Raw genomic sequence first — 57,671 nt, forward strand, 5'->3', positions numbered from 1 at the left:
AAATTTTAAAATTCAGCAATATCAAACCGATGCTGTAAATGCAGTGATTCAGGTATTTAATGGGCAAGGTTATCAAAATAAGCTAAGTTATATGCGTGATTTAGGTAACGCACCTATTCAGACAAAAATAACTTATGAAACTGATTCCGATAACACAACAGATAACAACGGAATTGATATCGGTTTTAAAAATGAAATAATTTCATTAACCGATGACGATTTACTCTCTAATATCAAAAAAGTTCAAAATCTAAATAATATTAAGCACTCCATTGACTTAGTTAAAAATTTAGGTCGATGCAGTCTTGATATTGAAATGGAAACCGGTACCGGTAAAACCTATGTTTATCTTAAAACCATGTTTGAACTTAACAAACACTATGGTTGGAGTAAGTTTATTGTTATTGTACCATCTATTGCCATTCGTGAAGGTGTAAAGAAAACCTTTGAAATAACCACCGATCACTTTATGGAACATTACGGTCAAAAAGCTCGTTTTTTTGTCTATGACAGTAAAAATCTAAGTTTATTAGATAGTTTTGCTGCAAACTCAGGAATTAATGTAATGATCATTAATACCCAGGCTTTTGCTTCTTCACTAAAAGAAGGTGGTAAAAACCCAGAAGCACGTATTATTTATTCAAAACGTGATACGTTTGCGTCTCGCCGGCCAATTGATGTGATAGCAGCTAATAATCCTATTATTATTTTAGATGAACCACAAAAAATGGGTGGTGAAGTAACACAGAAAGCCTTACAAAATTTTAAGCCATTATTTTCATTAAATTACTCTGCCACGCATAAAAAACAGAATAATCTGATTTATGTTCTTGATGCATTAGATGCATACAATAAGCGACTGGTAAAAAAAATCGAAGTAAAAGGCTTTGAAGTTAAAAATCTAAAAGGCACAAATAGTTACTTATATTTAGAACAAATCGTATTATCCAGCAATAAACCACCGCTAGCAAAAATTGAACTGGAAATAAATCACAATCTTGGAATCAAACGGGAAATTCGTCATTTCACTGAAGGTGATAAACTTTATTCTGTTTCAAAACAGATGCAACAATACAAGGGATATACTGTTTCTGAAATTAACCCACTGACTGAAACAGTCACTTTCACCAATGGTGTTTCAATTAAGACTGGCGAAGTGTTGGGTGATATATCTGAAGAAAATATGCGCCGTATTCAAATTAGAGAAACCATATTATCCCATTTTGAAAAAGAAGAAAAATTGTTCAACATGGGTATTAAATCACTATCATTGTTTTTTATTGATGAAGTTGCTAAATATCGTCAATATGATGACGACAATAATGAAGTACTTGGTGAATATGGTCAGATTTTTGAGCAAGAATATTTAAAGGTTTTACAACAATACTTAAAACAAACACAACAGACACCCTATCAGCAATATTTACAGACTAAGGGTAATGACTCAAGCCAAGTACACAAAGGCTACTTTAGCATTGATAAAAAAACCGGCCACAGTATTAATAGTCAGCTAAAACGTGGAAGTGAATCTTCAGATGATATTTCTGCCTATGATTTAATTCTAAAAAATAAAGAACAACTCCTAAGTTTTGATGAGCCGACAAGATTCATCTTTTCACACTCAGCCCTGCGTGAAGGTTGGGATAATCCCAATGTTTTCCAAATTTGTACATTAAAACATTCTGATAACCAAACAGGCAAACGGCAAGAAGTTGGTCGTGGACTCCGTTTATGCGTTAATCAGGATGGTAATCGTATGGATATAGAAAGTTGCGGTGAACAAGTCCACGATATCAACATATTAACGGTTATCGCCAGCGAAAGTTATAGGAACTTTGTTAATGATCTTCAAGCTGACATTAAAACAGTAATTTATGACAGGCCAACAATTGCCTCCAGTGAATACTTCATCGGTAAATATGTTGATGGTAACGGTATATCAACCATTATTGATAAAACAGCAGCTGATAAAATTGAATTTTATTTGATTAATCATGGCTATGTCGATATCAATCGTAAGATAACTGATAAGTATCGCAGTGAGATTGCAACTGATTCAGTAGCACAATTACCAGATGAATTAAAACCATTGAGTGTAGGAATTCATAACTTAATTCAGGCTATTTACGATGATTCCCTTTTGAATTCGATGTTTATTAATGGCCATGAAACAAAAATAAAAGATAACCCGCTTAATAACAATTTCAACAAGGCCGAATTTCAGGCATTATGGCAACAAATTAATCAACAATATGCTTATACTGTTGATTTTGATAGCTATGAATTAATCAATAAAGCAATTGCTCATATTAACGATAAATTATTTGTCTCACAGCTACAATACGTTACTACCGTAGGTGAACTTAAAGAACGAATAACAACACAAGGGATTGAGCAAAATGAAGCATTTAAAACCAAACGAACACATACTACCACACTGGATCATATCCATTCCGGGCAAATTAAATATGATTTGATTGGGCAGATTGCACAAGAAACCACCTTGACTCGTAAAACAATAGTGGCCATATTAAAAGGATTAAGTACTGAGAAACTAGATATGTTCAAATATAATCCTGAGGAATTTATCGCTAAAATCATTAAATTAATTAAAGAACAAAAAGCAACTACAATAATAGAACATGTTACTTATAATAAAACTTCTGGTAAATATGATAGTACAATTTTTACTCAGGAAAAAAGCTCACACAGTTACAATAAAGCGTTTTTATCAAAAAAAGCAATTCAAAATTATGTATTTACTGATGGTTTAAACGAAAAAAGTGTTGAACGCAAATTTGTTGAAGATCTTGATGCAGCAAATGAAGTATGTGTGTATGCAAAATTACCAAAAGGTTTTCATATTCCAACACCAGTTGGTAATTATTCTCCTGATTGGGCAATTACTTTTCATAATGGAGCTGTCAAACATATCTTTTTTATTGCTGAAACCAAAGGTTCGATGGATAGTTTGAATTTAAGAGCGATTGAACAAGCCAAAATTTCGTGTGCTAAAAAGCTTTTTAACGAACTGTCAACGAGTAGAGTAAGATATCACGATGTAGATAGTTATCAAAATCTTATGAGTATAATTAATTCATTATAAATTATTGTAAATACTATGTAATTAGAACAATCGTTTCATAAAAATAGTACTAGTATCAACCCATTAAAAATATTTATGCTTTGTAGCCATATCACTTGAGTATAAGTAAATTTACTACGTCTATAAAAAAACTGCATAGATCAGGGAAGTGTGATCTATGCAGTTTTTTATTCTAACTAAAATTATTCAGATTCTGCCAGATAGCCACGCAATTTCTGCATAGCTTTGGCTTCAATCTGGCGGATACGCTCTGCAGATACACCATATTCACCAGCCAGGTCATGCAAGGTTAATCCACCATCATCTGCCAGCCAGCGACTTTCAACAATATGCCGGCTGCGATCATCCAGTTTGGCCAGTGCATTCTGCAAACCTTCTGTCTGTAAAGTATAATGTGCCTGCTGCGCCAGTACTTGTGTTGGTTCTGTAGTACTGTCAGTCAGCCAGTCTATCGGTGCAAAATTATCCTCATCATCATTTTCTGCCAGCAGCGACATGTCCTTACCTGTCATCCGCTGTTCCATTTCCAGAACTTCAGACAGTTTCACACCTAAATCATCAGCAATCGACTGTGCTTCTTTGTTACTTAACGCAGCCATAGATTTGCGCATACTGCGTAAATTGAAGAATAATTTACGCTGTGGTTTAGTAGTAGCTACACGTACCAAACGCCAGTTACGTAAAATAAATTCGTGTATTTCAGCTTTAATCCAATGTACCGCAAACGAAAATAAACGTACACCACGACTTGGCTGAAAGCGTTTTACCGCTTTCATCAAACCAATATTGCCTTCCTGAATCAAATCAGCCTGATTCAGACCATAACCATCATAACCACGAGCAATAGAAACCACTACACGCAAGTGGGACAAAATCAGTTTTTTTGCAGCCTCTAAATCCCCTTCGGTCTGGCGTACCGCTAAATCCTGTTCTTCCTCGGGAGAAAGCATAGGAATATTGTTTACGGTATGAATGTATTGCTCCAAACTACCATGCCCGGTCAGCACGGGTAATGCAAAAGCGGTATTCATGCCTGTCCTTTCTCTGTGTGCCCAGCTATTTAATTATTTTTCGTTCCCTACAATAACACATTGTTTATTGCAGGAAAACCAATTAATAACTGAGTTAATAATTTATCATTGTAATTAAAATATTAATGTACTTCAATTACTATTTATGATTTGTTCATTATAGGAAAAATAATGTATATTTAAAATTTTGATTGTATAAATTTATCATTATACACATTAGTTTAGTTTATTCAATGGCGATAATGTCCATAAATACCTAGCATTAACAGTAAAAACAGACTGATCAAAGCCAAAGGCCAGCTGCTTCCGAGTCGCATATAAGGTGTACTACCTTTATAACCGGATATTTCACCTTCTAATACAGATGCAGTATCAGGTTTAAGTTGTGCCACAACTTTCCCTTTAGGATTAATAATTGCAGTCATTCCTGTATTGGTTGCACGAACCATATAGCGCCCTGTTTCTAATGCACGTGCCTGAGATTGCTGTAATTGCTGCTGCATAGCATGTGACTTTCCATACCAAGCCATATTGCTTACGTTTGCCAGTAAACTCGCCTGTTTGGCTGTAGCAATTAGTTCATCTCCAAAACCATCTTCATAACAGATATTAAATGCAATATGCTGATTAGCCAGTTGTAAAGGCATTTGTCCTATGCCACCACCAGAAAAACCGACGAGTGGCATGTCCATCTTACTATACAGCCAGCCCAGTAAAGCCGGAAAAGGAATATACTCACCAAACGGAACCAGATGATTTTTTGCATAGAAAGGCAATCCGGCTGTTACAGGAGTAGCTGTAAAATTAATCACTGCATTTTGATAACCGGTTCCATCTGCCGTATATTGCGGAATACCCACGGCGAGTGCAGAACCATGGCTGCGCGCAAGCTGAGTAAATTCATCTAATAGTTCAGCAGGCATATCCTGACGCATTACCGGAATCGCTGTTTCTGGCAAAATAACAATATCTGCATGGGTACTGGCTATCTGCTCAAGATAACGTTGTAAGGTTGGCTGTAGTGACCGCTCATCCCATTTTAATGACTGTGGAATATTGCCTTGTGCCAGAGCAATCCTGGCGTGAGTGCCATCTGACTGTGTAAAGTGAAACTGTAATAATATCGCTCCAACCAACCATACACCTATTAATGCAACACCACAGCTAATCTTTGCTCTCCAGCTTTTTGCCAGTACCAACTCAGCCAACCAGGCACCACTGGCTACAGTAACCAGTGTAACCAGAAAAATACCACCTACTGGTGCATAACCGGCCAGAGCCGAATCTGCTATTTGGCTATAACCCCAGATGCCCCAGCCAAAACCTGTTAGTGCACGTTCACGGACAAATTCAGCCAGACACCATATCAAAGGTAATACAATAGTATGGCAAATAGTGCCTGAAAACCTGAACTTACCCAGTAACCAGAATACTATAGCAGGATAAATGGCCAAATAAGCAGGTAATATCAATGTCAGCGGCCAAGCCCAAATTTGCGCTAATCCGGCAATATCATGTAAAGCAATATCTATCCAGTAGAGTAATGATGTATATGCGGTTAATGCCCACAGATAGACTGTCCTGATACGCCATTGTGGCCGTACACTCTGCAAAATCAGCAATAACGCCAGTAAAACTGGTAATAGCCAATAATGATAATAAGGAGCAAAGGTAAATGGTACCAGAACCGCAGATATGAATAATAACGGCCAGTACACCCATGCTTTAGCTAAAATAGCATGACATTTCATAGCAGAAGAATGTTGTGCAGCTATCTCCGGTTGAGCAGTCACATAAATCTCCGCAGCTTTTAGACAGCTAAATTAAAATTTAATAATTACATTAGCCATAAATGGCAAACATCAATATTCATTATATTTTAATAATATATTTTCAATACAATATATTATTAATTACCATAAATATTGCCTTCTATAAAATACGGATTGATAAGCTATCTCTATGTTTCTATAGCTAAAACAATGTAAATAAAAAAATTTTCAATGCGCAACCGCATTAAGTATACTAATCTACATCATGTTTAACAGTTACCATTAGTGTCTGTAAGCGCCGTGCATCAGCCCGGGCTATTGTGAAATTTAATTTACCAATGGTAATTTTTTCACCTCGTACTGGCATGTGTCCTATTTCCTGAATAACCAGACCGCCAATAGTGTCTACTTCTTCATCAGAATAATCGGTACCGAAGAATGCATTGATATCTTCTATTTCTGTCACAGCATTAACGCGAAACCTCTCAGCAGACACTGCAAAAATATTATCAGCACTATCATCTTCATCAAATTCATCTTCGATATCACCAATGATAGGCTCTATTACATCTTCAAATGTCACCAGTCCGGAAGTACCGCCATATTCATCAACAACAATAGCCATATGATTACGTTGCTCACGGAATTCTTTCAGCAATGTATTCAGTGATTTACCCTCGGGAACAAATACAGCAGGACGCAATATTTGTTCTAGCTGAAAATACTCTGTTTTATTCCAGTATTTGAGTAAATCTTTTGCATGCAGGATACCCAGAATTTCATCTTTATCCTCACCAATTACCGGAAAACGAGAATGAGCAGTATCAATGATATAAGTAATAATTTTGTCTAATGAATCATCAATCTTAATCACATCCATCTGGCTGCGCGTTATCATCGCGTCGCGTACTTCCAGATCAGCAAAGTCCAGTACATTTTCCAGACATTGTAAGGTATCTGCATCAAAAACCTGTCGTTCATGGGCTTCCCGCAAGGTTTGCAGTACGTCTTCTTCAGTATCCGGCGTCTCTCCAGATATACGATTAACCAGTCGCTCAAAAAATCCGGGTTTCGATGAACTTTCGTCCATAATCAATATTCATCCTGTATATAGGGATTAGTATATCCTAACTGATGCAGAATACGAATTTCAAGCGCTTCCATAATTTCTGCTTCATCATCATCAATATGATCATAGCCCATCAGGTGTAAAACACCATGGACAGTCAGATGAGCATAATGCGCTATTACTGATTTATGCTGATCAGCTGCTTCTTTTTCTATCACCTGCGGACAAAAAACCAGATCACCATTGAGTTCTGAGCAGTTGGGTAAATACATACTCTCACCTTCATTGAGTGCAAAACTCAGAACGTTAGTTGCATAATTTTTGTTTCGATAATTATGATTAAATTGGCATGCCTCATCTTCATTACATAGTAATATGGCAATATTGGCTCGTTTATAACTATTCTTACACGTTTGCCATATCCATTGCCGCCACTGCCTGTAAGTTGGAACAAGGCTGGCATTACTGCGATTATCGACATTTAAACTGAATATTTGATTCAAATGCTGTAAAACCGGCTTTTTTTTGGCAATTTTCATCTAATTTATTTTTAATCCTAATAGGTATATTTTAACAAGTACTATTGATAAATGCACTACATCACTGATTCTGGAAATAATACTTTTATCTGGATTTTACTATTAAAGTTTATATTTCAATTTGATAATATTTATATTAAAATTTTGATCTATACAGCTATATTGCACATAATCGTTCATTTTTTGTATCATCACCCATTATCCTGTTTGTTATTTTCCATTTTAACATCATATTTTTTCATCAATTTCTTACATATAGTTTTAACTGTACAAATTTTATTATCCCGCATTTAAAATGCTAAAATCTTATTTTTAAATTAATCTTCATTAATCCACTGCTCTCTTAAGATTTGATGTGTTATTAACCAAAAAGGCACCGACTATTAATGTGGTTAGTGTCTTTTTTGAGAGAGTACTAAGAGCACCTTTAATTAAACAAGCACTTTGCTATGATATGATTATATTATTTTACCAGTAGATGGAGCTCATAATGGACATTCCTGAAAGTATGCAGCAAGAGCTAGGCGCATGGAATAATGGAGCAGGCATTGATTTAGAAAGTTGGATTGGCTGTATGGGGAGTTATGATTTAGCCGTGGGTTATTGCACATTATTTTGGCCAACATTTCAATGGATTGATGGCTATATTGTGCGAGAAGGGCTCACAGCAGATTATCTCAATAGTTGGGCAAAAAAGGAAGGGGCTACGCGCTACTCTGTAGAGTGTCTTGTTAACCACCTTCACATCGCCGATATTCATTGTAATGAACAAGTAACGAGTGACAAAGTAGTTGCTTTAGGTAAAGTGCTTAAAGAAATTTATACTGCAAAGCTAAAATTACAGTTTCCAGAGCATCCGTGTGAAGTTCAATTTTATATTCCTGAAAATAAAGAAGATATAATTAGTTATCAGTTATCTTTTTTTCAAATAGGCGGAGAAAATTTGCCGGCTCATCAAATATCTGCATCGTGATACTGATAAGCATAATTTATTTATATAGTGTGTGTTGAATATAAAAAAGAGCCTACTTTATTAATTAAACCTTTCTTTTGATTAGACGATATAACTAAAATATTATATTAAACTGCTGTTAGAACTTGCAAGTGAATCTTCGCCAAAACGATCACTGCCAAGAGTTCCGTTCAGGTACATAAAATGAGTAATACAAAACCGCCAATGTAAGGAACAAAGTGAATAAAAAACTAAGCCCTACTATGATTAATGAACATAATGAAATTTGCTATAATAATTCTTTATTATGCAAGATTCCCAAAATATCATTACGAATAACATACAAATGGTTATTACCCTGAAATTTATAACCTATAAATCAATGTGATGAATAAAAATTTATTGTCTTTCCTTTCAGTAACACAAGCACTTTTATTGTTTCTTCACAATAAACTTTATTACCATCTAATTCTATCTTTTCTCAACAATAAAGTAATTTAATAATGTATTTTGAAGAATTATTTTTGGTGGTGTACATTTATATCTGTTTAAGATTCTCAGCAAAACAAATAAATGTATTAATCTAAATTTAATCAATATATTATTCTTGATTAACCGATTTATCTTTTAAGATTTAATACAATTCAGTAAATTTACTTCATCCCATTTTTTAATCTTTTACTTAATTGATTAATAAAAAATAATAATTCAGTCCCATTTATCATTCATTCACTTTATTAAGATATTTTATCAATCCCTCTTTCGTTGAAAATTCACAGCGTTCGTCGGTTTGAAAATTATCGATACAAATCGTTTTTGATATGACTCTATTATCCCCCCAAAAAAATAATGCCCTTAATATACCATCATCTTCTATAAATAAAGGTAATTCAATAAAGCCATAACTGTATGATATGTTTGGCTCTAAAGTATCTTTAAGTAAAATGTAAATGTATTTGTCGCCTGTTTTTTTATCAGTATATTCAAAAGCACTTACTAGTTCTGCATCACCATATTGATATGTATCAAGTTCGTATGCTTTATTTAATTCTTTATTATTATTTGTTAAGAAATAAACCTCTAAATTACGCTTTCCTTTTTCAAGAGTATTACTAAGAAACATCGCTGTTCCTTTATGGCCTTTATATTCAACATTAATTGGCGGATGAGCAATGTTATTATATTTGGGAAATCGATATTCTTCCGGAATGGTATCTAAATCCACATCAGAATTAGCATAAACATTTTGCAGGGTAAAAACTACACCTAATAATATAAACATTACTAATTTAAATTTCATTGTACCCCTAAGAAAAAAATAGAATTAAACATCTTTCCAATATTTATTGTTTCAATAATTTGCTTGTTCTTTGCTAAAAGTATAAATTACTGATTCACTATTTTTATATAAAATTATTTTATTTTCTTAATATATTTATTATTTAAATTATATAAGTGAATACAGATATTAAAAAACAATATTCTAATACATTGTGAAACTGATTAGGCTAATTCAATAATAATTAAAATAGCTGTTTCTTTTGCCAATAAACAAAATCCATAAGCAAATTCAATATTTTATTCAAATATGAATATACTTATGGCAAAAGACATCTGGTAAATTGATTGCTTCAAATAATTTAAAATACACTGCTATTCTAAGCCACTTATCAATTTACCTCTTTGATATAAAATTACTCACCCTGCTTAAATATATGAAAACAGGGCTTTCATTATATATGATAAGTTAGCGTAAAATATCTACAATACTACGTGCTGCGCGGCGGGCATCCAATAAAATGAGGCCAAGTTTAGCGCCTTCGTTAGCTGTAACTGCCAGCACATTGGTCTCACCTGCCTGAATTAGCAGAATATAACCATGTTTACCCTTTACCATAACCTGTTCGAGTTCATCACACTGTAACTCACGGGAGGTACGGTTACCCAAAGCAAGCAGAGCTGCTGCCATTGCACCAACGCGGTCTGGATCAACACCATTCGGTAACAAGGTTGCTACCGGCAGACCATCGGAGGAAATTACAGCAGATGCAGTAATATCAGCCGAAGAGCTGTTTAAATCACTTAATACCGAAACCAGTAATTGTTCTTGCATCTTGATGTCTTTCTATTGATGTTATTCATTTACCACATGAATGTCTTCACCCGCCAATACGTACAGACCACGCACCATAGTGACAAAAGCTTCACTATTAAGTAGTGGTAATCCGGCCGTTACCAAAATATTTTTGGTATTCCCTATGTATAGAGGGAAGAATGTTAATTCACTCTGACCGGCAGGATCACAGATCCCGATAGCGTTGTTGTATATATTGAGGTTATTTTTAATCAGCAGGCTGTGCTTTTCGGTCAGTCGCGTTGCCTCACTGGCAAGGTTGGCCACTTCTTCAGCAGTTTCGTGATTAAAACCGACATTAGCAAAATAAAAACCGTCCTGATCAACTAACAGAGCTTTATGACTGTCTGATAACTGACCCAGAATATTCTCAAATCCGTCTGAAGTTACTTTAACCAGTTGAGAGCTGGGTTTAGCTTCTCCGTATAAAAACTCCAGACGCTGTAAGCGATATAACAAATTCAATGCTGTATGAACATCATCTGTTTCAGCCCATTGCTTCAAACGATCTTCGGTTAACCTCGAATTAATATCCGCCTGAAGAATATTGGCCAGTAACATACGGCTGGCGCTGTGACTTGGGCTGGATACTGCATAGAATGCACCGGCCGGCATCACTTTTGGATATAGATCATGATGTAGCTGTAATGTAGATTCCATACTGACTACCCTTCTAAACCTGGATCAATAGAGTACAGCATAGCAGTAACAAGTTGTTTTACATCATCTTCATTACGAGCATCAACTTCAAAAACAGGTACATTGAGCTTATGCTGTGCCAGATACTGCTGATAAACATCCACACCCGGCTGAGGATTGATATCCATTTTAGTTACACCAACCACAACCGGGGCATCTTCTAGTAAATCATGAAATGAAGTAAGAAAAAACTTCAAGTCTTTCAAGGGATTCTGTCTGGTATTATCCAGCAGCAGAATTAAACCCATACTCCCCTTACTCAAAATGCTCCACATGAAATCGAAGCGTTCCTGACCTGGTGTACCGTATAAATGAACTTTAGTATGCTCATCCAGCCGAATAACACCATAATCCATGGCAACGGTAGTATGACCTTTTCTATCCTGAGTCATATCTGAAGCACTGGCATCCGTCTGTACCGGAGGATCATCCGATAATGCAGCAATGGCAGTTGTTTTTCCCACCCCAACCGGGCCGGTAAATATAATTTTATTTTCAACCATGATTACTCCCTGTTTAGGTATTAGTTGCCACGTAAGCGACCCATCAAACGTGCCAGTAAACCCTTCGGCCTGTCTTCATCGCTTTCTTCATGTTCTGTTGTTTGTGTACCACTTGCCGGTTTAGTAGTAGCTGCTTGTGGTGCTTTTCTGGTCAGAACCATTTCTTTCTCCTGTTGTGCAGCAGGAGAAGTCAACTGTTGCTCAACAATCAAGGCACCAATTGAATAAGTAGCAGCTATATAGTTTAAAACATCTTCTAGAGAAACTGGTAATAGCTTGTATAAAGTATTCAGTGCCACAGGAGTTCGCACCAGAAAAGCAGACAGACGCATGGCTTCAGGCAAATAAGCCAACCGAGTCATGTTTGGCCATGCTTTCAGTCTGATCACTGTATCCGGCGTAATAGGCTCAATCAGACGACCGCGCGCTGTCCAGATTGACAGCTGCCATATACAGGATTGCAAAGTCAGTTTAGCTTTATCATGCAACTGTGCCGTTGGTGCAGAAGCAGGTACTGCTTTAGTCTGCCATTCGGCATCTGTTTGCATACATAGTTGCTGCAAAGCATCACTTTCAACAGCCAGTAATACTTTTTCAACACTCGGAAATACAATTAATACTGGCTTATTGTCAAAAAGAATTGCTGTATCTTCAGATTGCTGCGCGAGCTTCTGTACCATGCCCAGTAGTGTTCCCTGAGTATGAAAGCGCGCTACGGTTACTGACTGATGTGCATGCTCTGCGGTATTGTTTGTCTGATGTATAGCAGATTCAGCCTTTTCATTAGCTGTTTCTTTCTGTGCAGCAGCTTTATCAGCAAGCCAGACCCCGTTACCTTGCTGCAAATTGCGCAAATGCTGAAACAAAGTATCGAATCTGATAGGTTTCATCAGATAAGGAGCCGTAAATGAAGGAGAGTTACGACCAAAAAAGACTACTACAGCATCAGGAAATTTCTTTTTTGCCTTATGCCAGAGCTCTTCACCATCATCAGCATCACCATCCACCAGAATTAGTTCAGGCTGCAGATTATCTTCAGGCTGAATCAGCTGGTAATTAACACTATTGTACATTTTAAATGCCATGCGCAACATGGCTGTCTGGCGATCATCCACATTGACGAGCAAAACATAGGCAGTTTTTACTTTGGGTATTGAATTGTTCATCATTGATTTTGCACACCACCGTGGTTAATACGTTTCAATAATTGACTCATAGCAAGTACAACTTCTTCAGGTGGCGTCTGAATTTCAGCGCGAATTACCTGTAACATTTTTTCCAGACGTGACCATTCTTCTGCACGCTCATATAAGTCAAATAAAGTAATGTAAAGCTGTGACTCTTGCGGATAAAGCAGGACTGATTTTTCCAGTAAATCCATTGCTTCATCAAACTGACCAAAGGTAAGCAACGACTCCACATCCCGCAATACAAGTTCTGCAGGTGTTTCGGCCACGTCATTCTCTGAAGAGGCTTTATCAACCAATGACAGGCGTTTAGCTTTAAGGGCACTGCTGTTCATAGGCAGATAGCCCTGAGTCACGCCGATATCACGTAATATCGTTTCGCTAGGCTTAGTCTCCAGCTGTTCAAACATTGGATGGTTACCGAGACTGTATCCCCAACCCAGCATACGTTCTTTTACGACGTTACCATATTGGCCCAAAGTATAATACAAACGCCATAAATGCTGTGCAAATACATTGATATTATTATGTCTGTAATCCAGCACCAGAGCATCAATAATCATACCTGCTGGTTTTCTGGATGTTTTAATTGCTTTATTTAGACAGCGAATGGCTGCATCATAGGGCAGCTGTTCTTTCAGCAACACGTAGCTGTTTTCGGGTTTGGAAAAACTCAGCAGAACATCACGCTCATCACCGCGAATTTTAAAGTTACCTAGATTACCTTCTACCAGCAGTTCGTGCGGCTGCTCCTCAGCATTTTGTTTATTAGCAGAGGATTCTGCTTCAGGCCGGATATCTTCAGGTTTTTTATCCTGATTGATGCCTACTTCTTTTTCTGTTTCCTTGACATCCCATTGCAGCAGATCTTCTGCAAGCACGCGCAGACCCAGATGATTTTCATCAAGTGCAAGCCCCTGGCGAATCAGATTTTCTAATTCAGGCCGCTGGAAATAATTACGATATTGATCAATTACTTCAGCAAGTTTATCTGAATTTTTGGCATCTAAGCATAATGCAGCCAGTTCGTTGACCAGAGTATTTGCCATTGCAGGACTCTGCTGGGCAATATTCTGCTCCAGATATGCACCGAGTGAATCAGCTGCTTTCTGAAAATAACCAAACTGTTTATAAACTTTATATTCAGTAAGATGATCTACAGTAGCGACAGAAACCGTGGATTTATCCGGACTGGTGGTTAACTGCCAGTCCCAATCCTCATCCTCCAGAGAAGCTGAAGCATCCTCATTTTCGGATGTATTCTGGGCTTCAGCAGCCTGTTTATCTGTCTTTTTATTTTGTTTAGATGCGGATTGCTTTTTGCGGACCGAACCTTTACTTTTGCCTTGTCCTGCCGCTTTCTGCCGCTTTTTCAGCACGAGCAATACAGCCAGCAAGATAACCAAAAGGGCAATAGGTAAATATAATTCCATAATTTACATCCCTTTTATAATTAGCTGCCAGATGCATGAGCGCATGGTTAAATGCATGTTTTTCATTTACGGTAACGCTTCACATACAATTGTCAATACTGTAACTATTTTACCTTAGCTTGCATTTGTTCGCCAGATTTTTATTTAACCTGGGGCAACATTCCGTTAGGTAATAGTTGCCAGACGTATCCGGGGTATTTCATTTTACCCGCCAAAGCACCGGCTTCATCGCCATAACCCCAGAAATAATCTACTCTTACTGCACCGTTAATGGCACTGCCGGTATCCTGCGCCATCATTAACCGGTTTAAACCAGAACCATTAGCGGGATGGGTAGTAGCAACAAATAACGGGGCACCCAGATTCATAAAGTGGCTGTCGACAGCAGCAGAATATCCTTTGGTAAGGGGTACACCCAATGCACCGGTTGGTCCGCTGGCTGGTTCTGCAGATGCGCGAAAAAAGACATAGCTTGGATTTTGCCCTAAGACTTCAGCCAATTGCTGCGGATGCTGCTGTAGCCAGGCTTTAATACCCTGCATTGAGGTTTGTGCAAGTGGCAGATAGCCTTTGTTAGCCATATATTTTCCAATTGATACATAAGGGTAGTCATTTTTATCAGCAAAACTGAGGCGCAGCATCCGGCCGTCAGGTGTTCTTAACTGCCCCGACCCCTGTACATGCAGAAAAAATAATTCTACCGGATCATTAGCATAACCCAGAACAGGGGCTTTGCCATTAAGTGCGCCTGCATTAATCTGTGCACGGGTGTAATACGGAATCAATTGGTTACCACTGATGCGGCCTTTTAGTGCCCGTGTTTTCTCATTCAGGGGAAAGGAAGCCAGATTAGCAGTGTAATCTCCGTTAGGTGTAATGACGCCGCTATTTGCTCCGGTAAGTCGGATACGTACAACACCCTGACGCTGTCCGGCATTTAGCGGAACGACGATAAAATCGCTGGGAATACCATAAATAGGAAAGCGCGCCTGTGCAGTCTGTCTGGTATCGCCAGGCAGCATTGGTTCATAGTAGCCGGTTACAGTACCGGCCAGCTGTCCGTTCTGGCTGACTTCCCATGGCGTGAAATAAGTTTCAAAAAATACTCTGGCATGCTGATTATGTCTGGATGTGCGTGCTGCCTGCTGACATACTGGCTGCCAGGCTGGCTGCATTTGCAGTTTGGTGCAACTGGTTTTGAATGCATCCAGACTTTCAACAAACGACTGAATCGGCCATTGTGGCAATTCCTGATAAGAAACAACCCGATAACTGACACCAGCTTTCCCCGGAGTAAAGACATAATTCCGGGGTAACGGTTTATCCGGTGTTACTGAACCGGTTTCGCCTGGAAGAATTTTATCTGTAGGTTTACGGACATGAGGACAGGCACTCAGAAATAAAACACAGAAGCACAGTATCCAGCAGCGAATTAGGCTGAATTTCTTTGATGGCAAGATTTTTGACATTTTTTTAATAGGAATTGAGATCGATACAGATAATATAAACTCTATTTTTACATCATTATGACAGTCCGTCACGCTTTTAAACAATGAACTACTGAATAACTGATTTTAGGCAGTGATATCTGGCGTTGTATAAACTGAATGTAAACACTCTGTTACAATAGCGTTTTTTTAATCAATTCAAATATTCTCCACATTATGAGTAAACCCGCCCTCACACCGATGATGACGCAATACCTGTCTATTAAGGCTGAACATCAGGACAAATTACTGTTTTACCGGATGGGGGATTTCTATGAACTGTTTCTGGAAGATGCCGTTGAAGCAGCCCGTCTGCTGGATATAACGCTGACTACTCGCGGACAGATTAACGGGGAACCGGTCAGAATGGCCGGTGTACCTTATCATGCAGCCGAACAATATCTGGCTAAGCTAGTAAAACTGGGTAAAAGTGTAGCTATTTGTGAACAAACGGGTGAAGTGGGGGCAAATAAGGGACCGGTAGAACGGCAGGTTGTGCGTATTGTTACACCGGGTACAGTAACTGATACGGCGTTACTTGAAGATAAAGAGACCAACCGTATTGTGGCCATTTCTTTATTGAAAAAACAGCTTGGCATAGCGTGGCTTTCGCTGCAAAGCGGAGAATTCAGATGCAAAATCATTACTCCTGAAGCATTGCCTAATGAACTGGCACGTTTGCAGGCTGCAGAAATACTGCTTTCTGATCAAACTCAGGAAAAATTGAATCTTAGTGGCTATGACCGGCAGCTAACCCGGTTACACGCATGGCAATTTGCTGCTGATACCGGTGCCCGTATGATTGAGCGTTATTTTGGCAGTCAGGATTTACGTGCTTTCGGTTTACAACAGGGAGTGCATGATGCAGCAATCGGTGCTGCGGGTGCTTTGCTGAACTATGTGCAGCAAACCCAAATGCAGTTACCTAAACATTTAGACAGCCTGTCACTGGAACAGGAATCTGCTTATATTGGTATGGATGCGGCAACCCGCCGCAATCTGGAACTAACTCAGACTTTAAGCGGTTTAAAAGCACCGACACTATTTTCTGTTTTAGACCAGTGTGCAACTCATATGGGCAGCCGTCTGCTGGCACAATGGTTACATCAGCCATTGCGTCAGCGTCAGCAAATTATAGCCCGGCAACAGGCCGTTGCAGAGCTGGCCTCTCAGCAGGCACAAGTAACATCCATGCTAAATCAGGTAGCAGATATTGAACGTATTGCCGCACGAATTGCTATTGGCAGTGCCCGCCCTCGTGATTTATCTGCTTTACGGGATAGTCTGACTCTTCTGGCAGAATTTCGTTTAGAAGAATCCGGCCAGAGTAGCAGCCTGATACAAACTCTGCTGGAACAGTTTCCACCTGCCGCACCTATTGCCGAACAGTTAAATATGGCGATTATGCCTGAACCGTCAATATGGTTGCGCGACGGTGGGGTGATTAATGATGGCTTTGATGCGGAACTGGATGAATTACGCCGTTTACAGAATCATGCAGATGAGTTTTTGCTGCAATTGGAAAACCGGGAGCGGGAACGCACAGGTTTATCCAGTTTGAAAGTTGAATTCAACCGTGTGCATGGTTTTTATATTGAATTGAGTAAGGTACAGTCTGAACAGGCTCCGGCAGACTATCAGCGACGCCAGACTCTGAAAAATGCAGAACGTTATATCACGCCTGAATTAAAAGATTTCGAAGAAAAAGTATTAAGTGCACAGCAAAATGCACTGGAACGGGAAAAACAGATATATGACACGCTGTTACTGCAATTACAAAGTGAACTGCCGGTATTACAGCGCTGCGCCCGTGCGGCAGCCAGTCTGGATGTATTAAATACACTGGCCAGATATGTATGCACCGAACATTATTGTTTTCCGGAATTGGTAAACTATCCGTGTTTACAGATTAAAAATGGCCGTCATCCGGTAGTGGCTGCGCAAGTTAAACAGTTTACTGCCAATGATACACGTCTTGATGAAAAACGGCGCCTAATGCTCTTAACCGGCCCGAATATGGGGGGTAAATCTACTTATATGCGACAAGTAGCCTTAATTGTGTTACTGGCGCATATTGGTGCTCCGGTACCTGCAGACAGCTGTACACTGGGAGAATTTGACCAGATATTTACCCGTATTGGTGCTTCGGATGATCTGGCAGGTAACCGCTCTACCTTTATGGTAGAAATGTCGGAAACGGCCTATATTCTGCATCATGCAACAGAACAATCGCTGGTATTAATGGATGAAGTTGGCCGTGGCACATCTACCTTTGATGGTCTGGCTCTGGCGCAGGCCATTGCAGAACATTTACTGCAAAGAAATCGCAGTTACACACTTTTTGCTACCCATTATTTTGAGTTAACCCGCTTACCTGAGCAGCATGCACACGCATTCAACATGCATCTGGCAGCTTTGGAACAAGGACAGGATATTGTTTTTCTGCATCATATTGAATCCGGACCGGCAAGTAAAAGTTATGGGATAGCAGTAGCGAAACTGGCTGGCCTGCCGGCGCGGGCACTAAATGCCGCCTACCGCCATTTACAAACACTTGAACAGCATGCAGCTTCCGAGCAGCCGCAACTGGATATGTTTCAGGCTCAGGCAGCAGACAGCGAAGAAGAAACCATGATGGATATTGATATTAATCATGTTGCTATATCGGCAATTCCTGCTGATTTATGCGCTCAGCTAAATGCACTAAAGCCTGATGAACTGACACCTAAAGCAGCACTGGCTGCTATTTATGATCTGGTGAACTGCTGGCAAAATCATCAGTCATCATAAAAAATGCATAGAAAATCGGTTTTTTAGTTGACATAAGGCTGATTATCCGTATAATAGCTCCCTTACCAGACGCGGGGTGGAGCAGCACGGTAGCTCGTCGGGCTCATAACCCGAAGGTCGTAGGTTCGAATCCTGCCCCCGCATCCAGATTTCTAAAATGTCCTGTTTTAAACAGGACATTTTGTTTTATTCATTCTCTGAACATCTTTTCAAAAATAGATATTTCTGGTTTTCGATTGCCGATTTTACTTATTTATTTTTATTAGTCTTTGCGATTTATCTTAATTATCCTTTTCATAACAAGCTGATTGATACAACCAGATTCAATATCTGACTAATAAATGTAAAACGACAATATCAAGGATTCAGGTTTAATAGCTTTGAAGGCAGAAAAGATATGCAAAATCTTTCTGTACTGAGAATATTTTCAGATATCGAAAAATATCTTAATTACTCATATCAGTCACATGTAAACCTGTAAAATTAACAATATTATTTTCACATGCATCACTGCACGGTATATATTTTATTAAATCTTTCAAAGTCTCAGTAATATTGGTTATCGGTTCAAAGCTTCCATGATTAATATCAGATATCCGTAAAACTTTAGATTAATTATATGAGATTCGACACGGAAACACTGGAATGTAAACAGCAGTGTTATGTCAGATAAGCTCGGAAATCAGAAATTATATTAAAAATTAATTTTCAACCAGTTTATTTACTCTGCCTGAATACTGGATTAACTCTAACTACTTAGGTAAGATAAAAATGAAGTAAGTAATCTGGAAATCCCGTGCGTTTTCTGGAATATTTAAAGGGTGATTAATGTATAAATTCAACGGATTTACGCAAGCTGGACTCAATTTTTTACAAGATATCCGGATTAATAATAGTAAGCCGTGGTTTGATGAGCATCGTTCAATTTATGACCATAAATTGATACATCCATTTCGGGCACTGGTTGAGCAGTTAACCCCTGAAATGTTGAAAATCGACAAAGAATTTGAAACTCGCCCGGCTATTGGTAAAACGATATCACGTATTCATCGTGATACCCGTTTCTCAAAAGATAAATCTCTTTATCGCAGCCGTTTATGGCTGACATTCAAACGTCCAAGCCGCGACTGGAAAGAGGCTCCTGCCTATTTTTTTGAAATTAGTCCCGATACTTATCGATATGGGCTTGGTTATTATTGTGCACCCAAACAAACTATGGACATTTTCCGTGAAGAAATACTGAATAAACCGGAAGTGTTTTTAAAAGTGATGAGGTGCGTGAAGAAACCGTTTGAGCTTGTTGGTGATAGTTATAAACGTCCTTTAATTAAAGAGCAGGATAAAAAGATTGCAACATGGTACAACCGGAAAAGTATTGCTGTAATGGCAACCAGTCATCATATCGAAGATATACTTGACAGGGATTTACCAAATAAACTGACCCAAGGTTTTAAACAGTTATTACCGCTTTATGATTTTTTAATGGATGTAGAATTCATTAAAAATATTTCCAAGTTATAAATATTCTCATCAATATAAAATGATTTTTATTATTTCCCGTTATAGCTTTTAATTTCTGAGACAATATAGCTATAGGGCTTCTTATAATTATTAGTTATGAATTCTATATTTTCGGCAGGAATACTTTGTAGATATCTGCTCAGAACATCACGCACTAACATTCGGGTTACCAAATATTTGTGTTTATACTTGTCAAAGTATAATTTTTGCCACTGCTCCAATTCCTGATGATTCAAAAATTGGACATAATTGGTCAAAGCAAATTCGGGATTTATTTCCTCATCATAGGTAAACCAGATGTGTATTTCATTTTCTGCTATCTTTATAAAGTTTTCTACTTAACAGAGATCTCAATAAAAATCAAAGTGGTTTATACATATGGTAATTTATCAGTACCTGATTTTCTCTGAATATTTTGTTAGCCCGCTTTATTATAAAACCCCATTTTTTGAAAATTGGCATGGCCACTTTTGAAGCATCTACACTTAATTGTGAAAGCTTTTTCTGGTGGGCCAAGTTAAGCACATGGTCATAGAGTTTTCTGGCTATGCCACGCTTTTGAAAATCAGGATGCACGTAAAAACAGTCTATGTAACCATCATCTTTAAGTTCTATAAACCCCGCAAGGCGTGAGCCAAAGATAGCCATCCAAGGCTGAGTGTTATCTAAACGTTTTAACCACATCTGATAATCTGGTGGTGTTGGGCACCATGCTTCTTGCTCTGCTTTGCTATAAATATCAGTATCAATAGCATGAATAGTCGAATGAAACAAATCGCATATTTCAGTGGCATAGAGTGGAGAGTATGGTTTTACTTCGATTTCAGATGCAGCATTACCCAACTTGTTTTCTATTTTCATTATGATTTGTTCCAGCAAGACTTTGCACTTCATTATCACCAACATTGATATGTTATCGCATATTTGCTGAGAAATTCATTATCACTGCAAAATACCGGGTATTGCTGCCGGTAACAGCCAGCTAAAAATCAGAAAAACTTTTTATCTTAATACGATACCACATGATAAATAGCATAAAATTTACAAACTAAGTTTAATCAGACTAGTTTCCGCTACTTTTTTGCACATCCGGATAAACCCAAAGCTTATTATCATGCACTTCTGCCAGAAAAACATCATCCAGTTTTTCTCCTAACCGGTTCAGCTCATTTTCCAGCCATTTTTCGTCATGCCCCAGAGATTTTAAACTTGGGTAATTCACTACTCCATTTTCTACTACAACAACGGCCATGGAGGGATCACCTTTTTTTACTACGGTCATCTGACCATTATATTCAAACCAGACATCACTGAGCGCTTCCAGACTGTTGTAGCCGCGCTGATGCAGTAACATAATAAAATCACGGATAGACAGTTTTGCTTTACGAAAATTCTGTGAAAGCACGATTCCGTTTTCCATTAAGCGTATAGAGGTACCGTCAACAAAATCTTTAGCAATATTGCGCTTAAATGTGGTGTAACGTACCAGTAACAGTAATCCTGCCCAAAAAATGGAAGCACTCATAAGTAGGGTGATACTTATGGACGGGTTATATAGCGGACCGCCAATAATTGCCCCTAAAACCACGTTACCTACCTGATCAATAGCAGAAATGGGCGCCAGAGATCCTTTACCGGATAAGTTGATGTACACTAACAGAATACAAAATGCGACCAGCATTTTGAAAATGATATTGAGATAGATGGGATTCATTAACGGTTCCTTTTAAACAATAATAACCGCAGCTTCAGATAAATAAACATAAATTATTGATTTTAATAAATGTATCATGAAATCAATAAAAGATATTATTCTGAATATCGCTCAATATCCTAAAGTAATTAATATTTATAATATTAGAAACACAATAATAAAATATATATTTATTATCAATGGTTTATATTGCAATTTTAAGGTAAATTTCAATGTTTAATTTGTTTAAAATTATGTAATTAATTAAGAATGCTTTTGGTTGAAATTTGGTCTTGATAAGGCAATATTGTTTTTGGCTGGATTATTTTAGTTATATTTTTATCGTTCTTGCCGGATATTTTCAGACGAAGGTTTTAAAAATTTGAATTCTGATGCGGAGAAAACCAGACTTAGTTACCCGCATCAGGTTATATAACGGCACTGATAAGATTACCAATAGCTATCATGGCATTAAAGCAGCTAAGAATTTACGGAAAAGTTTTCATTATCAGTTAATGAAACAAATGCTATCTAAATACAACTAATTTTTTATATCTCTGACTTATTGAAGTAATTAATGTTTTTATTTGCTCATCTATATCAGTAAAAAGATAGAAATTATGTAAACGCGGATAGTGTTTGATAAATATATTGCCTTTTTGGGTTCCGGCCGGGCATAAATTAAACGCTAATGTATTCGACGTTAAAATAATGCTCATAAAATCATCCCAATAAAAAATACCTTCCATGTCAACTGATTTGATTAAGATTCCTTCTTCAAAAAACACATAATGATATTCAGCAGGCCAGTTAATTTCTTGGTATAATTTTTTTAATCTTCTGATTTCACGAATTATTCCGACAATTTGTGCTATAGATATCAGTAAAAATATAACCGCGAGTATCTGAATAGATTCTATAGCTGTTCTAGGTATTGTATTTTCCTCTAAAAAAAATTTCTGCAAATAAAAACATGCAATATCGATAATATAAATAATTACGCCGACAGAAAAAATTTTTTTAGGAAAATATATTTTAAATATATTCCGGGATATTTGAGGCGCCGGTGATTGATTTTCTTCTAATTTAATATTCCTGGTAAATAAATATGTTGCCGTATCAGGATCGAAAGCAACATAAGGCTCTAATATATATTTTTTCATTATGACATTTAATTAATTATGTAAATTAATTTATTTTATCAAAAACCAGATTTATTTATATGATATATGTCAATATTCACTTTTTTGGTAAATTTATTCTAAACGGATACTCGGTAGATTAATGTTGAAAATAAAACAGGCAACTATGAAGATATCTGGTTGCCTGCTTACCACTACAAAGCTTTGAAATCCATGCCGGTAAATATTCGTACCGGATTGCCACGGACTATCTGATGATGGTGTTTATGATGAACCGCCTTATTTCTTGCCTGCAATCGCTGTTCCTGCTGTAACAGTTTATGCTGAAGCAACAGCACAGCTAGTTTTTTATTAGCATGCTGGCTACGCTCTGATTGCACTTTAACACTAATACCACTGGCTGTATGTGTTGCTCTGACAGCTGATTCTGTTTTATTAACATGCTGTCCGCCTGCTCCGGATGAACGCATGGTTTCAAATACAATTTCATCAGAGTACTGCTGAACAACAGGATTAAAACAACTCGCTCCGATAAACCAGTTTTTTCGTTTGTGCTGCGGGCGATAAGGGCTGGTACAAACCCATTGAATAGTACCCTGCCACATATCAGCCAGTGCTTTGGCCTGAGTGCCCTCTAAACTCACCAGTACTGAATGCAGCCCGTGTTTAGCCGGTTCCTGTTCCAGAATTTGTACTTCAACCTGTTTCTGTTTAGCTTCATATTGTAAACGTGCTAATGCTTTGACAACAGCAAGACAACATTCAGCCGGTCCGTAAGCAGCAGATAATTGCAAAAGTTGCATTATTTCTTCTCCGTCTGAACTTTATAAGTAATTACTGGTTTAAGGCGTGCTACCGGTCTGATTAGCTGAGCCTGAACCATGGCTGCGATTACACTTTCAATTGATTTATATGCCTGAGGGGCTTCTTCATATAACAGTTCACGATCACAGCAGATTACTCTGCTGCCATGTGCTGTACGGGTTAGCTGTTCTGCTGTATAGCGTTCTGCCAGCCTGCCCTTACAGGCAGAGCGCTGCCATTTACGCCCTGCACCGTGTGCCAGAGAATATAGTGAGGAAACGGTCTCCAGTGGTTGTACCAGATAGCTGAAATCACCACGTGAACCAGGAATAATCACTAATCCCCTGTTGGCAGGCGCAGCACCTTTTCGGTGCAACCAGCCATACTCCTTATTGATTGTTACCGGTTCTATAAAGTTATGGCTGATATCCAGCAGTTTTTGCCCCTGCTCACGCAGGTTAGCCAGAATACGTCTGCCAATCAGCTCGCGGTTCTGCTGTGCATAATCCAGAGCCAGATTGTGTTGCATCAGATATTCTTTACCTGCAGTACTATCGGCGATTAATCCCTGATGCCCGTACTGGCGGGTATGTTTATCCAGAATCATGCCGCCCAGCCCGCGTGAACCGCTATGTACCATCAGTTGTAGGTGCTGTTTATCCAGTCCTGTCTCCCGGATGATTTCCGGTGCATAAACTGTTTCCAGCATTTGCAGTTCTGCAAAATGGTTACCGCTGCCAATGGTTCCTGAAGCATAGGTATGATTATTTAATGGCAGAATTTCCGGCCATAACGCTGTACATTCTGTGATTGATAGCGGCTGATCAATATTACCCAGACGCTTAATCAGCTTCGCCTGATTCATTGCCCGGATTTTGACTGTGGTTTGCCATAATGCCATTCCGCAGCCAATATCCCCGCCAATCAGTGCCGGATAAAGATATTGGGTAGTAAAAAAAGCTGCACCTACCGGATAACCACGGCCGGGATGTAAATCCGGCATACCGGCAACGTATTTAATATCGTGAAGTTTTGCAGTTGTCTCTAGCTGCCGGATGGCTTCGCCCTCTAACCAGAGTTCTGGTGATGTTATCAGGGTAATATTGTCCGCCAGCTGCTGAATAGAATTGCCCATTCTGATCCATTCCAATTATTTTATTTGGTAATAAGCAAGCAATAGTCAGCCATGTTCATCATAAATGAACAGGATTTGCATGCTGAGTAATAAATTGGCAGGCCGTAGCCAAGGATCAGGATGTAATCAGCCCTGGATTGACCTGCAAAGGATAGGTAGTACAAACATAATTATTCCTTTCCGTTGCAATGTTGATAATTTGACAGAGTGGCGTACTGTAAATCAGGTTTTACAGGTAGTCAAAAATAATCAGCGACTTTTATGTCAATGAGCTGATTATAATTAGTGTTTTGTAGTTATTTCACCACTAATACACTAATCCGGTACTTTTGACACAATTATTTTCAATTAAAAATAATAAAAATTAATCATTAATAATAATTCACACTCTGATATTAATCGGTAACCTCGTTTCCTGCATTAATTCAAAAATCTGCGCCGAATTAAAACTTCCAGAACTGCTGCCCGTCAGCGGAACGGCAGTAGAAGCATAGTGATGGGGATTAACGATATTTATGGTCGCAGTAACTCAGGCAGAAATGGAACAGTAACGCCGCAACATATTGATACCGGACAGAAATCATGTGCTCTGATAAGACAATTTACCGGCACTGGTAGCGAATTTCAGGCTGAATGCTGAATTTTTCAGCAATTTTCTATTTGTGCTGATACCTGTCTGAATATGTGCTGGATGTTTACTGCCGGTAATACTTCTAAATAAATAGTTAGTCGGACATATTATTCTCTGTTGGTATGGCAGGCTTATGTTTACAATAACTGATTGGATTGATAAATACAAAATGAGGAATTTTTTATGGCACAGTTTTTTGCTATCCATCCCACTGATCCTCAGGAACGACTGATTAATCAGGCAGCAGATATTGTTCGTGGTGGCGGAGTGATTGTTTATCCGACGGATTCCTGCTATGCACTGGGCTGTCTGCCGGGCAATAAACAGGCAATGGAGCGAATTTTACGTATACGCGGCATTGATCAGAAACATCATCTAACTCTGATGTGTCATGATCTCAGCCAGCTGGGCGTTTATGCGCGTGTAGATAATAGCCAGTTCCGGCTCCTCAAGGCAGCAACACCCGGAAGTTATACATTTATTTTGCAGGCCACCAAAGAAGTACCAGCACGTACTCTTCACCCTAAACGAAAAACCATCGGTTTACGTGTTCCGGACAATCGTATAGCTCTGGCTTTATTGCAGAATCTGAATGAACCGATGCTGTCATGTACACTGATGCTGCCTCATGATGATGAACCGTTAACTGACCCTTATGATATCCGGGATCATCTCGAACATGAAGTGGATCTGGTTATAGATGGTGGCTGGTGCGGTACTGAACCTACAACCGTCATTGATATGACCGAGGATATTACGCTGATACGGCAGGGTAAAGGGGATGCTGCACTATTTGGTTTGTAAAATTTTCACTGGTATCATAACTGTTTTGATATAGAATTTTCTATTTGTATTTTAAGGATTTTACTTTGCAGAAATTTGATCTGGCTTTCTTACTTCTGGCAATCTTGCCGATTCTGCTTGGGCTTACGCTCCCGGAAGCAGTTTGTGGTTATGTGGCACGCTTTTGCGGTGACCGTACAGCTGAAACGATGGGTCGGCTGAGTCTGAATCCGGCTAAATACATTGATATTGTCGGAACAATTATTATCCCGCTGGCAACTATGATTCTTTTGTCAGGCTTTCTCATGGTTGGCTGGGCCAAACCAGTACCAATTGACCCGCGAAATTTTAAAAACAGACGTCAGGGAGAGCGTCTGGTAGCCATTGCCAGCCCTCTGGCTAACCTGCTCTTATGTCTGTGCTGGACCATTGTTGTGATTATCAGTCAGTGGGTGCCGGAATATTTTGAGGAACCAATGGCAATGATGGGAATAATAGGTATCTATGTTAATGCTATGTTCTGCTTTTTCAGTCTCCTGCCGATTCCTCCGCAACCGGGTGCACGTTTTGTTGACAGTTTTCTGTCACCAAAAGCTTCGATGGAATACCGTAAACTCGAACCATATGGAACATGGATTATTCTGCTTTTGATTGTAAGTGGCATAATGTCGACTATTTTGTGGCCGTTTACCGATATTATTGTATCGCTGATGTCATCAATAATTGATATCTTCAGTGATTAATCTCTTCTGAGATCAGATGTAGTTTTCATTATTCAAAATTCTATTGAAATATTTAATTCGGCAAGAATATTTTTATATTCTTGCCGAATTATACTGATTACATCAATTTAAAATTAATTCTGGTGAATAAATGATTGGCTCATTGATTTACCTGGAAATTATTTTCTTTGTCCCTGTGTTACTCTTTCCAAACCTGCCAGATCAGGCTGTGTGTAAATCTGACTGAAATTATTCTGAGCTAACATTGTGCGGATTGTTTCCCCCTGATCAAAGCCATGTTCCAGTAATAACCAGCCATCAGGACGCAGAAAATGTGCAGCGCCAGTAATAATGGTTTGAAATGCAGTCAGACCGTTGTAATTATCGGTGAGCGCATGCTGTGGTTCAAAGCGCAAATCCCCCTGCTGCAAGTGTTGATCATGTACGGCAATATAAGGAGGATTGGATACAATTACGTCCACACTGTTAACAGCCGGCTGCGGCTGAGCCTGATACCATGAACCTTGTCCGAAAGATACGTCTGCCTGCAGGGCAGCAGCATTAGTACGCGCAACTGCCAGTGCTTCTGCACTGATATCAGCTGCCCATACCTGTGCATCAGGACGTTCACAGGCTACGGTAATCGCAATGGCTCCGCTGCCTGTACCTAAATCCCACACAACTCCGTGCTCAGGTAAATGTGCTAAAACCGATTCTACGAGATGTTCCGTTTCCGGCCGCGGAATCAGTACAGCCTCTGTAACTTGAAAACGCCTGCTGTAAAATTCACGCCATCCGAGCAGATAGGCCAATGGCTCACCAGCCAGCCGCCGTTGTGCCAGTTGATTCAGTCTGGTCTGATCACTGCTGCCGATTAGCTGCTGACCATGGGCGATAATATAGCCATGACTGATATCCAGTACCTGCTGAAGCAGCATTCGTGCTTCCAGTCGCGGCAAACCGCAGTTGTGTAACCAGCTATCAAGAGTGATTGGCGTATCTGTATTCATTATCTATTCTTTAAGACAGGTTTATAACAAAAACAGGGTGGCCAGACCGAGAAAAATAAAAAAGCCGCCGGAATCTGTAACAGCAGTAATCAGCACACTGCTGCCAAGTGCCGGATCGCGGCCGGATTTTTGCATAATTACCGGTATCAGTACGCCGACCGTGGCAGCCAGTAACAGATTCAGTGTCATTGCAGCCACCATAACCAGACCAATACCTACGCTGTGATACAGGAAATAGGAAACAAGCCCCATCACAGAACCCCAGATAATACCATTTACAAGAGCAACACCCTCTTCTTTGCGCAGTAACCGCCATGCCTGACTGTTACTGATTTGTCCGGAGGTCATGGCGCGCACAATCATGGTAATGGTCTGATTACCGGAATTACCGCCAATACCGGCCACAATCGGCATCAGTGTTGCCAGCGCAACAATTTTTTCAATTGAGTTTTCAAACATACCAATTACACGGCTGGCAACAAAAGCCGTACACAAATTGACTGCCAGCCATATCCAGCGGTTTTTTACTGAATCCACTACCGGCGCAAACAGGTCTTCCTCTTCACGTAAACCGGCCATATTCAGCATATCTGTTTCTGATTCTTCACGAATCACATCCACCATTTCATCAACGGTAATACGTCCGATCAGTTTACGGTTACTGTCTACTACTGGTGCAGTGACCAGATCATAGCGCTCAAATGCCGCTGCTGCTTCTTCTGCATCGTCTTCAGGACGGAAGGTAACCACATCATCGGCCATAACTGTCGAGACCAGTAAATCCGGATCGGCAACCAGCAGACTGCGTATGGGTAAAACGCCTTGCAGAACATCGTAATTATCGACTACAAAGATTTTATCAGTATGGTCGGGCAAACGTTCAAAGCGGCGTAAATAACGCAAAACCACTTCACAGGTTACATCTGCCCGAATACTCACCAGCTCAAAATCCATCAGTGCGCCAACCTGATTGTCTTCAAATGACATTGCCGCAGTAATTTGTGCCCGCTCTTCTTCATCACGGCTGCTGATGGCTTCATAAACAACTTCTTTAGGCAAATCCGGAGCCAGCTCGGCCAGTTCGTCTGCATCCAGATTATCCACAGCGGCCAGCAGTTCCTGCTGCGCCATGCTTTCAATCAGGGTTTCACGTACCGGATCAGAAACCTCCAGTAATACCTCACCATCTTCAGTAGGTGTAGCCAGCTTCCACACCAGCATACGTTCCTGTAGCGGCAGTGACTCCAGCAGGGTAGCCATATCGGCAGGATGCAGCTCGTGCAGAGCAGCAATCAGTTCAGTCAGTGCCTGTTCCTGCTCCGGTGTTTGCAGGTATGACTGAGTATGCGAATGGATATGCTCGGCGACCGGCAAAAGAATAGCAACCAGCTCACATATGTGATCAGTATCCAGATGCAGGCGTTCCAGTTCGCTGAGATTGCTGTGGCTATCCATTGTATTGTTATCCTGTGTGTTGCATCATCCAAACCGGAATGTTACCGCCGCAATGCCAGCAGTATATCCTGATAAAACAGCATTTTGCCTGTTATGATAAATTAAAGCCTGCTTGAGCAGGCTGTCTTTAATAATATTGTACACGGATTTTACCTGTTCGCGCCTCTCCTTCTTTGCGTTTATCACCACAAACTATATTGCTAAGCTGCATAATCAGTGTATTTCACGGCAAGGTTTATATATTCTCTGTCACAGAATAAGGTTGCTGATAACACCACATTGTTTTAATGTATAAATTACATTACTGCTGCAAATCATGATTAAATTCAGCAGGGGGAATAGCAATATGCTCAGAGAAAATTTCAATGAATTTCAGTATTTACTGACAATAGCCAAAGAGCGAAGTTTTACCAGAGCAGCCCGTAAACTGGGAATGACACAGTCTGCGCTCAGCCACGCGATTAAAGTTCTGGAGCAAAAACTGCAAACACGTTTACTGACTCGGACAACACGCAGTGTGGCGCCTACTGATATAGGTGAACAGATTATTGCTTATCTGGAACCACGATTAAATGAGCTTGAATTTACATTACAGAATCTGGTTGAACAAAACGGTACAGCCAGCGGCAATATTCGGCTGTCTGTTAGTGAACATGCGGCAAATACGGTACTCTGGCCGAAACTGAAACCATTTCTGAAAGAACATCCGAAAATTAATGTTGAGTTATTTATCGATAACCATTTTGTAGATATCGTGCAGGATGGTTTTGATGCCGGAGTACGCCTTGGAGAGAGCCTCGAACAAGACATGGTAGCCATTAAACTGAGCTCTGAAATACGTCTGGCCGTTGTGGCATCAGCAGATTATTTCAAGACTCATGCTATACCGGCCACCCCATATGATTTACAGCATCATCAGTGTATCAATGTACGCTTACCCAGTGCCAACGCACTTTACCAGTGGGAGTTTGAAAAAGACGGCAAACCACTGCGCATTAAAGTAAACGGACAACTCACTTTCAATCAGTTACCTGAGCGCATAGACGCCGTGTTATCGGGTTTTGGTATTGGCTACGTACCTGAGGATATGGTCACAGCACTGGTAGCATCCGGTCAGCTGATACAAGTACTGAAAGAATGGTGCCCTGCTTTTCCGGGCTATTACCTCTATTATCCCAGCCGCAAACAGCACCCCCGTGCCTTTGCTATGATGATTGATGCTTTACGACTAGTTGAATAAGGGAAACCATATAAGCCTCCCTTATCCTTTCCTGATTAACGCCCTACACGTGCCTGCTGGTCAGCAGGATAACGCTCACCCACAATAGAAACACGCTCCAGAGCCTGATTAATTTCAGCAACATCACTGGCAGTTAGCTGAATATCGGCCGCAGCCAGATTTTCCTGAAGTCTGTCTGGTCTGGTAGTGCCCGGAATCGGAACAATCCATGGTTTTTGTGCCAGCAGCCATGCCAGCGCAATCTGAGCCGGAGTAACCTGATGAGCCTGAGCCAGTTTATTGATCAGAGTGGTCAGATTTTCATTCGCTGCCCGTGCTTCAGGAGTAAAGCGCGGTACACGCTGGCGGAAATCATCAGCAGTAAATACAGTAGCTGAATTAATGGTACCGGTTAAAAAGCCTTTACCCAGCGGGCTGAACGGTACCAGACCAATGCCCAGCTCCTGCAACAATGGCAAAATTTCTTTTTCCGGCTCGCGCCACCACATTGAGTATTCACTTTGCAACGCAGTCAGAGGCTGTACTGCATGAGCCCGGCGAATGGTAGCAGCACCGGCTTCAGACAAACCAAAATGTTTTACCTTTCCCTCAGCAATCAAATCTTTAACTGTTCCAGCAACATCTTCAATCGGTACATCAGGGTCGACCCGATGCTGATACAATAAATCAATCACATCTGTTTGCAGCCGCCGCAATGAACCTTCGACTGCCTGGCGAATATGCTCCGGACGGCTGTTTAAAATCTGCTGCTTATTATCATCACCAAACGTAAAACCAAACTTAGTGGCGATCACTACCTGTTGCCGGTAAGGTTTCAAAGCCTCGCCGACTAATTCTTCGTTCAGATAAGGACCATAGACTTCTGCCGTATCAAAAAAAGTCACACCCTGTGCCACAGCAGAACGAATCAGCTCAATGGCTTTTCCGGTTTCTGTTGCCGCACCATATCCGAAACTCAGCCCCATACATCCCAGCCCCAAAGCAGAAACAGCCAGACGGCTACTGCCTAAATAACGTTGTTGCATCGTACTATTCCTTTTGTGATTAATCGCAGAAACAGCATAGTCTTTGCAGGCAACAGGATTAAGAGGTCTGAATTACTAAGGTTAATTAATACTATTCATAAATAATCAACCTGCCTTTTCATCAGTCAAAAAAAAAGCGCCTGACAAATCAGCAGGCGCTCAGCGGTATATTTCAGACGTAAATACTATCTTTTCCAAATACCTTTATCAGCAATGATTTTCAGAAAATACTGATTTATTTGTCAGCTTAATCAGCCCAGTATTTTTTCTTTGAAGTTTTACCAATACCCGGATTAAAGCTATTGGTAGGATCCAGCTGCCGGTAAAATTGCTTTAAAGCCGGTTTGGCATGATACAAGTGACCAACATTGTGCTCAGCCGGATACTGAGCTCCACGCTGATCAAGTAATACCAGCATCTCATCTTCAACTTTGTTGCAATCGGTACCTTTACGGGCAATATAATCCTGATGGAAAACATGACAGAAAAAGTGGCCATAATACATTTTATGGATGAAATGCTGATTAATACTGTCAGGCAGGGTTTCAAACCATTCGCTGTCATTACGCCGTAAAGCCACATCCAGTGCAACAATATTTTCTACCGTATCGCTATGCACATTACGATAGGTAGTGGCTGCGCCGGCTGCGGCAAAACGATGCAGCATTGCCGCTTCGGCCTCTTTTTCATTACAGCGGAAATAACTACCGGTTTTCTGCTGGAAAAAAGTATTCAGAAATGCTTCTGCTTCCTCAATACCGTCATCAGCCATTTTCAGAATCAGATGGTGTTCGTAACGGTCGCGGTAATCGCGAATGGACTGAGGTAAATGCTGCGGCAGAAATTTACACATAAATACCGCAAAATGGTCAGAAAAATTCTTCGGAAAAAACGGAATTTTCGCCATGATACGATCAACAAAATTCTTGAAGGCAAACAGACGCGGCATAGCATCCGTACCGAATTTCTGAATGGCAACAAAAATATCTTTACCATACGCCGCAGCAATATCAAAAGCCTCACGGTGCATGTACTCACCGGAAACCGGCAAATTTTTAAACTTGCTGAGAATATGGCGGCGAATATCATCCAGCTCGTGGGTATCATTACTGCCGATATAGAAAACCGCAGATTTTTTCTCCAGCGGGAAAGTATCCAGACGAACAGCAAAGACCATCAGACGTCCGGCGCTGCCGGAAGCCTCATAATGCCGTGCCGGATCGGCATTAAAACGTGCCGGCGTATCTGCATCTATTTCGCGTACATGGTTGCGGTATTCGTGGTCATGTCCCATACCGGCATCATGTTTGATATCCTGATCGCTGTATTTATGATTTTGCAGATTCTGTAAAATAGTTTCCGGTTCATCGCCCAGTTCGATACCAAGATGATTTACCAGATGCAACTGACCGTTTTCATCCAGTTGAGCAAACACTGCCATCTGAGTATAAGCCGGACCGCGCTGAATCAGCGCACCGCCTGAATTGTTACATACTCCGCCCATCACGGAGGCACCAATACAGGATGAACCGATAACCGAATGCGGACCACGCTGATATTGTTTCAGCTCTTTTTCCAGACGGAACAGTGTGCTGCCGGGCAGACAGACTACCTGTTCGCCATTTTCAATCACCTGAATGCCATCCAGCCGGCGTGTGCTGACAATAACAATCGGGCGATCATAATCATTACCATCCGGTGTCGAACCACCTGTCAGACCGGTATTGGCAGACTGAGTAATGACTATCACATCCGCTTCAACACAGGCTTTTAACACCCGCCACTGCTCCACCAGTGTACCCGGTATCACAACAGCCAGCGCATCACCAACTCCGAAACGGATACCCTGACGGTAAGGCAGAGTACGTGCGGGATCAGTCAGAGTATATTCATGCCCGACAATTCCCTGTAATGTGTGAACGAGGTCGGTATGTGTATTAATACCCATACTGCTTCTCCCTTTATTATGTAGTGACTTATTCCTAATCAATACAAACCATTTTAGAACAGTTATATATTAACGGAAAGATTTTTAACATATCTGATGTATATCAGGCTTCAGGCAAAAAACCACCGCTCTGCCGTTGCCACAGCATAGCATAAACACCATTTTTCGCCAGCAGCTCACTATGTGTGCCCTGCTCGACTATCTGCCCTTTATCCATCACAATCAGCCGATCCATTGCGGCAATCGTAGACAGCCGGTGAGCAATTGCCACAACCGTTTTACCCTGCATTAACCGGGTGAGATTTTCCTGAATGGCGGCCTCTACTTCTGAATCCAGAGCACTGGTGGCTTCATCCAGCAGCAGAATCGGCGCATCTTTCAGAATTACACGGGCTATGGCAATCCGCTGGCGCTGTCCGCCAGACAGCTTCACACCGCGCTCACCCACATGTGCATCATATCCATGTCTTGCTTTGGAATCTTCCAGTGACGGAATGAATCCATCCGCTGCTGCCTGCTGTGCTGCCCGTATCATTTCTTCATCAGAGGCATCCGGACGCCCGTAAACTATATTGTCACGTACCGAACGGTGCAGCAGAGAAGTATCCTGTGTCACCAGCCCCAGTGCTGCACGCAGACTGTCCTGCGTTACATCGCGGATATCCTGCCCGTCAATCAGAATACGCCCGCCCTGTACATCATAAAAACGCAGCAACAGATTGGTCAGTGTCGTTTTACCGGCGCCGCTGCGTCCGACCAGCCCCACTTTTTCACCCGCGCGGATATGCAGGTTAAAATCGCGCAGCAGCGGTTTATCCTCACTGTAAGAAAAGTTTACATGCTCAAAATCAATCGCACCCTGATTAACTTTTAACGGCAGTGCCTTAGGTTTATCAACAATAGCATGCGGACGGGATAGTATCTTCATGCCATCTTCAACCGTACCGATATTTTCAAACAGACGCGCACTTTCCCACATTACCCAGCGTGAAAGACCATTAATCCGTGAGGCCATGGCTGTCGCTGTGGCAATAGCACCGACACCCACCTGCCCCTGCATCCACAGCCAGATACCCAGACCGGCAGAACCGACTACCAGTAAAGTATTAATCATGGTGCTCAGACTATCCAGCAGGGTTGCCAGACGCATCTGCGCATTCACGGTTACCAGAAATTCCTGCATTGATGCTTTAGCATAGGCAGCTTCACGCGCACTGTGAGAAAACAGCTTCACCGTAGCAATATTGGTGTAGGCATCAGTAATACGACCGGTCATCAGACTGCGGGCATCTGCCTGCCTCTGAGCAGTTTTAGACAGCCTAGGAATCAGAAATCTGAGTACCATGACAAACAGCACTATCCACAGAATAAAAGGCAGCAATAACCAGCTGTCCATACCGGCAAGTATTACCCCGCTGGTAACAAAATAAACCAGTACATAAACCAGCATATTGGACACAGACATTACCGTATCACGTACCGCAAGCGCGGTTTGCATCACCTTGGCAGAGACCCTGCCAGCAAATTCATCCTGATAAAAACCCATACTCTGCCCGAGCATCAGGCGGTGGAAATTCCAGCGCAGACGCATCGGAAAGGCGCCCTGAAGAGTCTGAAACTGTACATTGGAAGAAAGAAATGACCAAATAATACTGAATATCAGCACAGCAGCCATCAGCAGCAGCTCATGTCCTTTTTCCGGCCATAACTTGTCTGGTGAATAAGCACCAAGCCAGTCGATTACCGTACCAAGGAAACGAAATACCAGTGCCTCCAGAATACCGGTACCTATTGTCATGACAACCATCAGCAGCAGCCAGAGGCGTGCTCCCTCCAGACAGCTCCAGATAAACGGCAACACACCTTTTTTCGGCGGTTGTGGAAGCGTATCCGGATAAGTATCAATGCGGTTTTCAAACCAGCTGAAAAATCGGTTCAGTAACATATTGCGTGGGCTTTCTGCATAGGTGAGCCATAGCGGCTGTACCAGCAAATACGGCAGCCAGAAAAATAACAAGACAAATCATTATACATAATCTGAAATATAAATCAGCTTTCAGCGGTTTGTGTTAGAATCCTGCAGGCACATCAGCATACCAGACAGTCGCTGTGCATAATATACATGCATGGAGGAAAGTCCGGGCTCCACAGAGCAGAATGCCGGCTAACAGCCGGGCGTCGTGAGGCGACGGAAAGTGGAACAGAAAGCATAACCGCCGATGGCTGTGGGAAACCACAGCACAGGTAAGGGTGAAATGGTGCGGTAAGAGCGCACCGTGCCGTTGGTAACAACGTGTAGCAGGCTAAACCCCATTCGGAGCAAGACCAAACAGAATGCACTGACGCTGCTCGCCGAGCATTCGGGTAGGTTGCTAGAGCGGCACAGTAATGTGCCGCCCAGATGAATGACTGTCCAAGACAGAACCCGGCTTATCGGTTGTCTGATGTGCCCCTCAGCATAATTGTTATTCACACAGTTGTAGCCGTTTTTCCGGCTCTTTAGCACTCATTGATTATTCGGCATTCCCATGGCAACGGATATCAAAGAAAAACAAAAAGTAAAAACAAGTTAGTTATCTATTGTTATCATTCATTGAACAATCTGATTAATTTATTTTTGACCATGCCTTGCATCAAGCGAAAGATGGAGAATCTGATACAGATTCTGATTATTTATGGCTGGTTTGTCTTTAAAAAAAGTAAATGCGGCATAACGCCATTTATCCGGATTATAAATAATCACTTTACCAGTTTTATTTTTATACTCAGCACCTTGAAAAGAAAAATCTCTTAACCGTACTTGTTCTGCTATAGAAAAATTTTCTTCTGATACATACCGGCTTTGTGAGAAATCATTTGTCAATTCTACTTCTGCTGTAATACCAATATTGATTTTTTGCCAGCCAAAAGAATTAATAATATTGTCAAAATAGCCTTCGAAAATAAATTTGTTCATTCCTTTGGTTTGTTTCCAAAGATAAAGAGGACAATATCCATTGCCTGTGTTGCCACTCTTTTTATCAGAAATTATATAAGCCTTAAATAATAAATCTTCAAAGCCATCTGTTTTAAAACCATTATTTTGAATACGATCTTTGATAATATTCATATCATAATCGGCTGGTAAACTAATTTTATATTGCATAGCCTGCATACTGAATTCTCGCTTTAAACAATGTAATTCAGTTTATAAATTTAATTAAATTTTGAATAATTCCAATCTGCGATTGAGTTATCAGAAAAAATGATAGGCATATACAACATATGGATTTCAAAGGATTATTGATTTTTAAAACAGTTTATGACGTTAAAAGTCTTAATAAAGCAGCAAAAATTTTAGGCTATTCACAATCTAATCTGACCGCACATCTGAAAAAGATGGAACATGAATTACGGGCAACGCTTTTTATCCGTAGTTTTGATGGAATGAAACCAACAGCACAAGGCCATCAGTTTTATGCTTTTAGCAATTCAACACTGGAAAAATTTGCACAAATAAAATTATCATTTAAATCTGTCAAACCTTTATTATTAATTTCAGAACTTCTGTTTCAGTTTATTGTTATTGAAAAGACTGCATATCAAATAGAATCAACAGATATTGTTATTAAAAAAACCTGTGAAATAGAAAATGAAATTAATCAGCACAGTTATGATAAAGTTATTACTTTTAAAAAATTTAAGCATAAAGATTATGATTTAACAGAAACCGGATATTTACCTGTTGCCTTTTTAAAAAGTTCCGAAGTTACTACTCATCTGCATTTACCTGTCTTGATTAACAACGATGCAGATTGTCCCTTACGTGCCAAAACTTTAGCCATATATCCGCAGCTGACTAATATTATTACCATTGATTCTCTCAGCCAGCTGTTAAATCTTGTTGAAAAGGGGCAGGCAATAGCACTATTACCCGTATTCTTTGCGCAGGATAAACTTACACCACTTGATACTCACCAGTATCAGATTGACTATTTTTGTTATCAGCATCAATCAGTTTAAAAAATTTAATATCATATTAAGTTTACTATCACTATCCGAACCATTATTAACCGGTTAAGTCAGTTAATAAACCATCTGCTGTGAACTGAATACGTCTGTATGGATTTTTACTGCTGCAGCCTGCATGTCCGCACATCTGAATAGTGCCTTACCGATATAGTTACCACTAAATAAGCGCAGAAATTATCTAAACAGGTACAGAGTTATGATCTGATATTTATTCCGGCCGGATTGATAATATCACTAGTCAAAATCCTTAAATTTTGATTTATATCATTCTATTTTTCATAGAAACAACATAATATCTATAAAATAAAACAGATATTTACATTCTTATACTCTCCAGTAACGCCTAATGCCGGATAACTATTGAATTCTTACTTTTTTAAACCCAGAGATAGCCAAATGCAAAAAATATTTATAACCATTATTTTTGTTGTCTGTCAGCTAATCTCTTACTCAGCATTAGCAACCGTGGTGATAAGCCGACCCATCTATCAAATCGAAGCATCTGATTTTATAGAAAAATTCAATAATTTAAATAAACAATATCGATATAATCTGAAACCTATTAAAAAAGATGAAAACTTTCAATCTAAAATCATTTATCTCTTTAAACCTAATATCTATCTCGACATGAATAGCGTTTTTGAGTTAGTAGGCCGACTTGAACTTACCTGTGAACAATTCTCAAATAATAAATCAGCCGGCATGAAAAAATGCCAGCAATCTATTCAGCTTATTAGTAAAGCATTTGATCCTGATTTTGAGCTTAGTGACTTCGAAGATAATAAAGTATGCACATCTACAGACGAGACAAACTCATGTTCCTATGAGTTCAATCATGTTAAGTACACTCTGGAAAATGAACAAGACACACAAACTTTACGCTTTATCATTTATCCGTTTAGTGAGGATGAATCAGATTACCCAACAAAATCTGAATCAGATCTGATGTCCTTAAAACTTGTTCAATACTATGCCAGCTATGTTATTAATTACGCTTTACCATTTCTACATACAGACAATCTTCTTATATATCTGAATATTAAGATACATCAACTCAGAATGAGCATTTAGCAATATAAGACATACTGGTATGCAAATAATTTATATATTGGCATTACATTTCTAACTTAAAACTTAATTTTGAAAATGGAATATGGTTTTTATCCGTATACAGTATATTTTTAAACTGAATCTGATTTTATTAACAGATTTAAAATATACAGACAGTTTTATACCTGCAATTTGTACTGCTAATTGTGTTTAATCTCTTTATCCGAATAAAATTTATTCAGATGAAGTGAAAATTTTGGTTGTTTATTTTACATCGCCAGAGAAAATTTTATGCCGAATAATCACTACTAAATACTGTTAAATCTCAGGTTACATCAACTCAGAAGGAGTATTTTGCAAAACCTGAATAATCAATGTAGATATAATTTAATTATTTGTCCGTTCAGTAACAGACTTTACATTAATAGTAGTTTTATGTCAGGCTTGGCTATTGTTTAATTAACGGTATCAGCATGCACACGCGCCAGTTTTTGTCTTTATATGGTTCTATTTTTTTTCTGTTTTCCGGTTACGGGCTTTTTCTGAATTCTGCCGGGGTAAAGCTGACCCAAATGGGAGTCAGTAATATTACCATCGGTGTGCTGAATGCTGCCTTTTTTATTGGTGGTACGATTTCTGCTATTGTTTCTCACCGGATTATTTCACGCGTAGGACATATCCGCAGCTTCAGCGTATTTGGTGCATTGTTTGCTATTGCCGCTCTCGCCCATCTGATGGTAGAACAGTTGTGGATGTGGGGGATTTTGCGTGCAGTACTGGGTTTTTGTCACTACAGCTTATTAATGGTAGTGGAAAGCTGGTTTACAGCACGCAGCGTTCCTCAGAACCGCGCCAAGATTCTGGCTCTGTACGAAGTAGTATATTACATGTCGTCAGCAACCAGCGTTCTGCTGCTAAGTCTGAATATGACCAGTAATAACATTTTTACACTGGCTGCTATTCTGGTGATTGCCGCCACGTTACCGGTAGGGCTGACCCGTATGCAGCAACCGGAAATTCCTAGACGTGAACGTATCAGCCTGCCGCATGTCTTTTCCATCGTACCATTGGCATGGATAGCTTGTTTTATGGCAGGGATTTTTATTAATGGCTTTTTCACCATGGGCTCGGTATTTATGCTGAAACTGGGCTACAGTCTGCCTAAAGTCTCTCTGTTTCTGGGTTCTGCAATGATTGGAGGGTTTACCATCCAATTATTTATTGCCTGGCTGTCAAATAAATTCGGGCGCCCGCGTACTATTTTCGGCTGTGCCTGTGTGGCTGCGGTAGCAGCAATCAGTGGCATGCTGTTGTTATTGGTGTTGCCGGGTAATATCTGGGCTCAGTGCGTGATTGCACTGGCTATCGGTTGTAGCGGCTTTCCGATGTATGCACTGGGGCTGGCACGCGCCAATGATGTTTTACCTGCCAATATGAATACAGTGGAAGTAAATCGCTGTCTGCTGTTTGTTTATGGTTTGGGCTCACTGGTGGCACCACTGATTCTGGGTTCAGTTATGCAGCTGTTCAATCATTTCGGCTTCTATAGTGTATACGCCATTATCGCAACCATTCTGGCAGTATATGCGTATATGCAGCCGGCTGTCCCTGTTTCAGAACGCAGTGTTTATGTACCGGTATCCGGTAATGTTGGACCGATGACTGCCGAGCTTGACCCGCGCAACAATAATGCTACTGACACTCCGTATGATGCCCAAAGTGCAGAACAGCATATTCATGAAACTTTGCAGAATACTGATACTCAGGATCAGCCGGATAAATAACTATTTGCAAAGTAAGCAATATATTGCAAACCATACTGCCCGGATCACTGAATTGTTCCGGGCAGAATTATGGTGGTATTAAATCCTGAATTATCTGTATCTGTACTAAGCATTAGTTTTCTGAAAGTGATACAACCATTTGTCGCACTCTAGAAAAATTTGTTTGAACGTTTATTCTTTCAGCCATGAAAATTTACGCCGGCCTAAAGCAATAAATGGTTTTTCAATATACTGAAAAGTCAGGGTACAGATAGTTAGTAAAATCAACAATACTGTTGTAGATACTAATGTGTATTGTGTGCGATTCAAAATTAAATGATGGGAAACTATATATTTATTCATACAGAACCAGCCAATACCATGTAATAAATAAATACTGTAGCTGGCATCACCGAGCCGTATAAAAGCTTTTAGCCGTAACAGCCCGAATATATCGCCACCGAGCGCAATCAGACCAAACAGCATTGCAAACAGTGGTAAAAAATTAATGTCATAGTTACCATTAGTAATACAAAAAATCAGTACCAGTAACAGCACGATACCGATATCACAGAATTTTTTAGATATCTGTACAGTTTCTGACAATATTCTGGCCAGTGCGCCTATGGCAAAACAGGCAATAAAGTAAGCTTTTTGCTGATTAAATGGGGCAATCAGATAAACGGCAATAAATATTACGATTATTGCCAGAGGCAGTAAACCGGTTTTCGGGCGCAGAATACATATCAGTGGCAGGGAAAAATAAAATGCCCATTCCCAGTATAACGTCCAATATACACCTGCATTAATCAATCGGGCGTCCTGCATACCGAATAATCCTGGTTTAATGCCAGTAATACCGGCATCAAACCAGTAATACAGATTAAGCAGCATATCACGTGTAACCAGTGTATATCTTTGAAAATACAGTGCAAGTAATATACAGAAGGCAGAAGATAAACAAAATACCGGTGCAATGCGCAGCAGACGCTTCTGATAAAACTGTATCCACGAAACGGGGCCAGAATGCGCAAACAGATAACCTGAAAGCATGAAAAACAAAGTAACAGCAAATGCACCAAGACGCAGATTGAGCAGATTATGGACAAATACAGCCGGTGTCCATGGCTGACCGTGCAAATAATAATAGCTGTAAACATAATGATGCATGGCTACACTGAAAGCTAATATAAAGCGCAGACCATCCAGTCGCTCTATCCGCCGGCTACCGGGATTATCCATAAATGCAAACAGCCTGGTTCGAAATACTGCCCAGCACAGTATTAATAATCCCAGCATCCAGCCAAACATTTGGTATGAAAAAAGCATAAAAATATTAACAATCAGTAGTAAACACAACCTGATATTAATGTTTTTTTTACGGTATCTGTGAATCCGGTTTTAAGAATCAGGCCTGCTGTTAGTATACGTCACGCTGATAGCGTTGCTGCTGACGCAGCTCGCTTAGATATTCATCAGCATCTTCAAAGCTGAGTTTACCCTGCTCAGTAACAATATCCAGCAGTGCCTGCTCAACGTCACGAGCCATTTTGCCGGCATCGCCGCAAACATAAATATGCGCTCCGCGCTGTAACCATTCCCAGATATCCTGTGCACGCTCCCGCAATTTATGCTGTACATAAACCTTTTCGTTTTCCTGACGGCTCCAGGCAAAATCGTAACGTGTCAGTAAACCGCTTTTGCGGTATTGCAGCCATTCGGCCTGATAAAGAAAATCATCAGTAAATTTCTGATTACCGAAAAACAGCCAGTTTTCACCTGCGTCACCATTGGCATCACGCTGTTGCATGAATGCGCGAAACGGTGCAATACCTGTACCGGCACCAATCATGATAATGGGGGTATTACCATCTTCAGGTAAGCGGAAACGGTGATTTTCTTCAATAAATACGCGTACTGCTTCCCCTTCCGGCAAACGCTCACCGAGAAAACCGGACGCACCCCCTGTATATTGCTGTTGACGCTGAATAAAACGCACCACACCCACGGTCAGATGAACTTCCTCGCCAACTTCATCCTGACTTGAAGCAATTGAATACAGGCGCGGTGTAAGCGGACGAAATAAATCATGTAATGCCTGTGCATCAATTAAATGCGGATAGGCTGCCAGCACACTAACTGGCGGAGTGGTGGCAATAAACTGTTTCAAGGCTGTACTGTCAGCCACGATTTCATCCAGTTCGGCATTTTGTATCTGCCGGGCATAGTTTTGTACCAGAGCAGGTGTATTCTGAGTAATATCCAGCTCATTCTGTAACGCTTCTCCGATACTTATTTCACGTCCATCAGCCAGTCGAACCAGTACATCCCTGTTTACCTGAGTATGTTGCAAAATTTCTTCTACCAATGTGGCTGCATTCTGATAAAACACACCCAGTGCATCCCCAGGCTGATAACGGATACCGGAACCGGTTAAATCAATTTCGATGTGTTCGACATCTTTGTTGGCTTCAGGTGTGGTGATCCGCTGGCGCAAACTTAAGGTGGCACTGAATGGTGCTGCTTTGGTAAATACCGCAGTTTGTGCAGCGACTACACTTTGCTGAACCTCATTACTTATGCTTGCGCTATTAGTGTTATTCAGCTCACTGATAAGAGTAATAATTTTATCCTGCCATGCTGCGGCACTACTCTGATAGTCGACATCACAGTCAGTCCGTTCAGCAAGGCGCTGCGCACCCAGATGAGCCAGTTGATTATCAAAATCCTTAGCACACTGACAAAATTGCGGATAACTGCTGTCTCCCAGTCCCAGTACCGCAAAGTGAAGCTGATTAAGAGCCGGTGCTTTTTTACCAAACAGATATTTATATAGTGGTAAAGCTTCTTCCGGGGGTTCGCCTTCGCCCTGCGTTGAAGTTACCAGCAAAAGAATATCTTCACTGGAGAGCTGCTTGATTTTATAGTCGCCGCTGGCGATTAAAGCTGCATTAATACCGGCAGCTTCAAGTTTCAGTTGCAGACTTTCTGCCACACGACGTGCGTTACCGGTTTGTGAAGCAGATAAAACCAGTACCTTGCGTGCTGCAACCGGTTCTGCAACACCAGATACCGGCAACGCTGCCGGAGAAACCGTATTTTGCTGCTGACTGTTTGCCCATGCATAGCCGGACAGCCAGGCCAGTTGTGTTGGTGAAAGGCTGGCAAGCGATTGCAGCAATTCAGGGGAAATGGGTATGCTCATGGCTTGTGCTCGATAAGGTTATGATTAATGTAATTTTCAGACTGCAATAGATAGTCAGCCATACTAGCAAGCACAAAGTTTTTTGAGAAAGAAATGACGCTTATTTAGATAGAAGCAGTAAGAATATATAAAAAGGCAACCCTTCGGATTGCCTTGAATCGGATGGTCTGGCTTGCCTCCAGACTGTCCGGATTAGCGTTTAATACCGATTTCCGGAAAAGATTTACGCATTACTTCATCCAGATGGCTGGCTGAAGCACGCATTAAACCCTGCTCTTTTTCATTCAGCGGAATTTCAATTACCTGACGTATGCCGTGCCGGTCTAACACTGCCGGTGTACCAATATACATATCATTAACGCCATACTGACCATTCAGATAGGCAGAAACAGGTAAAATGGTATTTTCATCATCCAATAATGCGCGGCAGATACGTGCCAGAGCAGCACCGACACCATAGTAAGTAGCACCTTTAAGGCGAATAATATCGTAAGCGGCATTGACCACACGATCAGCAATAATATCCAGATCTGCTTCGGTAAAGCGCGGGTCACCTTTAATCCATTCTTCCATGGTCAGTCCGCCTACACTCAGGTGAGACCAGGCTGGAAACTCGGTATCTCCGTGTTCACCCAGAATATATCCGCTTACTGTGCGCGGATCGACATTCAGTAAATACCCTACATATTTACACAAACGGGCGGAATCCAAAGATGTACCGGAACCAATTACCCGTTCTGCCGGAAAACCGGAAATTTTCCATGTAGCATAAGTCAGAATGTCAACCGGATTCGAAGCCACCAGAAAGATACCGTTAAAGCCAGACTCTACTATATGAGTGACAATGCTTTTAATGATATGCAGATTACGATTAACCAAATCCAGACGTGATTCACCGGGTTTTTGAGCAGCACCAGCAGTAATGACTACGATATCGGCATCAGCAGCATCACTGTAATCACCGGCGTAAATGTTTTTCGGATAAGTAAACAGTAATGCATCAGCAATATCTTTAGCATCACCATGCGCCTTATCCCGGGCAACATCGACGATAACCAGTTCCTGACCGATACCTTGCAGGGTAGCAGCATAGGCAAAAGTGGAACCAACTGCACCGGCGCCGACCAGAACAATTTTCTGGTGATTTTTGGCATTAGTAGGCTGTAACATAAATCAACCTCGTTTCTATGGATAAATACAAAACTATGTGAATTTATGCATAAATTGTAACAGATTACCATATGCCATTTTTTTTATTTATTTATATTCATTATTCATTACAAATTTTGGTATATCAGACCTATAAATATAATTTTATGTATATTTTTTTATTAATTATATTTATATTTTTATTTTTTCGTATATTTATGTTTAATATTAAATAAATTTTTTAGCTTGCAAATTCGATTTTATACTTTGATTTTAAGCTAGCATTATATTTACGGAATATAGTGTTTTAATTTAATATTTCAATATATAGCAAATTAACAGTACAATTTTAAAACATTCAAAATTAAACAAATTAATTATCTTAATAAATAACTGTTTTTTATATTTAAAATATAGTATATGGAAAATTCATGGGAAAAATAACTGCACTGACATACTATAGATTCGATGAAGATTATTTAGAAGATTATCGAAAAAATCTTAAAAATTTATGTGATGATTACCTTATCATTAAGGATATTGAGGGAGGATTAATGCATGCTGAAGGAGAATATAGACAGCGTTTATATCAACAGGCATATGAGCAAGGAACTAAATGGGCTGTTGTTTTAGATCCGGATGAACGATTAGAAAAAAGAGCAGGAAAAATTTTAAAGAAACTCATCAGGCAAGCAGAAAAAGAAAATGTCAAAAGGATTTTTAAATTTAACTATAGAGAAATGTATACTTCTAATGAATATCGCTGTGATGGAATTTGGAATAATAAAGAAAGAGTAGTTGTTTTTCCTCTTTTAGAAGAAAATATTTACTCTGATGCAGCCCTTCATATGCCAAAGCATCCTCTTAATTCTGATTATGAAATTATCAATACTGACCTGAATATTTATCATCTTAAGCATATTAATCCGGCTTTACGTCAACATCGGAGAGACATTTATGAAAAGTTAGATGCAGATCATAAATATCAAACTATCGGATATGACTATCTAATTGACGAAACAGGAATCGAATTAGCAAAGATATCATGGAAAAGAAGGTTTACTCCCAAGTATCGTGAGTATCATATTAATGAAGGTATTTTTTCAATGGAATAAATATTTTTATACTTTTACTTATAAAATAAAGTAATCTTATTGTCAGAGTTATTTTTAGCAAAAAAATTTATACTTTTCATTTAATTAAATAATTTTATTCTGTTTTTTAAAATATATTATTGGACAGAAGGTATTATCAATAATTTATTGTTCAGGATCAGATTTTATATTTGAAAACCTTAACTAATCAGAAAAGCCATATACTATGGTATCAATAAGTTATTTTATTAATAGTGATGTGATGAAAAATTTAATTTGCTATAAAACATTACCAGTCTGGAATGCACAAACCTTACCGAAACAGTTTCGTGAACAGCATAATACACAAACAGGTACCTGGGCAAAATTAAATATTATTAAAGGTTATGTGAATTTCGATATATTAACCGAACAGGGAGACATCATTTCTGAGCATGTTTTCAATACTCAGCAGCAACCACCGTTGATTTTACCGCAGCAATGGCACCGGATAGCTCAGGTATCGGATGATCTGCAATGCCAGCTGGCTTTTTATTGTCTGCCGGAAGATTACACTCAGAAAAGATATCAAATGACCAAAACGCACTCTGAAGTACTGGCTGTTAGTCAGTTCATTCCGGCAGGGAAAGTTTTGGATTTAGGCTGTGGTTCCGGTCGTAACTCACTCTATTTACAGCTACTGGGTTTTGATGTTGATTCCGTTGATAAATCAGAGGTGAGTATTAATAATCTACAAAGCATTATTGCTAATGAACATTTAGACCATATTAATGCATCTGTTTATGATATAAATCAGGCTGATTTAACAGGTAATTACGATTTAATTATTTCAACAGTGGTAATGATGTTTCTACAGGCAGACAGAATTCCCGATATCATTCGCAATATGCAAATGATAACAAAACCGGGGGGGTATAATTTAATTGTCAGTGCGATGTCCACTGACGATTTCCCTTGTACAGTCGGGTTTTCGTTTACTTTTAAAAAGAATGAATTGCGTAATTATTATCAGGACTGGAATATTCTGAAATACAATGAAGATGTTGGTGAACTGCATAAAACCGATAGTGATGGGAATCGAATAAAACTGCGATTTGCCACTTTACTGGCACAAAAAAAGTAATATCTCAGGATGTAGTTGAGTACAATTGAAAACATGCAATGGTTAAATAGAAAATTCAATAATAACTATATAAGATTAAAAAGCGATAATGCCAGTTTCAGACTAAGTAATACTTATTTGAAAACAGTCAGATCTGTTTCCCTTGAAACCAGCAGAGCATTAGTAAACAACTAACTGAATTAAAAGTAAAAGTATCCAGTTTAATTAAAAAATAGCATGATAATGACACCAATTACAACTCTACAGCGTAATAAAATATCCGGCCAATGATAATAATGTGATTAGCTGGTATACAGACATCACTATATTCCTTTGTATTAAAAGCATGCAAACGTACTTCTTCATAGGGCATTGAATATAGTTTCCTGATGCGATACTGGTGATTTTGTTTAATCAGATATAAATTACCATCAATAATATTGGTGCGGTTTAAATCTACTGCAAAAATAGTACCGTAAGGAATAATAGGTTCCATACTATTATCATTTACCGAAAAGCACACCACCATTTGCGGATTGATTTTTTTACGCTCCAGAAGCTCAGTTCTTAAACTGATTCTTTTACCGTGCTGAATATGCAGTTGGTTTGACTGCACACTGCCGGCCTGTTCTATTGAAGAATAAAATGGAACGAGCGTTTGATCCTGATTTTCTGCAATAATATTTACTTCTGCAGCCAATGTTGTGGTTGTAGCCGGAAAAGGACTACCACGGCCTTCACGTAACCAGGATAAACTGACACCCAGTATATTGGCCAGTATATCCAGATTTTTCGGTTCGTAATGACCATTCTCCCATTTAAATACGGCAGTTTTAGAAACCCCCATTCTATCAGCCACCTGTTGCTGTGACAGAGCCACATGCTTACGCGCCTGTTTAATCCGATCGCTTAACATCAGTTATCTCCTGACTCAAATACAGAATGATGTTAACGTAAATCGTGTTATGTTTTGTTTATACGAATAATCATTTTTAATATATAAAATATGGAAATTTATCCAAAAAAAGTTAATATTATTTACCCTATATAAATTATTCAATAATATTAATATGATAATTCATCATAAACTTTAATCAATATCATATTACATTAACAATTTGACTTTTTAAACTTTCAGTTTAACGTCATTTTTACATATTTTTTACACAAAAGTTTGATATAAATCTTATTCTGACATTGTATGTTTGCATTCAAAGCATCAGATATTTACCTGTTAGATATTAAATATATCTGAATTTTGCCGGATAAATAATCTGAAACGACGAATAAATTTAATAAATATTATCTACAAGTTAATATATGCCAAAACAATATCAGCCTGATTATCAGGCTGATACCAGACAGACAGAATATTAATTCTGTCTGCTTATTTTCAATAGATTAATTATTATTGAATGCGGTTTTAAGCAACAGAAACAATCATACCGGCGGCAACAGTATGGTTGGTGGCTTCATCAATCAGAATAAAGGCTCCGGCAGCAGGATTATCCTCATAAGTAGTTGCTACCACAGGTTTCTGAATACTAAGCTGTACACGGCCAATATCGTTTAGCTGCAGGCTGTCGCTGTCTTCGCGATGGTTCAGGCTTTGTACATCCAGCAGATAATCAACCTGTCTGATTTTGGCGTATACCGTCTGAGTAGTATGCTTGAGCCAGTAGCGGCGGGCTGAGTTTAAGGGTTTGCTGTCAAACCAGCACACGGAAGCACTGATGGTTTTTACAGGCTGTAATGCACTATCTGCTGCCACCAGACTGTCGCCCCGGGAAACATCAACATCATCTGCTAGTACCACAGTCAGCACAGCTCCTGACTGTGCCTGCTCCACCTGACCATCAGGCGTATAAATGGCCGCTATGGTACTGGTCTGCCCTGCCGGTTCAATGCGTATACGGTCGCCCACTTTCAGGGTACCTTGTTCCAGACGCCCCTGATAACCGCGAAAATCATCTGCGCTGCTGCCATCCAGCCGGGCAACCCGCTGAACAGGGAATAATGCAGGAGCAGACAGTAACTGGCTGCTGCGGTTGGCAGCGGGCAGGCTTTCCAGCAAAGGCAACAGAGGCTGCCCCTGATACCATGGCATATGCGCGCTGGCAGTCACTATATTGTCACCATTCAAAGCTGATATGGGTACGTAGCTGATATTGTGCAAATCCAGAGCAACAGCCAGTTCAGCATAGGCACGCTTAATGGCATTAAATTTTTCTTCACTGTAATCCAGTAAATCCAGTTTGTTTACAGCCACAATGATATGCGGCGTACCCAGCAGTTTCAGAATTGCGCTATGGCGGCGGGTTTGCGGCAGTAAGGCTGGTGTATGTTCAGTGTAATCCAGCCGGGTTGCATCTATGAGAATAATGGCTGCATCAGCAGTAGATGCACCTGTAACCATATTGCGTGTGTACTGCTCATGCCCCGGCGTGTCAGCAATAATAAATTTACGCGCCGGTGTGGCAAAATAACGATAGGCTACATCTATAGTAATACCCTGCTCACGCTCAGCGGCAAGTCCGTCAGTTAGCTGAGCAAAATCAGGAATGCCGTCGGCGGTACGTTTGTGCTTGCCGTGATACAGCGAAGCAACCTGATCAGCCAGTAAGGACTGACTGTCAAACAGCAGTCGTCCTATCAGTGTGGATTTACCATCATCTACGCTGCCGGCAGTAATAAAACGCAATACAGAATCAGTACTCATCGGTGTCTCACTTTTTTAAGGTTGCCGCCTGTGCCAGCATCTGTTGCAGGCTGTCCCGGGCAGGTTCCAGTTTTCTGAAGCCGTCTTCTGCCATCAGATGGCCGCCATCAGGGATATACTGAATACTGCTATGCAAGGCATGGGCAATATCGTTACTGGCTGCTTCGGGAACATATGGGTCATTAGTTGAAATAATGCTGTGAACCGGCATACTGATTTGCTGCAATACTGCAAAATCCGGCTGACTGGCATCAATATAACCATCCAGTATTTGTAGCCTGGGCAGGTGTGCGGCAAATCCGGCAACCAGAATCAGACCGCCCAGCCGTGCAGGTTTATGCCGGCTGAGAAATTGCAGCAGCGTAATAACGCCAAGACTATGACCAATCAGAAAAGTCTGTTCATCCGGCTGCCCGATAAGCTTATCCAGTGTCTGCTGCCATTGCGCTGCCTGCGGATAATCCGGCTGAGGCATAAGCGGTACGGTTACTTCTGCACCGGTTGTCCGGATCTGTGCAGCCAGCCAGTCGAACCAGTTATCCTGCGGACTGCTCTGAAAACCATGCACAATAAATATTCTGGCCGGTAATACCGTTTGTTTTTCTGTCATCAGAAATAACCTGCTTTCTTGCGCTCTTCCATCGCTGCTTCCGATACCTGATCATCCATACGGGTAGCATTACGTTCGGAAATCGTGGTTTGTGCGGTTTCAGCAATAATTTCTGCTGCTGTACTGGCTGTGCTGGCTACCGGACAGGTGCAGGAAATATCGCCGACAGTCCGGAAACGTACACTGCGCACAATACTGACTTCACCTTCTTTTTTCGGTGTCAGCTCTGTTACCGGTACCAGCATATCGTTGCGCTCAACGACTTCTCGCTGATGTGCATAGTAAATCTCCGGCAAAGCAAGCTGTTCACGCGCGATATATTGCCAGATATCCAGCTCTGTCCAGTTGGAAATCGGAAAAACCCGCATATTTTCACCCGGATGCAGACGTGTATTGTACAAATCCCATAATTCGGGACGCTGGTTTTTCGGATCCCACTGACCAAATTCATCCCGAAAAGAAAAAATCCGTTCTTTAGCCCGGGCTTTTTCCTCATCCCGTCTGGCACCGCCCATTAATGCATCAAAGCCATTGGCTTCAATTGTTTCCAGCAGAGTGACAGCCTGTGCGGCATTCCGTGAATCTGTAGCCCGGCGCAGAGTAACACTGCCGCGGCGAATCGACTCTTCTACGCTGCCGACGACCAGACGTGCACCAAGGCGGCGTACGACTTCATCACGGAAAGCAATAACCTCCGGGTAGTTGTGTCCGGTATCTATATGCACCAGTGTCAATGGCAGTTGCAGGCTGTGCCCCGGAATCTGAAAAGCCTTTACAGCCAGAGACAGCAGCACCACTGAATCCTTGCCGCCGGAAAACAGTAATGCCGGATTGCGTGCTTCGGCCACTACTTCGCGGATAATGTAAATAGATTCAGCTTCCAGCCAGTCCAGATGTTTGTCTTGAATACTCATGATATTCCCGTTACGGGCACAGACCATTCTGTCTGCAACCCTGAGTTGATTTCAGCTTATTTATGTAAACCACATTCTTTACTGTCCTGACTTTCCCACCACCAGCGTCCGGCACGAATGTCTTCGCCTGCTTTTACAGGGCGGGTACAGGGCTCACAGCCGATACTGGGATAACCCTGCTGATAAAGGGCATTAACCGGTAACTGCTGCTGCCGGGCATATGCCCATATTTCAGTTTCCAGCCATTCGGCCAGAGGGTTATATTTAGCCATGCCGTGCACCTGATCCTGCTCTGCCAGAGCCAGAGCCGTACGTGTTGCCGACTGCTCACGCCTTTGTCCGGTTATCCAGGCATCGGCCTGACTCAGAGCACGGCCAAGCGGTTCTATTTTGCGGATATGACAGCACTCACGCCTCAGTGCAACACTGTCATAAAAAGCCAGTCTGCCGTGAGTGGCGATATATGCATTAACAGCGTGTTCATCCGGCCGGTATTCCGTAATATGAATACCCCAGTGCTGACGCACAGCCCCCAGCAAGCTCAGTGTTTCACTGTTCAATGCACCAGTATTAAGCGTAAATACTTCAATAGGCAGCTGTTCGCGGGCAATCACATCAGTAATGACCATGTCTTCAACCGCCAGACTGGAAGCAAATTTAACATGGTGATGCTGCTGTGCAATCTGCTGCAAGCGTGTTGTCAGCTCGGCCGTCAGAGCCGGCAGGCGGCCGGTGGCAGCCGCATCATGCGGAGGAGTCCACAAACGGGGACGCAACATGGTTATCACTATCCTGAATGCACAAATTATTAATGACAGTAATTGTTTAACCGGATTACTGTCTGAATAGCACAAATAGTAACAAGTGCAGCCGGCATGGAGGAAAGAATAAAAATTTCTTTCTTTATAACCAAACTTCCGGTCACTGATGCTGCTGTTACAGATATAACTGCCAACGCTTTGGTTAGAAAAATTGCTTCTTTTTCATCCGGGCACCAGCGCTTATAAGATAGCGTATAAACAACAACGACAAGTCAGCATGAATCACTACCCGATTTTTACCCAACTACACCAGCGTAAGGTATTACTGGTGGGTGGCGGCCACGTAGCCGAACGCAAAGCCGGTGCTTTATTAGAAGCTGGTGCGCATCTGCTGGTCGTCGCACAGCAGACTACAGCCAGATTTAAAGAATGGTTTGACCGGCAACAGGCTGAACATATAAGTACCGAATTCAGCCCTGATTTATTAAACGGTATTTTTCTGGTGATTGCCGCAACCAGCGATCATGCGCTTAACCAGCGTATTTTTCAGGCAGCCGAAGCAGCAGCCACTTTCTGCAACTGCGTAGACCAGCCTGATTGCTGCTCATTTATTGTCCCGGCACTGATTGACCGCAATCCGATACAGGTAGCGGTAAGCAGCGGCGGTCATGCACCTGTGCTGGCTCGGCTGATTCGTCAGCAAATTGAATTATTACTGCCCTTTTCTATCGGACGGGCAGCGGCGATAGCCGGACGCTGGCGCAAACGAGTCAAAGCCACGCTGCACAACATGAGCGAACGCAGGCGTTTCTGGGAATATCTGTTTGAACACAGCCGTTTTAACCAGTATATTGCCCGTGGTGATGAATCAGCAGCAGAAACACTGCTGCAACAACAACTTACGCAGCATCAGCCTTTGCCACAGGGCGAAGTTACTCTGGTCGGAGCCGGCCCGGGCGATGCCGGTCTGCTGACCCTGCATGCTTTACAGGCGATACAGGCAGCAGATGTGGTGTTATATGATGCACTGGTTTCAGCAGAAGTACTGGATTTGGTTAGGCGTGATGCATTAAAAATCAGTGTAGGCAAACGTTGCGGACACCATCAGGTACAGCAACAGCAAACCAATGAATTACTGGTACAGTGGGCGCAGCAGGGAAAACGTGTTGTGCGTCTGAAAGGCGGTGATCCGTTTATATTCGGTCGTGGCGGAGAAGAATGTGCCATATTGCAGGCTGCTGAGATTCCGTTTCGGGTTATTCCGGGTATCAGTGCCGGTCTGGGGGCAACTGCCTATGCCGGTATTCCGTTAACCCATCGTGATTATGCTCAGAGTGTATTATTTATTACCGGTCATCAGCAGCTGGCCGACCAGCCTTATGGCTGGCAGACACTCGCCCGTAACCGGCAGACACTGGTCATTTACATGGGTACGCTGAAAGCCGCTGAAATCAGCAGACAACTCATTAACCACGGACGTGCCGCCGATACACCGGTTGCGATTATTTCTCATGGTACGCTGTCCAGCCAGAGTGTCTTAACCGGCAGGCTGCATCAGCTGGCCGATCTGGCTCAGCAGGCTGATACACCGGCTCTGATGGTTATCGGTGAAGTAGTACAGTTGCAGGAGCAACTGGCATGGTTTAACCAGACGGATATCCAACCTGTTGCCAGTGAAGCTGCTGCATAGAAATTAATCATTTCTCCGGCTGAAAAAACAACACGTTTGCAAACGTGTTGTTTTTTCATTCAGGCAAGTATCAGTCTGCCTGCGCTGCGGTCTGGGCATAGTTAGCCAGACCAACTTCTTCAATCAGGTCTAGCTGTGTTCCCAGCCAGTCCAGATACTCTTCATTTACTGCTTTTTGCTGTTCAAGCAAATCACGGGAAACAAAATCCAGCTGGTTTTCACATACTGCAATGGCATCAGCCAGTGCCACATGTTTTGCCTGTTCTGCCTGCTGGTCACATTGCAGAATTTCGATGATATTTTCGCCAACCAGAATTTTGCCGTATTCCTGTAAATTTGGCAGTCCTTCCAGCAGCAGAATGCGTTCAATCAGTGCATCCGCACTTTTCATATCGCGAATCGAATGTTTGTATAATGCCTCACCCAGTTCGGCAAAACCCCAGTTACGTAATATCCGTGCATGTAAAAAATACTGATTGATAGATACCAGCAACAGACCCAGATTTTTATTCAATGCCTGTAAGGCCAGACGATCACCCTGCATATCTTTCTCCTTACAGCTGGCTTTGCAGATAATTCGGCAAACCCATTATTTCAATCTGGCGTAACTGTTGCTCCAGCCAGTGAGCATGGTCTTCTTCAGTATCTTTCAGCTGTGTCACCAGAAACTGCCGGGTGACATAGTCCTGTTCCTGCTCACACAGCTTAATTGCATCTTTCAGATTCTGGCGTACACAAAGCTCTGTTGCCAGATCATTTTCAAGCATACTAATCACATCAGTACCGACATTAATTGCATCCGGTACCATTTCCGGTTTGCCATTGAGCATCAGAATACGGTGAATAAACTGGTGAGCATGATCGGTTTCTTCCTGCATCTCATGGTCTATACGCTGAAAAAGCTTCATATAGCCCATATCTTCATACATGCGTGAATGCGCAAAATACTGGTCACGTGCGGCCAGCTCTCCTGCCAGTAACCGGTTTAAACAATCCAGTACAACTTTTTTGCCTTCCATGTCTGTTTCCTTTTTGCTCAAAACTCTTCTGCTAATCCGTCCAGACAGGCATGCTCAATCACTAAACAGTCGTCAACAAACCGCCCTGACTCATTTGCCGTCATAGCCTGAACGCCATTCATAGAATTTTGTTTATTAATTTATCATTGCCGGTATCATCAGCAGATTAGGCGATGCACTGACATCGCGCAGTCATTTATACGGGGAAAAATATTCTAAAATAATATCTTTTCTGTCTTGGGTTGCAGACTATTACTAGCCCGCAACCCGACTCCCCTCTAAATAATTGTATTAATAAAGCAATAAATTCTGCCTAATCATTAATACAACCATTTAGGGTTATCATAACATTAAATTAAATAACTATTTTTAATCTAAATAAGACTAATTTTCATAATAATTTGATAAAATATTCTCAATTTAACAAAATATTAAATAAAAACATATCTTTACAACAATAATGGTTCTCACCATCTATTAAGCTGTTGAAAACTACCTGTAATAGCCATTTAATTTATAAAATATTTATATAATTTAACTTATTTTCACTATTTATTTTTATTTTTACAGCAACATACCCATAATTTTATCAGTTAGTTATCCGTGTAAAACATAATTATTCGCATTTATTATCGGAGCAGAATATACCAATAAAATAAATACTGCTTAGTATCAAAAATTATGAAAATAAAATAGTTTGCCTGAAAGAGAGGCAATGTCCGGAACTTCAATATTGAAACAATTTATTTAATACAATGCTAATACAGTCAATTAGTAGTTATTTACAGATACAGGGTAATACCTCTGACCAAAATACAAGAATCATACCGGATGGCTTTTGAGAATGATGACTACAGCCTGTCAAATAAATACTGGCTGGTCAGAAGAAAGCAGAAAATCCGTTTGTAAGTAACAAAAAATCCGTACCGGAATTTAAGTTCTCCGGCTGATAAACAATCAGAGCGGAAAAAAATTTCAGTACGGATTAATACAGATTACGGTTTAAAGTACTGGCTTACAGCACAATACCACCAGTTACTCCGTATACCTGTGCTGTCACATAGCTGGATTCTTCAGACATTAAGAAAACATAGGTAGATGCAAGTTCGGCAGGCTGTCCGGCACGACCAAGTACTGATTCACTCTGACCGAATTTCGGAATAGCTTCAGGAGGCTGACCACCGGTAATTTCCAGTGCAGTCCAGATTGGACCGGGAGCTACAGAATTAACCCGGATACCTTTGGCGGCAACCTGTTTAGCCAACGCCTGAGTAAAAGCAACAATTCCGGCTTTAGTAGTGGCATAGTCGACCAGATTCGGGCTAGGCTGATATGCCTGTACAGAGCTGGTCGTCACAATAGTGGCACCGGCAGGCAAGTGCGGCATAGCAGTCTGAATTACCCAGAACAGGGAAAAAATATTCACTTCAAAAGTCTTTTTCAACTGTTCAGTGCTGATATCACAGAAACGCTCTACCGCAGTCTGTTTACCAGCAACTAAAGTCAGACCATCCAGACCGCCCAGCTCGGTACGTGCTTTTTCAACCAGCTGTTTGCAAAAATGCTCATCACTCAAATCACCGGGTATGCACACCACTTTACGGCCGGCTTCCTGTGCCAGAGCAGCAACCTGTTTTGCATCCTCTTCTTCGGCAGGCAAATAATTAATGGCCAGATCGGCACCTTCGCGTGCATAAGCGATAGCAGCAGCACGACCAATACCTGAATCAGCACCAGTTACCAGAATTTTACGGCCGCGTAAACGACCATGACCTTCGTAACTTCTTTCACCGCAATCCGGCACCGGATCCATTCTGCTTTGCAAGCCCGGTGCAGGCTGATGCTGTTTAGAAAAATCCTGATGGTAGTACTTGGTTCTTGGATCTTGTAAACCTTCTTGATGCTTCATAATACATCTCCTTGTTTAACAATGCTTTATCCAAAATGGAACAGCTGAACCATCATACGACAGATTAGTACACAACAAAGAAAAGTATCTGTAATTTATGTCATTATTCTAGTTAAAGTTTATTAATCTCAATGGCTTAAAAAAAAAACAATAATCAAATGATGACATCAAACATCCATCCGGACAGATTTCAGAACCGGTAAGTATACGAAACACCGGCAATATGCGCATTCGAACGATAATCGGCTTCACCACGCACATTGCTTGATACATGTGTTCCTTCATCCTGCTGATTCATATGTGTATGCTGAATATGCAGATAGGCATACGATACCGCTACCGTATTCTTTTTATCCACATCATACTTAAATCCGGCACCAAACAGCCAGCGGTTACCATCAGGAATAGTAGACAGACGCGAAGAAGCACTGCGTACTGGTGACTGGTCATAATTCACGCCGAAACGCCACTGCAGATGCGGATTCTGCTGATAGGAAGCACCCACGCCAACCGCATAAGTATCACGCCAGTTTGTGGCAATATGAGTGGTATTCGAAGTAGCGCCATGTACCGGATCAATTGCCTTATCATTCTCAAATTTAATATCCAGAGCATGCAGGCGTGAAGAACGCGTCCAGCTCACATTGCTGAAAACATTCCACTGCGGATTGACCTTCCACATACCATGTACAGATACTACTTCCGGCGTAGTAATCTGTACCTGTGCACCTTCCAGAGCCTTAAAGCCAAACTGCTCAAACAGCGGAGCATAGTTTTCTGCATATCTGCCCATAGGTTTCCAGCGCGCAGTACCGTGCAAATGCTGATTAATCTTCGAACGATAGCTGACACCAACCCGGACAT

General features: G+C 40.8%; 48 protein-coding genes, 1 tRNA gene and 1 other RNA gene (1 of these 50 running past the window's edge). 16 read left to right on the forward strand and 34 right to left on the reverse strand.

Annotated elements, in window-relative coordinates:
• The coding region (locus tag GYY70_RS11330; protein WP_174832421.1) for a type III restriction-modification system endonuclease at positions 1 to 3,106 on the forward strand (3,106 nt) is incomplete at its 5' end.
• A 182-nt stretch (positions 3,107 to 3,288) separates the two neighbouring features.
• Here the strand turns inward: GYY70_RS11330 and rpoH are convergent.
• The 4 genes from rpoH to ybeY form a co-directional block, all read right to left on the reverse strand.
• Positions 3,289 to 4,137: an RNA polymerase sigma factor RpoH gene (rpoH, locus tag GYY70_RS11335; RefSeq protein ID WP_084548667.1), complete on the reverse strand. Its 849-nt coding sequence runs from the start codon at positions 4,135 to 4,137 to the stop codon at positions 3,289 to 3,291.
• Positions 4,138 to 4,367: 230 nt separating this feature from the next.
• Positions 4,368 to 5,888, reverse strand: a complete 1,521-nt coding sequence (gene lnt, locus GYY70_RS11340) for an apolipoprotein N-acyltransferase (RefSeq protein WP_174832473.1) — start codon at positions 5,886 to 5,888, stop codon at positions 4,368 to 4,370.
• A 274-nt stretch (positions 5,889 to 6,162) separates the two neighbouring features.
• Positions 6,163 to 6,999, reverse strand: a complete 837-nt coding sequence (locus GYY70_RS11345; RefSeq protein ID WP_174832422.1) for an HlyC/CorC family transporter — start codon at positions 6,997 to 6,999, stop codon at positions 6,163 to 6,165.
• A 2-nt stretch (positions 7,000 to 7,001) separates the two neighbouring features.
• A complete protein-coding gene (ybeY, locus tag GYY70_RS11350) occupies positions 7,002 to 7,517 on the reverse strand; it encodes an rRNA maturation RNase YbeY (RefSeq protein ID WP_174832423.1) in 516 nt (171 codons plus the stop codon).
• A gap of 490 nt (positions 7,518 to 8,007) precedes the next feature.
• Between ybeY and GYY70_RS11355 the strand changes: the two genes are divergently transcribed.
• Complete coding sequence (locus GYY70_RS11355) at positions 8,008 to 8,490, forward strand: hypothetical protein (RefSeq protein WP_025331719.1); 483 nt, start codon at positions 8,008 to 8,010, stop codon at positions 8,488 to 8,490.
• A gap of 700 nt (positions 8,491 to 9,190) precedes the next feature.
• Here GYY70_RS11355 and GYY70_RS11360 read toward each other — a convergent pair.
• The 7 genes from GYY70_RS11360 to GYY70_RS11390 form a co-directional block, all read right to left on the reverse strand.
• Complete coding sequence (locus GYY70_RS11360; RefSeq protein WP_174832424.1) at positions 9,191 to 9,769, reverse strand: hypothetical protein; 579 nt, start codon at positions 9,767 to 9,769, stop codon at positions 9,191 to 9,193.
• 447 nt (positions 9,770 to 10,216) lie between these two features.
• Complete coding sequence (locus tag GYY70_RS11365; protein WP_025331721.1) at positions 10,217 to 10,582, reverse strand: roadblock/LC7 domain-containing protein; 366 nt, start codon at positions 10,580 to 10,582, stop codon at positions 10,217 to 10,219.
• Positions 10,583 to 10,603: 21 nt separating this feature from the next.
• A complete protein-coding gene (locus GYY70_RS11370; RefSeq protein WP_025331722.1) occupies positions 10,604 to 11,263 on the reverse strand; it encodes a hypothetical protein in 660 nt (219 codons plus the stop codon).
• 5 nt (positions 11,264 to 11,268) lie between these two features.
• Positions 11,269 to 11,805: an ATP/GTP-binding protein gene (locus GYY70_RS11375; protein WP_025331723.1), complete on the reverse strand. Its 537-nt coding sequence runs from the start codon at positions 11,803 to 11,805 to the stop codon at positions 11,269 to 11,271.
• Between the two features lie 20 nt (positions 11,806 to 11,825).
• Entirely contained in the window at positions 11,826 to 12,974 is a 1,149-nt protein-coding gene (locus tag GYY70_RS11380; RefSeq protein WP_084562224.1) for a hypothetical protein, read from the reverse strand.
• Positions 12,971 to 14,425, reverse strand: a complete 1,455-nt coding sequence (locus tag GYY70_RS11385; protein WP_174832425.1) for a hypothetical protein — start codon at positions 14,423 to 14,425, stop codon at positions 12,971 to 12,973. Before GYY70_RS11385 ends, GYY70_RS11380 begins: the two co-directional genes overlap by 4 nt.
• Before the next feature lie 140 nt (positions 14,426 to 14,565).
• The gene (locus GYY70_RS11390) at positions 14,566 to 15,894 is read right to left on the reverse strand and encodes a murein transglycosylase A (protein WP_174832427.1); all 1,329 of its coding nucleotides are present in this window, start codon (positions 15,892 to 15,894) and stop codon (positions 14,566 to 14,568) included.
• A 195-nt stretch (positions 15,895 to 16,089) separates the two neighbouring features.
• Here GYY70_RS11390 and mutS point away from each other — a divergent pair, with 195 nt between their 5' ends.
• The 3 genes from mutS to GYY70_RS11405 all read left to right on the forward strand — a co-directional run bounded on the left by mutS (position 16,090) and on the right by GYY70_RS11405 (position 20,223).
• Positions 16,090 to 18,702 carry a DNA mismatch repair protein MutS gene (gene mutS / locus GYY70_RS11395; protein ID WP_174832429.1) on the forward strand — a complete coding sequence of 871 codons (2,613 nt, stop codon included), beginning with the start codon at positions 16,090 to 16,092 and terminating at the stop codon, positions 18,700 to 18,702.
• Positions 18,703 to 18,772: 70 nt separating this feature from the next.
• A tRNA-Met gene (locus GYY70_RS11400) sits at positions 18,773 to 18,849 on the forward strand.
• Between the two features lie 681 nt (positions 18,850 to 19,530).
• Entirely contained in the window at positions 19,531 to 20,223 is a 693-nt protein-coding gene (locus tag GYY70_RS11405; RefSeq protein ID WP_174832431.1) for a DUF2461 domain-containing protein, read from the forward strand.
• Positions 20,224 to 20,583: 360 nt separating this feature from the next.
• Here GYY70_RS11405 and GYY70_RS11410 read toward each other — a convergent pair whose 3' ends face one another.
• From GYY70_RS11410 to GYY70_RS11430, 5 genes are all read right to left on the reverse strand, one after another.
• Positions 20,584 to 21,084 (reverse strand): GNAT family N-acetyltransferase, encoded by a 501-nt coding sequence (locus tag GYY70_RS11410; RefSeq protein ID WP_174832433.1) that lies wholly within the window; start codon positions 21,082 to 21,084, stop codon positions 20,584 to 20,586.
• Between the two features lie 202 nt (positions 21,085 to 21,286).
• Complete coding sequence (locus GYY70_RS11415) at positions 21,287 to 21,937, reverse strand: DUF421 domain-containing protein (RefSeq protein WP_025331730.1); 651 nt, start codon at positions 21,935 to 21,937, stop codon at positions 21,287 to 21,289.
• Between the two features lie 506 nt (positions 21,938 to 22,443).
• On the reverse strand, positions 22,444 to 23,079 hold the full coding sequence (locus GYY70_RS11420; RefSeq protein WP_174832434.1) for a hypothetical protein: 636 nt from the start codon (positions 23,077 to 23,079) through the stop codon (positions 22,444 to 22,446).
• A gap of 173 nt (positions 23,080 to 23,252) precedes the next feature.
• Entirely contained in the window at positions 23,253 to 23,861 is a 609-nt protein-coding gene (gene prfH, locus GYY70_RS11425; RefSeq protein ID WP_174832435.1) for a peptide chain release factor H, read from the reverse strand.
• Entirely contained in the window at positions 23,861 to 24,997 is a 1,137-nt protein-coding gene (locus tag GYY70_RS11430) for an RNA ligase RtcB family protein (RefSeq protein ID WP_174832436.1), read from the reverse strand. The genes prfH and GYY70_RS11430 overlap by 1 nt, the downstream gene beginning before the upstream one ends.
• 496 nt (positions 24,998 to 25,493) lie before the next feature.
• Between GYY70_RS11430 and GYY70_RS11435 the strand changes: the two genes are divergently transcribed.
• The 3 genes from GYY70_RS11435 (at position 25,494) to GYY70_RS11445 (ending at position 27,154) form a co-directional block, all read left to right on the forward strand.
• Entirely contained in the window at positions 25,494 to 25,637 is a 144-nt protein-coding gene (locus tag GYY70_RS11435; protein WP_174832438.1) for a hypothetical protein, read from the forward strand.
• Between the two features lie 174 nt (positions 25,638 to 25,811).
• Positions 25,812 to 26,432 (forward strand): L-threonylcarbamoyladenylate synthase, encoded by a 621-nt coding sequence (locus GYY70_RS11440; protein ID WP_174832439.1) that lies wholly within the window; start codon positions 25,812 to 25,814, stop codon positions 26,430 to 26,432.
• Positions 26,433 to 26,497: 65 nt separating this feature from the next.
• Complete coding sequence (locus tag GYY70_RS11445) at positions 26,498 to 27,154, forward strand: site-2 protease family protein (protein WP_025331736.1); 657 nt, start codon at positions 26,498 to 26,500, stop codon at positions 27,152 to 27,154.
• A 158-nt stretch (positions 27,155 to 27,312) separates the two neighbouring features.
• Here the strand turns inward: GYY70_RS11445 and prmC are convergent, their stop codons facing one another.
• Together prmC and mgtE are read right to left on the reverse strand one after the other, a co-directional pair.
• The gene (prmC, locus tag GYY70_RS11450) at positions 27,313 to 28,143 is read right to left on the reverse strand and encodes a peptide chain release factor N(5)-glutamine methyltransferase (protein ID WP_174832440.1); all 831 of its coding nucleotides are present in this window, start codon (positions 28,141 to 28,143) and stop codon (positions 27,313 to 27,315) included.
• Between the two features lie 21 nt (positions 28,144 to 28,164).
• A complete protein-coding gene (mgtE, locus tag GYY70_RS11455; RefSeq protein ID WP_025331738.1) occupies positions 28,165 to 29,598 on the reverse strand; it encodes a magnesium transporter in 1,434 nt (477 codons plus the stop codon).
• 346 nt (positions 29,599 to 29,944) lie between these two features.
• Between mgtE and GYY70_RS11460 the strand changes: the two genes are divergently transcribed.
• Positions 29,945 to 30,838, forward strand: a complete 894-nt coding sequence (locus tag GYY70_RS11460) for a LysR family transcriptional regulator (protein ID WP_174832441.1) — start codon at positions 29,945 to 29,947, stop codon at positions 30,836 to 30,838.
• Positions 30,839 to 30,873: 35 nt separating this feature from the next.
• Here GYY70_RS11460 and GYY70_RS11465 read toward each other — a convergent pair whose 3' ends face one another.
• From GYY70_RS11465 to GYY70_RS11475, 3 genes are all read right to left on the reverse strand, one after another.
• Positions 30,874 to 31,863 carry an aldo/keto reductase gene (locus tag GYY70_RS11465; protein WP_174832442.1) on the reverse strand — a complete coding sequence of 330 codons (990 nt, stop codon included), beginning with the start codon at positions 31,861 to 31,863 and terminating at the stop codon, positions 30,874 to 30,876.
• A gap of 247 nt (positions 31,864 to 32,110) precedes the next feature.
• The gene (gene dld / locus GYY70_RS11470) at positions 32,111 to 33,811 is read right to left on the reverse strand and encodes a D-lactate dehydrogenase (RefSeq protein WP_037393718.1); all 1,701 of its coding nucleotides are present in this window, start codon (positions 33,809 to 33,811) and stop codon (positions 32,111 to 32,113) included.
• A 103-nt stretch (positions 33,812 to 33,914) separates the two neighbouring features.
• A complete protein-coding gene (locus GYY70_RS11475) occupies positions 33,915 to 35,756 on the reverse strand; it encodes an ABC transporter ATP-binding protein (protein WP_174832475.1) in 1,842 nt (613 codons plus the stop codon).
• A gap of 143 nt (positions 35,757 to 35,899) precedes the next feature.
• Here GYY70_RS11475 and rnpB point away from each other — a divergent pair.
• Positions 35,900 to 36,260, forward strand: an RNA gene (gene rnpB / locus GYY70_RS11480) — RNase P RNA component class A.
• A gap of 162 nt (positions 36,261 to 36,422) precedes the next feature.
• On the opposite strand, the gene GYY70_RS11485 is transcribed toward rnpB, so the two are convergent.
• Positions 36,423 to 36,965, reverse strand: coding sequence for a DUF4865 family protein (locus GYY70_RS11485; RefSeq protein ID WP_174832443.1), 543 nt, complete (start codon positions 36,963 to 36,965; stop codon positions 36,423 to 36,425).
• A 110-nt stretch (positions 36,966 to 37,075) separates the two neighbouring features.
• Between GYY70_RS11485 and GYY70_RS11490 the strand changes: the two genes are divergently transcribed.
• From GYY70_RS11490 to GYY70_RS11500, 3 genes are all read left to right on the forward strand, one after another.
• Positions 37,076 to 37,813: a LysR family transcriptional regulator gene (locus GYY70_RS11490; protein WP_174832444.1), complete on the forward strand. Its 738-nt coding sequence runs from the start codon at positions 37,076 to 37,078 to the stop codon at positions 37,811 to 37,813.
• A 405-nt stretch (positions 37,814 to 38,218) separates the two neighbouring features.
• Positions 38,219 to 38,893, forward strand: a complete 675-nt coding sequence (locus GYY70_RS11495; RefSeq protein WP_174832445.1) for a hypothetical protein — start codon at positions 38,219 to 38,221, stop codon at positions 38,891 to 38,893.
• A gap of 452 nt (positions 38,894 to 39,345) precedes the next feature.
• Entirely contained in the window at positions 39,346 to 40,656 is a 1,311-nt protein-coding gene (locus GYY70_RS11500; RefSeq protein WP_174832446.1) for an MFS transporter, read from the forward strand.
• 171 nt (positions 40,657 to 40,827) lie between these two features.
• On the opposite strand, the gene GYY70_RS11505 is transcribed toward GYY70_RS11500, so the two are convergent.
• The 3 genes from GYY70_RS11505 to GYY70_RS11515 all read right to left on the reverse strand — a co-directional run bounded on the left by GYY70_RS11505 (position 40,828) and on the right by GYY70_RS11515 (position 45,010).
• Entirely contained in the window at positions 40,828 to 41,964 is a 1,137-nt protein-coding gene (locus GYY70_RS11505) for an acyltransferase (RefSeq protein WP_174832448.1), read from the reverse strand.
• A gap of 91 nt (positions 41,965 to 42,055) precedes the next feature.
• Positions 42,056 to 43,840, reverse strand: coding sequence for an assimilatory sulfite reductase (NADPH) flavoprotein subunit (locus GYY70_RS11510; RefSeq protein WP_174832450.1), 1,785 nt, complete (start codon positions 43,838 to 43,840; stop codon positions 42,056 to 42,058).
• Between the two features lie 192 nt (positions 43,841 to 44,032).
• Positions 44,033 to 45,010 carry an L-lactate dehydrogenase gene (locus tag GYY70_RS11515; protein ID WP_037393735.1) on the reverse strand — a complete coding sequence of 326 codons (978 nt, stop codon included), beginning with the start codon at positions 45,008 to 45,010 and terminating at the stop codon, positions 44,033 to 44,035.
• 410 nt (positions 45,011 to 45,420) lie between these two features.
• Between GYY70_RS11515 and GYY70_RS11520 the strand changes: the two genes are divergently transcribed.
• Complete coding sequence (locus tag GYY70_RS11520) at positions 45,421 to 46,104, forward strand: hypothetical protein (protein WP_037393737.1); 684 nt, start codon at positions 45,421 to 45,423, stop codon at positions 46,102 to 46,104.
• 241 nt (positions 46,105 to 46,345) lie between these two features.
• Positions 46,346 to 47,206, forward strand: coding sequence for an SAM-dependent methyltransferase TehB (gene tehB / locus GYY70_RS11525; RefSeq protein WP_174832451.1), 861 nt, complete (start codon positions 46,346 to 46,348; stop codon positions 47,204 to 47,206).
• A 232-nt stretch (positions 47,207 to 47,438) separates the two neighbouring features.
• Here tehB and GYY70_RS11530 read toward each other — a convergent pair whose 3' ends face one another.
• The 5 genes from GYY70_RS11530 to GYY70_RS11550 all read right to left on the reverse strand — a co-directional run bounded on the left by GYY70_RS11530 (position 47,439) and on the right by GYY70_RS11550 (position 52,213).
• Positions 47,439 to 48,101, reverse strand: a complete 663-nt coding sequence (locus GYY70_RS11530) for an XRE family transcriptional regulator (RefSeq protein ID WP_041880273.1) — start codon at positions 48,099 to 48,101, stop codon at positions 47,439 to 47,441.
• A 507-nt stretch (positions 48,102 to 48,608) separates the two neighbouring features.
• Positions 48,609 to 49,904, reverse strand: a complete 1,296-nt coding sequence (locus GYY70_RS11535) for a sulfate adenylyltransferase subunit 1 (protein WP_174832453.1) — start codon at positions 49,902 to 49,904, stop codon at positions 48,609 to 48,611.
• Positions 49,905 to 49,911: 7 nt separating this feature from the next.
• Entirely contained in the window at positions 49,912 to 50,514 is a 603-nt protein-coding gene (locus tag GYY70_RS11540) for an alpha/beta hydrolase (RefSeq protein WP_078475207.1), read from the reverse strand.
• The gene (cysD, locus tag GYY70_RS11545) at positions 50,514 to 51,428 is read right to left on the reverse strand and encodes a sulfate adenylyltransferase subunit CysD (protein WP_078475255.1); all 915 of its coding nucleotides are present in this window, start codon (positions 51,426 to 51,428) and stop codon (positions 50,514 to 50,516) included. Before cysD ends, GYY70_RS11540 begins: the two co-directional genes overlap by 1 nt.
• Positions 51,429 to 51,484: 56 nt before the next feature.
• The gene (locus GYY70_RS11550; protein ID WP_370521261.1) at positions 51,485 to 52,213 is read right to left on the reverse strand and encodes a phosphoadenylyl-sulfate reductase; all 729 of its coding nucleotides are present in this window, start codon (positions 52,211 to 52,213) and stop codon (positions 51,485 to 51,487) included.
• A gap of 253 nt (positions 52,214 to 52,466) precedes the next feature.
• On the opposite strand from GYY70_RS11550, the gene cysG reads away from it, so the two are divergent.
• Positions 52,467 to 53,879 carry a siroheme synthase CysG gene (cysG, locus tag GYY70_RS11555; protein ID WP_174832455.1) on the forward strand — a complete coding sequence of 471 codons (1,413 nt, stop codon included), beginning with the start codon at positions 52,467 to 52,469 and terminating at the stop codon, positions 53,877 to 53,879.
• 70 nt (positions 53,880 to 53,949) lie between these two features.
• Here cysG and bfr (GYY70_RS11560) read toward each other — a convergent pair whose 3' ends face one another.
• The 4 genes from bfr (GYY70_RS11560) to GYY70_RS11575 form a co-directional block, all read right to left on the reverse strand.
• Positions 53,950 to 54,423, reverse strand: a complete 474-nt coding sequence (bfr, locus tag GYY70_RS11560) for a bacterioferritin (protein WP_041880283.1) — start codon at positions 54,421 to 54,423, stop codon at positions 53,950 to 53,952.
• Positions 54,424 to 54,433: 10 nt separating this feature from the next.
• Positions 54,434 to 54,898, reverse strand: coding sequence for a bacterioferritin (bfr, locus tag GYY70_RS11565; protein ID WP_025331758.1), 465 nt, complete (start codon positions 54,896 to 54,898; stop codon positions 54,434 to 54,436).
• A 1,015-nt stretch (positions 54,899 to 55,913) separates the two neighbouring features.
• Positions 55,914 to 56,807 (reverse strand): SDR family oxidoreductase, encoded by an 894-nt coding sequence (locus GYY70_RS11570; protein ID WP_084548596.1) that lies wholly within the window; start codon positions 56,805 to 56,807, stop codon positions 55,914 to 55,916.
• A 190-nt stretch (positions 56,808 to 56,997) separates the two neighbouring features.
• A protein-coding gene (locus tag GYY70_RS11575) for an OmpP1/FadL family transporter (RefSeq protein ID WP_171991515.1) crosses the window boundary here: on the reverse strand, positions 56,998 to 57,671 show its 3' end. Its footprint extends 727 nt past the window's final position; the window shows 674 of its 1,401 coding nt (coding positions 728–1,401); its start codon lies off the right edge, out of view — the gene reads right to left on this strand; the stop codon is at positions 56,998 to 57,000.

The organism is Snodgrassella sp. ESL0324, assembly GCF_013344955.1.
In the GTDB taxonomy this organism is placed as follows: domain Bacteria; phylum Pseudomonadota; class Gammaproteobacteria; order Burkholderiales; family Neisseriaceae; genus Snodgrassella; species Snodgrassella alvi.

Bases quoted from the DNA above. Each gene is read 5' to 3' on its own strand.
- GYY70_RS11430 (WP_174832436.1), bottom strand. From the start codon at position 24,997: ATGGGCAATTCTATTCAGCAGCTGGCGGACAATATTACCCTGATAACA.
- GYY70_RS11355 (WP_025331719.1), top strand. From the start codon at position 8,008: ATGGACATTCCTGAAAGTATGCAGCAAGAGCTAGGCGCATGGAATAAT.
- mgtE (WP_025331738.1), bottom strand. From the start codon at position 29,598: ATGGATAGCCACAGCAATCTCAGCGAACTGGAACGCCTGCATCTGGAT.
- GYY70_RS11530 (WP_041880273.1), bottom strand. From the start codon at position 48,101: ATGTTAAGCGATCGGATTAAACAGGCGCGTAAGCATGTGGCTCTGTCA.
- GYY70_RS11345 (WP_174832422.1), bottom strand. From the start codon at position 6,999: ATGGACGAAAGTTCATCGAAACCCGGATTTTTTGAGCGACTGGTTAAT.
- GYY70_RS11435 (WP_174832438.1), top strand. From the start codon at position 25,494: ATGGGGATTAACGATATTTATGGTCGCAGTAACTCAGGCAGAAATGGA.
- GYY70_RS11405 (WP_174832431.1), top strand. From the start codon at position 19,531: ATGTATAAATTCAACGGATTTACGCAAGCTGGACTCAATTTTTTACAA.
- GYY70_RS11410 (WP_174832433.1), bottom strand. From the start codon at position 21,084: ATGAAAATAGAAAACAAGTTGGGTAATGCTGCATCTGAAATCGAAGTA.
- GYY70_RS11500 (WP_174832446.1), top strand. From the start codon at position 39,346: ATGCACACGCGCCAGTTTTTGTCTTTATATGGTTCTATTTTTTTTCTG.
- GYY70_RS11375 (WP_025331723.1), bottom strand. From the start codon at position 11,805: ATGGTTGAAAATAAAATTATATTTACCGGCCCGGTTGGGGTGGGAAAA.
- GYY70_RS11465 (WP_174832442.1), bottom strand. From the start codon at position 31,863: ATGCAACAACGTTATTTAGGCAGTAGCCGTCTGGCTGTTTCTGCTTTG.
- cysG (WP_174832455.1), top strand. From the start codon at position 52,467: ATGAATCACTACCCGATTTTTACCCAACTACACCAGCGTAAGGTATTA.
- GYY70_RS11415 (WP_025331730.1), bottom strand. From the start codon at position 21,937: ATGAATCCCATCTATCTCAATATCATTTTCAAAATGCTGGTCGCATTT.
- GYY70_RS11490 (WP_174832444.1), top strand. From the start codon at position 37,076: ATGGATTTCAAAGGATTATTGATTTTTAAAACAGTTTATGACGTTAAA.
- GYY70_RS11420 (WP_174832434.1), bottom strand. From the start codon at position 23,079: ATGAAAAAATATATATTAGAGCCTTATGTTGCTTTCGATCCTGATACG.
- prmC (WP_174832440.1), bottom strand. From the start codon at position 28,143: ATGAATACAGATACGCCAATCACTCTTGATAGCTGGTTACACAACTGC.
- tehB (WP_174832451.1), top strand. From the start codon at position 46,346: ATGAAAAATTTAATTTGCTATAAAACATTACCAGTCTGGAATGCACAA.
- GYY70_RS11390 (WP_174832427.1), bottom strand. From the start codon at position 15,894: ATGTCAAAAATCTTGCCATCAAAGAAATTCAGCCTAATTCGCTGCTGG.
- prfH (WP_174832435.1), bottom strand. From the start codon at position 23,861: ATGCAACTTTTGCAATTATCTGCTGCTTACGGACCGGCTGAATGTTGT.
- cysD (WP_078475255.1), bottom strand. From the start codon at position 51,428: ATGAGTATTCAAGACAAACATCTGGACTGGCTGGAAGCTGAATCTATT.
- GYY70_RS11515 (WP_037393735.1), bottom strand. From the start codon at position 45,010: ATGTTACAGCCTACTAATGCCAAAAATCACCAGAAAATTGTTCTGGTC.
- ybeY (WP_174832423.1), bottom strand. From the start codon at position 7,517: ATGAAAATTGCCAAAAAAAAGCCGGTTTTACAGCATTTGAATCAAATA.
- GYY70_RS11570 (WP_084548596.1), bottom strand. From the start codon at position 56,807: ATGAAGCATCAAGAAGGTTTACAAGATCCAAGAACCAAGTACTACCAT.
- GYY70_RS11460 (WP_174832441.1), top strand. From the start codon at position 29,945: ATGCTCAGAGAAAATTTCAATGAATTTCAGTATTTACTGACAATAGCC.
- GYY70_RS11475 (WP_174832475.1), bottom strand. From the start codon at position 35,756: ATGTTACTGAACCGATTTTTCAGCTGGTTTGAAAACCGCATTGATACT.
- dld (WP_037393718.1), bottom strand. From the start codon at position 33,811: ATGGGTATTAATACACATACCGACCTCGTTCACACATTACAGGGAATT.
- GYY70_RS11485 (WP_174832443.1), bottom strand. From the start codon at position 36,965: ATGCAGGCTATGCAATATAAAATTAGTTTACCAGCCGATTATGATATG.
- GYY70_RS11380 (WP_084562224.1), bottom strand. From the start codon at position 12,974: ATGATGAACAATTCAATACCCAAAGTAAAAACTGCCTATGTTTTGCTC.
- GYY70_RS11385 (WP_174832425.1), bottom strand. From the start codon at position 14,425: ATGGAATTATATTTACCTATTGCCCTTTTGGTTATCTTGCTGGCTGTA.
- bfr (WP_041880283.1), bottom strand. From the start codon at position 54,423: ATGCAGGGTGATCGTCTGGCCTTACAGGCATTGAATAAAAATCTGGGT.
- GYY70_RS11365 (WP_025331721.1), bottom strand. From the start codon at position 10,582: ATGCAAGAACAATTACTGGTTTCGGTATTAAGTGATTTAAACAGCTCT.
- GYY70_RS11370 (WP_025331722.1), bottom strand. From the start codon at position 11,263: ATGGAATCTACATTACAGCTACATCATGATCTATATCCAAAAGTGATG.
- mutS (WP_174832429.1), top strand. From the start codon at position 16,090: ATGAGTAAACCCGCCCTCACACCGATGATGACGCAATACCTGTCTATT.
- GYY70_RS11495 (WP_174832445.1), top strand. From the start codon at position 38,219: ATGCAAAAAATATTTATAACCATTATTTTTGTTGTCTGTCAGCTAATC.
- GYY70_RS11535 (WP_174832453.1), bottom strand. From the start codon at position 49,904: ATGAGTACTGATTCTGTATTGCGTTTTATTACTGCCGGCAGCGTAGAT.
- GYY70_RS11440 (WP_174832439.1), top strand. From the start codon at position 25,812: ATGGCACAGTTTTTTGCTATCCATCCCACTGATCCTCAGGAACGACTG.
- GYY70_RS11505 (WP_174832448.1), bottom strand. From the start codon at position 41,964: ATGCTTTTTTCATACCAAATGTTTGGCTGGATGCTGGGATTATTAATA.
- GYY70_RS11360 (WP_174832424.1), bottom strand. From the start codon at position 9,769: ATGAAATTTAAATTAGTAATGTTTATATTATTAGGTGTAGTTTTTACC.
- GYY70_RS11540 (WP_078475207.1), bottom strand. From the start codon at position 50,514: ATGACAGAAAAACAAACGGTATTACCGGCCAGAATATTTATTGTGCAT.
- rpoH (WP_084548667.1), bottom strand. From the start codon at position 4,137: ATGAATACCGCTTTTGCATTACCCGTGCTGACCGGGCATGGTAGTTTG.
- bfr (WP_025331758.1), bottom strand. From the start codon at position 54,898: ATGGAAGGCAAAAAAGTTGTACTGGATTGTTTAAACCGGTTACTGGCA.
- GYY70_RS11520 (WP_037393737.1), top strand. From the start codon at position 45,421: ATGGGAAAAATAACTGCACTGACATACTATAGATTCGATGAAGATTAT.
- GYY70_RS11510 (WP_174832450.1), bottom strand. From the start codon at position 43,840: ATGAGCATACCCATTTCCCCTGAATTGCTGCAATCGCTTGCCAGCCTT.
- lnt (WP_174832473.1), bottom strand. From the start codon at position 5,888: ATGAAATGTCATGCTATTTTAGCTAAAGCATGGGTGTACTGGCCGTTA.